General features: G+C 40.6%; 48 protein-coding genes (2 of these 48 running past the window's edge). 15 read left to right on the top strand and 33 right to left on the bottom strand.

The window, feature by feature from the left end; all coding sequences use genetic code 11:
* The 5 genes in view from WDA22_05665 to WDA22_05645 are tightly spaced (at most 12 nt apart) and all read left to right on the top strand, a layout consistent with a single transcriptional unit that may run on beyond the window.
* Positions 1 to 761, top strand: the 3' portion of a protein-coding gene (locus tag WDA22_05665) for an NADH-quinone oxidoreductase subunit H (GenBank protein MFA5832951.1). The gene continues 169 nt to the left of window position 1, outside the view; 761 of the gene's 930 nt are visible here — the last part of the coding sequence; its start codon lies beyond the left edge, outside the window; the stop codon is at positions 759 to 761.
* A 12-nt stretch (positions 762 to 773) separates the two neighbouring features.
* Positions 774 to 1406: a hypothetical protein gene (locus tag WDA22_05660; GenBank protein MFA5832950.1), complete on the top strand. Its 633-nt coding sequence runs from the start codon at positions 774 to 776 to the stop codon at positions 1404 to 1406.
* Positions 1406 to 2854: a proton-conducting transporter membrane subunit gene (locus WDA22_05655; protein MFA5832949.1), complete on the top strand. Its 1449-nt coding sequence runs from the start codon at positions 1406 to 1408 to the stop codon at positions 2852 to 2854. Before WDA22_05660 ends, WDA22_05655 begins: the two co-directional genes overlap by 1 nt.
* Positions 2851 to 4332 carry a hydrogenase gene (locus WDA22_05650; protein MFA5832948.1) on the top strand — a complete coding sequence of 494 codons (1482 nt, stop codon included), beginning with the start codon at positions 2851 to 2853 and terminating at the stop codon, positions 4330 to 4332. Before WDA22_05655 ends, WDA22_05650 begins: the two co-directional genes overlap by 4 nt.
* 12 nt (positions 4333 to 4344) lie before the next feature.
* The gene (locus WDA22_05645) at positions 4345 to 5094 is read left to right on the top strand and encodes an NADH:ubiquinone oxidoreductase (protein MFA5832947.1); all 750 of its coding nucleotides are present in this window, start codon (positions 4345 to 4347) and stop codon (positions 5092 to 5094) included.
* On the opposite strand, the gene WDA22_05640 is transcribed toward WDA22_05645, so the two are convergent.
* The 4 genes from WDA22_05640 to WDA22_05625 all read right to left on the bottom strand — a co-directional run bounded on the left by WDA22_05640 (position 5007) and on the right by WDA22_05625 (position 10313).
* Complete coding sequence (locus tag WDA22_05640; GenBank protein ID MFA5832946.1) at positions 5007 to 6323, bottom strand: hypothetical protein; 1317 nt, start codon at positions 6321 to 6323, stop codon at positions 5007 to 5009. The genes WDA22_05645 and WDA22_05640 overlap by 88 nt on opposite strands.
* A 63-nt stretch (positions 6324 to 6386) precedes the next feature.
* Positions 6387 to 7514, bottom strand: coding sequence for a tRNA 2-thiouridine(34) synthase MnmA (mnmA, locus tag WDA22_05635; GenBank protein MFA5832945.1), 1128 nt, complete (start codon positions 7512 to 7514; stop codon positions 6387 to 6389).
* 23 nt (positions 7515 to 7537) lie between these two features.
* Entirely contained in the window at positions 7538 to 9496 is a 1959-nt protein-coding gene (locus WDA22_05630; protein ID MFA5832944.1) for a helix-hairpin-helix domain-containing protein, read from the bottom strand.
* Positions 9497 to 9500: 4 nt separating this feature from the next.
* Positions 9501 to 10313, bottom strand: a complete 813-nt coding sequence (locus tag WDA22_05625) for a hypothetical protein (protein ID MFA5832943.1) — start codon at positions 10311 to 10313, stop codon at positions 9501 to 9503.
* Between the two features lie 22 nt (positions 10314 to 10335).
* On the opposite strand from WDA22_05625, the gene WDA22_05620 reads away from it, so the two are divergent.
* Complete coding sequence (locus tag WDA22_05620; GenBank protein ID MFA5832942.1) at positions 10336 to 11220, top strand: DUF4835 family protein; 885 nt, start codon at positions 10336 to 10338, stop codon at positions 11218 to 11220.
* Between the two features lie 21 nt (positions 11221 to 11241).
* On the opposite strand, the gene WDA22_05615 is transcribed toward WDA22_05620, so the two are convergent.
* The 10 genes from WDA22_05615 to WDA22_05570 all read right to left on the bottom strand — a co-directional run bounded on the left by WDA22_05615 (position 11242) and on the right by WDA22_05570 (position 21704).
* Complete coding sequence (locus WDA22_05615; protein MFA5832941.1) at positions 11242 to 11646, bottom strand: septal ring lytic transglycosylase RlpA family protein; 405 nt, start codon at positions 11644 to 11646, stop codon at positions 11242 to 11244.
* A 259-nt stretch (positions 11647 to 11905) separates the two neighbouring features.
* Entirely contained in the window at positions 11906 to 13003 is a 1098-nt protein-coding gene (locus tag WDA22_05610; GenBank protein MFA5832940.1) for a mannose-1-phosphate guanylyltransferase, read from the bottom strand.
* Positions 13004 to 13005: 2 nt separating this feature from the next.
* On the bottom strand, positions 13006 to 13947 hold the full coding sequence (locus WDA22_05605) for a hypothetical protein (protein ID MFA5832939.1): 942 nt from the start codon (positions 13945 to 13947) through the stop codon (positions 13006 to 13008).
* On the bottom strand, positions 13937 to 15055 hold the full coding sequence (alr, locus tag WDA22_05600; protein MFA5832938.1) for an alanine racemase: 1119 nt from the start codon (positions 15053 to 15055) through the stop codon (positions 13937 to 13939). Before alr ends, WDA22_05605 begins: the two co-directional genes overlap by 11 nt.
* A gap of 69 nt (positions 15056 to 15124) precedes the next feature.
* Positions 15125 to 15535 (bottom strand): F0F1 ATP synthase subunit epsilon, encoded by a 411-nt coding sequence (locus tag WDA22_05595; protein ID MFA5832937.1) that lies wholly within the window; start codon positions 15533 to 15535, stop codon positions 15125 to 15127.
* Between the two features lie 5 nt (positions 15536 to 15540).
* Positions 15541 to 16950, bottom strand: a complete 1410-nt coding sequence (gene atpD / locus WDA22_05590) for a F0F1 ATP synthase subunit beta (protein ID MFA5832936.1) — start codon at positions 16948 to 16950, stop codon at positions 15541 to 15543.
* Between the two features lie 124 nt (positions 16951 to 17074).
* A complete protein-coding gene (locus WDA22_05585) occupies positions 17075 to 18031 on the bottom strand; it encodes a YpdA family putative bacillithiol disulfide reductase (GenBank protein MFA5832935.1) in 957 nt (318 codons plus the stop codon).
* 87 nt (positions 18032 to 18118) lie between these two features.
* Positions 18119 to 19480, bottom strand: coding sequence for a sigma-54 dependent transcriptional regulator (locus tag WDA22_05580; GenBank protein MFA5832934.1), 1362 nt, complete (start codon positions 19478 to 19480; stop codon positions 18119 to 18121).
* On the bottom strand, positions 19477 to 20046 hold the full coding sequence (locus WDA22_05575) for an archaemetzincin family Zn-dependent metalloprotease (protein ID MFA5832933.1): 570 nt from the start codon (positions 20044 to 20046) through the stop codon (positions 19477 to 19479). The genes WDA22_05580 and WDA22_05575 overlap by 4 nt, the downstream gene beginning before the upstream one ends.
* Positions 20043 to 21704: an ATP-binding protein gene (locus tag WDA22_05570; protein ID MFA5832932.1), complete on the bottom strand. Its 1662-nt coding sequence runs from the start codon at positions 21702 to 21704 to the stop codon at positions 20043 to 20045. Before WDA22_05570 ends, WDA22_05575 begins: the two co-directional genes overlap by 4 nt.
* A 463-nt stretch (positions 21705 to 22167) precedes the next feature.
* On the opposite strand from WDA22_05570, the gene WDA22_05565 reads away from it, so the two are divergent.
* Genes WDA22_05565 through WDA22_05530 form a run of 8 tightly spaced genes read left to right on the top strand, consistent with a single transcriptional unit; the run spans position 22168 to position 29349 of the window.
* The gene (locus WDA22_05565) at positions 22168 to 22461 is read left to right on the top strand and encodes a hypothetical protein (protein MFA5832931.1); all 294 of its coding nucleotides are present in this window, start codon (positions 22168 to 22170) and stop codon (positions 22459 to 22461) included.
* Positions 22430 to 23446, top strand: a complete 1017-nt coding sequence (locus WDA22_05560) for a hypothetical protein (protein ID MFA5832930.1) — start codon at positions 22430 to 22432, stop codon at positions 23444 to 23446. Before WDA22_05565 ends, WDA22_05560 begins: the two co-directional genes overlap by 32 nt.
* Entirely contained in the window at positions 23443 to 24024 is a 582-nt protein-coding gene (qrcA, locus tag WDA22_05555; protein MFA5832929.1) for a menaquinone reductase multiheme cytochrome c subunit QrcA, read from the top strand. The genes WDA22_05560 and qrcA overlap by 4 nt, the downstream gene beginning before the upstream one ends.
* Before the next feature lie 59 nt (positions 24025 to 24083).
* Positions 24084 to 26189, top strand: a complete 2106-nt coding sequence (locus WDA22_05550) for a molybdopterin-dependent oxidoreductase (protein ID MFA5832928.1) — start codon at positions 24084 to 24086, stop codon at positions 26187 to 26189.
* Positions 26190 to 26192: 3 nt separating this feature from the next.
* Positions 26193 to 26966 (top strand): 4Fe-4S dicluster domain-containing protein, encoded by a 774-nt coding sequence (locus WDA22_05545; GenBank protein MFA5832927.1) that lies wholly within the window; start codon positions 26193 to 26195, stop codon positions 26964 to 26966.
* On the top strand, positions 26959 to 28299 hold the full coding sequence (qrcD, locus tag WDA22_05540; protein ID MFA5832926.1) for a menaquinone reductase integral membrane subunit QrcD: 1341 nt from the start codon (positions 26959 to 26961) through the stop codon (positions 28297 to 28299). Before WDA22_05545 ends, qrcD begins: the two co-directional genes overlap by 8 nt.
* A 23-nt stretch (positions 28300 to 28322) precedes the next feature.
* Positions 28323 to 29147, top strand: coding sequence for a hypothetical protein (locus WDA22_05535; protein ID MFA5832925.1), 825 nt, complete (start codon positions 28323 to 28325; stop codon positions 29145 to 29147).
* A 46-nt stretch (positions 29148 to 29193) separates the two neighbouring features.
* The gene (locus tag WDA22_05530; protein MFA5832924.1) at positions 29194 to 29349 is read left to right on the top strand and encodes a hypothetical protein; all 156 of its coding nucleotides are present in this window, start codon (positions 29194 to 29196) and stop codon (positions 29347 to 29349) included.
* A gap of 5 nt (positions 29350 to 29354) precedes the next feature.
* On the opposite strand, the gene WDA22_05525 is transcribed toward WDA22_05530, so the two are convergent.
* The 4 genes from WDA22_05525 to WDA22_05510 all read right to left on the bottom strand — a co-directional run bounded on the left by WDA22_05525 (position 29355) and on the right by WDA22_05510 (position 34427).
* On the bottom strand, positions 29355 to 29582 hold the full coding sequence (locus tag WDA22_05525) for a VF530 family protein (GenBank protein MFA5832923.1): 228 nt from the start codon (positions 29580 to 29582) through the stop codon (positions 29355 to 29357).
* Between the two features lie 50 nt (positions 29583 to 29632).
* Complete coding sequence (locus WDA22_05520) at positions 29633 to 31174, bottom strand: serine hydrolase (protein MFA5832922.1); 1542 nt, start codon at positions 31172 to 31174, stop codon at positions 29633 to 29635.
* Positions 31175 to 31654: 480 nt separating this feature from the next.
* Positions 31655 to 34177 (bottom strand): sulfatase-like hydrolase/transferase, encoded by a 2523-nt coding sequence (locus WDA22_05515; protein ID MFA5832921.1) that lies wholly within the window; start codon positions 34175 to 34177, stop codon positions 31655 to 31657.
* Between the two features lie 82 nt (positions 34178 to 34259).
* Positions 34260 to 34427 carry a hypothetical protein gene (locus tag WDA22_05510; GenBank protein MFA5832920.1) on the bottom strand — a complete coding sequence of 56 codons (168 nt, stop codon included), beginning with the start codon at positions 34425 to 34427 and terminating at the stop codon, positions 34260 to 34262.
* A gap of 190 nt (positions 34428 to 34617) precedes the next feature.
* Here WDA22_05510 and WDA22_05505 point away from each other — a divergent pair, with 190 nt between their 5' ends.
* Positions 34618 to 36495 carry an ATP-binding cassette domain-containing protein gene (locus WDA22_05505; protein ID MFA5832919.1) on the top strand — a complete coding sequence of 626 codons (1878 nt, stop codon included), beginning with the start codon at positions 34618 to 34620 and terminating at the stop codon, positions 36493 to 36495.
* 83 nt (positions 36496 to 36578) lie between these two features.
* Here WDA22_05505 and WDA22_05500 read toward each other — a convergent pair whose 3' ends face one another.
* The 15 genes from WDA22_05500 to WDA22_05430 form a co-directional block, all read right to left on the bottom strand.
* A complete protein-coding gene (locus tag WDA22_05500; protein MFA5832918.1) occupies positions 36579 to 39239 on the bottom strand; it encodes a DUF5916 domain-containing protein in 2661 nt (886 codons plus the stop codon).
* Between the two features lie 436 nt (positions 39240 to 39675).
* Positions 39676 to 40905 carry a PP2C family protein-serine/threonine phosphatase gene (locus tag WDA22_05495; protein MFA5832917.1) on the bottom strand — a complete coding sequence of 410 codons (1230 nt, stop codon included), beginning with the start codon at positions 40903 to 40905 and terminating at the stop codon, positions 39676 to 39678.
* A gap of 173 nt (positions 40906 to 41078) precedes the next feature.
* Positions 41079 to 42233, bottom strand: a complete 1155-nt coding sequence (locus tag WDA22_05490) for a hypothetical protein (GenBank protein MFA5832916.1) — start codon at positions 42231 to 42233, stop codon at positions 41079 to 41081.
* A 316-nt stretch (positions 42234 to 42549) separates the two neighbouring features.
* Positions 42550 to 43044, bottom strand: a complete 495-nt coding sequence (locus tag WDA22_05485) for a 3'-5' exonuclease (protein MFA5832915.1) — start codon at positions 43042 to 43044, stop codon at positions 42550 to 42552.
* Positions 43045 to 43219: 175 nt separating this feature from the next.
* On the bottom strand, positions 43220 to 45877 hold the full coding sequence (locus WDA22_05480) for a beta-L-arabinofuranosidase domain-containing protein (GenBank protein MFA5832914.1): 2658 nt from the start codon (positions 45875 to 45877) through the stop codon (positions 43220 to 43222).
* Between the two features lie 188 nt (positions 45878 to 46065).
* Positions 46066 to 47637, bottom strand: coding sequence for a citrate lyase subunit alpha (locus WDA22_05475; protein ID MFA5832913.1), 1572 nt, complete (start codon positions 47635 to 47637; stop codon positions 46066 to 46068).
* 7 nt (positions 47638 to 47644) lie between these two features.
* Positions 47645 to 48844 (bottom strand): aldolase/citrate lyase family protein, encoded by a 1200-nt coding sequence (locus WDA22_05470; protein ID MFA5832912.1) that lies wholly within the window; start codon positions 48842 to 48844, stop codon positions 47645 to 47647.
* 13 nt (positions 48845 to 48857) lie between these two features.
* A complete protein-coding gene (locus WDA22_05465) occupies positions 48858 to 49841 on the bottom strand; it encodes an ADP-ribosylglycohydrolase family protein (GenBank protein MFA5832911.1) in 984 nt (327 codons plus the stop codon).
* 21 nt (positions 49842 to 49862) lie between these two features.
* Positions 49863 to 51191, bottom strand: coding sequence for an ADP-ribosylglycohydrolase family protein (locus WDA22_05460; GenBank protein ID MFA5832910.1), 1329 nt, complete (start codon positions 51189 to 51191; stop codon positions 49863 to 49865).
* Positions 51188 to 52240 (bottom strand): ADP-ribosylglycohydrolase family protein, encoded by a 1053-nt coding sequence (locus WDA22_05455; protein MFA5832909.1) that lies wholly within the window; start codon positions 52238 to 52240, stop codon positions 51188 to 51190. The genes WDA22_05460 and WDA22_05455 overlap by 4 nt, the downstream gene beginning before the upstream one ends.
* Positions 52237 to 53226, bottom strand: coding sequence for an ADP-ribosylglycohydrolase family protein (locus WDA22_05450; GenBank protein ID MFA5832908.1), 990 nt, complete (start codon positions 53224 to 53226; stop codon positions 52237 to 52239). The genes WDA22_05455 and WDA22_05450 overlap by 4 nt, the downstream gene beginning before the upstream one ends.
* Positions 53223 to 54542 (bottom strand): sugar ABC transporter substrate-binding protein, encoded by a 1320-nt coding sequence (locus WDA22_05445; protein MFA5832907.1) that lies wholly within the window; start codon positions 54540 to 54542, stop codon positions 53223 to 53225. Before WDA22_05445 ends, WDA22_05450 begins: the two co-directional genes overlap by 4 nt.
* The gene (locus WDA22_05440) at positions 54542 to 55378 is read right to left on the bottom strand and encodes a carbohydrate ABC transporter permease (GenBank protein ID MFA5832906.1); all 837 of its coding nucleotides are present in this window, start codon (positions 55376 to 55378) and stop codon (positions 54542 to 54544) included. The genes WDA22_05445 and WDA22_05440 overlap by 1 nt, the downstream gene beginning before the upstream one ends.
* Positions 55375 to 56280 (bottom strand): sugar ABC transporter permease, encoded by a 906-nt coding sequence (locus WDA22_05435; protein MFA5832905.1) that lies wholly within the window; start codon positions 56278 to 56280, stop codon positions 55375 to 55377. The genes WDA22_05440 and WDA22_05435 overlap by 4 nt, the downstream gene beginning before the upstream one ends.
* Before the next feature lie 120 nt (positions 56281 to 56400).
* Positions 56401 to 57671 carry the 3' portion of a serine hydrolase domain-containing protein gene (locus WDA22_05430; protein MFA5832904.1) on the bottom strand. It continues 1120 nt past the right edge of the window, so the window shows 1271 of its 2391 coding nt (coding positions 1121–2391); the start codon falls outside the window, past its right edge — the gene reads right to left on this strand; its stop codon occupies positions 56401 to 56403.

Genomic DNA, 57671 nt, shown 5'->3' with positions numbered 1-57671 from the left:
CGATCTATGCAACTACTGCATCTTTTATTAGCCGCCTAGCACCGGTCGTTTCGTTTTCCGCGATTTTAATTTCCAGTCTCATGCTGCCGATAGGCTACGTCCGTCCGTTGTTAAGCTTCAACGGAGATATCATCGTCTTTGCATATTTGTTAGGTCTGGCGCGGTTTTTTCAGATTCTTGGAGCAATGGATATTGGAAGTTCTTTCGAAGGAATGGGTGCGGCACGGGAAGCAACATTCGCCGTCTTTGCCGAACCGATCTACTTCTTTACTTTAGGAAGTTTGGCGTTTATTACCGGTTACACTTCTATTTATGATATTTACCATTCCATTCATTTGGACAATCCGACTTCCATTGTCTTCATTATCGTCAGTTCGATTTCAGCATTTTTCCTAATGGTGACGGAATGTTCTCGAATGCCGATTGACGATCCGACGACACATTTGGAATTAACGATGATTCACGAAGTGATGATCCTTGATAATTCCGGAATTGATCTTTTCCTGTATCAATATTCCAGTTACATCAAAATTATGGTGTATGCGGTGTACGAAGCATCGTTTTTTAATCCATTCAGTATGCAGAATCATTGGCTAGGATTTTCTGTATTCTTGATAGTGTTAGTGTTACTTTCATCGCTCATTGCATGGGTGGAGACAATGATTGCGCGGTTCAAAATGAAAAGCATTCCGCAATATCTATTATTTGCAACTGCCATTGGTATTTTAAATTTGCTCATTTATACGTTTGTTCGTCAATAGATCGGAATTATTATGGAAAATGTTCTCAGTATTCTCTTCTGTCTCACATTATTATATTTGGTGATCACATCACGTATTAAAACATACGTGTCTATCCTACGCATGCAAGGTGTCTTGCTTTCGATAATAATGGTGTTTCCATTCATAGACCATCTGTCGGTGCATATCCTCCTTATTCCGATCATGTCGTTTGTGGTGAAAGCCGTTATTATTCCCCGGTTTATTAACAAAATTGTCATTGATCTGGATGTAAAACGAATTGTTGAACCAAGCATTCAACCGTTTAATTTTTTATTGTTAACAGTCGCTTCAATGTCAGTCATCTTTGTGGCATCTCACGTGCTTTCAGGATTCACGCCGATAGAACCTATCCCGTTTGCATCCGCTTTTTCAGCAATGATTACAGGCATCTATCTTATTATTTTTAGAAAAAAACTGATCGTCCACGTCGTCGGTTTTCTTATTTTGGAAAACGGAATTTTCCTTTTTGGGACATCTGTTGCTGCGGAAATGCCTACGTTAGTCGAGCTCGGCGCAATGCTGGACGTGTTTGTTGTTGTGTTTCTGATGGGAATTGCCATCAATAAAATCAGCTCTACATTTGCAAAACAAGATGTCTCAGTTCTTGGGAGGTTAAAAGATTAATGACGGAACTTATTTTTTTAGCAGGACTGCCGTTTGTCGGCATTGTAGCGAACTATTTTTTTCATAACAGAAAAATACAGTATAGTATATCCCTGTCCATTGCTATTGTGCATCTCGTTACATCGTATCTCATCTTCTCGGGTATTTACTCTCCCACGGAAAATGAATTTATCCGATTTGATGCATTAAGCAAACTGTTCTTATTGGTGCTTTCACACATTTATTTTTGGGTGGTGTTTGTTTCCTATTCCTACCTGAATCGCTCTGCACTGGTGAACGAAGAAAAAAGCAAGCAGATGTATTTTATGATGTTGAATTTATACTTGTTTGCCAACACGCTCGCTCTTATCAGTAATCATTTGGGATTATTTTGGGTTGCGTCTGAAACGACAACGCTTAGTGTTGCTCCATTGATCTATTATTATCGCGACGAAGAATCCCTGGAAGCAATGTGGAAATATCTCTTTCTTGTTTCCGTTGGTATTGCCTTTGCATTTATTGGATTTTTATTCCTGACACTTTCGGCAAGCGGAACAGTTCTTGAAGGACAACAGCTGTTAATTTCTTCCTACACTCGATTTGCCACAACACTCAATCCCATTTGGCTTAAGGCAAGTTTTATTTTTGTTTTTGTCGGACTCAGTACAAAGATAGGTATTGCACCAATGCATCCCGGTGATATTGATGCTACAAGCAATGCACCAAGTCCTGCCGCAGCATTAATGTCTGGTTCTTTACGGGGAACTGCACTGCTCGGATTAATGCGCGTTTACCAAATTATGGTGCCGACAGTGACTGCGGATTTTGCAAGAACAATTTTGACTATTGGCGGTATGTTTTCACTGTTTGTGGCATTCGTCTTTATGTTCAAAGTTGTGAATTATAAAAGAATGCTTGCCTATTCTAGTGTGGAGCATCTCGGTCTTATCACTCTTGGCATCGGAACCGGCGGTATCGCCTTTGCAGGATCGATGCTGCACATGGTATTTAATTCTATGACGAAAGTCGTATTGTTCTTTAATGCCGGTAACATTCATCGAGCATATCGGTCTCGTGAAGTAACATCGGTGTGGAATGTATTAAATGCAATGCCATGGACAGGTTGGCTTTTCCTTTTCGGCTTCTTTGCCATTATTGCTATGCCCCCCTTCGGCATATTTTTCAGCGAATTAATGATCTTTCAAGGTTTAATGGAAAAACCGTTTCTTCTGGCCGCAGTATTATTTTTTCTTTTTTTTATTTTTGTCGGAATGAGTAAGACGGTATTTCAAATGCTCTACACAGCTGCCCCAAAAGATCACAAAGCGATTCCAGCAGAGAAATTTGATATCATGCATTTTTCGTCATTAGTACTGCTTATAGTATTAATTGCTCTTGGTCTATTCATGCCACAGCAGTTATACATCACTATTGTTCAAATCTCAAAAGATTTCGGGATTACCATATGATTTCACTTATTGTGCAAAACCATAAACCGTTTCCCATAAGTAGTATTCCAATCGTGTCACTTCAGGAATTTGAAGACTCAGTACGAGAAGCACTGTTGACCCATGCGCGAATGATCGGATTATTCAGTCTTGAATCGAAACAATCTTCAACAACGGTGATCGCCGTTCTGAATAATCCCTCCACTTCGTCACTCCATCTTTTGGGAACGGTTTTTTCTGATTCGAATAAAAAATACCGCAGTTTTGCTGAAGTACATCATCAGACACACTATTTTGAATGCGAACTTGCAGAGCAAAATCACATTGTTCCCGTTGGTCACCCTTGGCTGCGGCCAGTTCGAAAACAGACCGTTGTGTTGGATAATCAACCTTATTCGATGTATCGAATGGAAGGTGAAGAAGTCCATGAAGTTGCCGTCGGTCCGATTCACGCCGGTGTGATTGAACCGGGACATTTTCGTTTTCAATGTCATGGAGAACTGGTCTATCATCTTGAAATTAATCTCGGATATCAGCATCGCGGCATTGAAAAATTAATGCTGACTGCCTCTGCAAATCAACAAAGTATTTTGTGTGAATCAATTTCTGGTGATACCACTGTCGGTCATACCATGGCATATACTCTTGCTGTGGAAGCATTAACACACACTACTGTAAGTCTACGCACTCAAGTGCTACGTTCTATCTCTGAAGAACTCGAACGTATTGCCATGCATCTTTCCGGACTCAGCGGTATCGCCAATGATATTGGATATGCTATCGGCGCTGCTTCATATGGAAGATTGCGCACTCTTGTCATCAACAGCAGCGCCTTGTTGTGCGGTTCTCGATTTGGGAGAGGATTTATAAAACCGGGCGGACTACGATTTGATCCTTCGAACGAAGCGATGGATCAATTGCAAAAAAATTTACGAACTGTTCGTAAAGATATTCAAATCATTAACAGTATTATGTTCGATGCTAACAGTGTGCTAGCGCGTCTTGATCATACGGGGACCGTCAGCGGCGAATGGGCGCGATCAATCGGTATGGTGGGACCTGCGGCACGTTCAAGCGGAATAGATATGGATACACGAAGTCAATTTCCGTACGGTGCATATCGTTACACACATCTTCCTTTAATAACTCTTTCATCCGGCGATGTGTTTGCCCGTGCTCGCATTCGTTCTCTGGAAATTGACGAATCCTTACGGTTTATCTTTGATCAAATTGAAGATCTTCCTTCCGGTCCAATCTTCACGACACCCGCACAAGTTGATAAAAAGCATGGCGTTATTTCTCTGGTAGAAGGATGGCGGGGTGAAATTGCACATTGTGCCTTTACCGATCAACATGGTGCATGGACAAAATATAAAATTAAAGATCCCTCTTTCCATAATTGGTACGGATTAGGTCTGGCTTTACGAAATGAAGCAATTTCTGATTTTCCATTATGCAACAAAAGTTTTGATCTCTCTTATTGTGGACATGATTTATAACAAGGATAGTATATGATTGAAAGTATTCAATTACGAATTTTACAGGGTGATCCCATTGTTCATGACGTTCATAACGTCTCATTACCCCCACTCTTTCGCGGGTTGCCTGAACTTCATCCAGATAAGTGTCCTGACGGATGTACCGAATGCAGCAACGTGTGTCCGACAAATGCGATTCTCCTTAATCCCTTAAAGATAGACTTAGGATTGTGCGTATTTTGTCCTTTATGCGAACAACAGTGTCCGGAAAAAGCTATTCATTTTACCACGGAACATCACCTGGCGTGCAGCACACGTGAGCAGTTGATTGTTGATGGCACGCAGAAACGAATCACACCGGAAATTGCGTCAAAAAAAATACGGGATTATTTCGGAAGATCATTAAAGCTTCGTCAAATATCTGCGGGCGGATGTAATGGATGTGAATTGGAATTGAACGCTCTCAGTAACGTCAATTTTGACATGGGGAGATTTGGAATAGAATTCGTCGCTTCACCAAGGCATGCTGACGGAATCGTTATTACTGGTCCATTACCTAAAGCAATGGCAGAAGCAACAATGATGTGTTATGATGCAATACCTTTTCCTAAAATTATCATTGCATTCGGTGCCTGCGGTATTTCCGGAGGAATATTTAAAGATTCGCCGGAATTAGATAGAAATTTTTTCAACGATCATCCCGTTGATTTGTTTATTCCGGGATGTCCACCCCATCCTCTCACCTTTATTACCGGATTGTTAGATTGGCTGGATAGAAAATAATACTCCTGGATGTCATGGATACTATTTTCACTCATCGGATCCGGATATTTTGAAAGCATGTCCTTCCAAAGGGTATTCGTATCTTTCCACACCCTGCATCGTTCCCACGTCAAGCAGGAAAGCGTAATGATTATTACTGTCAAAATGCTATAGACTATTTTGGTATTCCATTTCTTTACTATACTTGATATGTACACTCCCGTGCCGTAGAATAGTCCGATGTATGCAAAATAAGTGAAACGATCGGCAGCAAATATTTGACTAAACCGGATGAATTGCAACACCGGAAGCAATGAAATGAAAAAAAAGAGGGATGAGAATATCACTGTTTCATTTTTTCTATACCTCCAAACCAAAAAACAGAATACGAAAAATAATAGAGCATAAAGATAAAATTTGAATGTCACTGTACCAGAATACGGATAGAGATTGGAGAGATAAATCGGAGTTAAATATTTTTCAAGATAAAAAACCACTCCATGCAATGAAATGATGATGTTTTCCATGACTTTGGGAGTTTTTTCTACCGTTTGAATGCTGATTTGTCCAAAATATCCCACCAGTGCAAATATCCCTCCTGCAATGGCAAATGGGATTTTTTCCATGATCACTCTGTAGGAATATTCTCTTTTTTTAGTGAGATCATACAATAACAGGATAATTGGGAATGTTAAAACGATGATTTTCGATAATAGTGCAAAAATAAAAATAATAAATGAGGAGATAAGTAGTACTGACTTTGTATTCTTCAGATAGAAAAGATAACTGATGGACGAGAGAAGAAAGAAAAACATTGCTAACACATCCTTCCGTCCCGATATCCACGCTACTGATTCAACACGCATAGGATGAATCCCGAACAATACTCCGACTACTAACGCTGCCATCATATCACCGGAAAGCTGATATGCCAGCCAAAACACCAGAGATGAATTGATAAGGTGGAACAGAAGATTCGTTCTATGATATACATGAGGATCAAATTCACCCATTGCGTAATCGATCATATACGAAATAAACGTTAACGGAGCATACGAACCCTCTATCACAGTTGTGAAGACTGTTTTTACATTCTCGTACGACAGTTTGGTGATAACAGGATTATCCGTTACATAAATCGTATCGTCCCATGTAGTCCACCCGTTTGAAAGAGAAGGATAAAATGAAATGTATGTTACCGCAATGATGAATAGATTTGCGTAGAGAAATTTTCTGTACGGTTTATTCATTCAGGTAACCATTCTCCTTCGTGACAATGAATGTTTCATGCAAGCAGAAGTGCGGTTGGGTTTTTACTGAAAAGCAGAATCGATAACGGCTCCCCCCACAAGATCCTCTCCTTCGTAGAACACGACTGATTGACCTGGGGTGATAGCCCGCTTAGGTTTATTAAATTTAATGGAGACTCGCCCTTCTCCATTTCCGTTACCGTCAAGCTGAGTAACAATAGCGGATTCATCCTTATCCTTATACCGAATTTTTACGGTGAGATTCTTCCCTTCGAATAGATCAGCATACTTAATTAAATTCAGATTTGATGCCATAAGCTGATGTTGAAGTAATTCATTTTCATACCCTACATTAATCTTGTTCGTTTGATAATCAATGGAGGTTACATATAAGGGATCAGGATGTGCAATTCCAAGTCCTTTGCGTTGACCTATCGTATAAAACGGAAATCCATTATGTTCTCCGATTTTGTTTCCGTTGAGAAGTATATCGCCACCAGCAACTTCTTTTTCGATATTCGGGAGCTTATGTTTTAGGAAGCGTTCGTAATTATTGTCGGTAATGAAACAAATTTCAAAACTTTCTCCTTTAGCCGCCGTCCGCAATCCATAGTGTACCGCAAGTGCACGTACTTCATCTTTTGTATATTCTGCCAACGGAAATAACGTATGATCCAGCGATTCTTGCGTCACATTCCACAACATATACGACTGGTCTTTCTTTCCATCTTTTCCGCGGGAGATCACATAGCGTTTTGTGACATCGTCCATACGGAGTTTTGCATAATGTCCCATCGCAACATAATCGGCACCGAGCTGTTTCCCTTTTCGCAATAATTCTTCCCACTTGATTTTTCTATTGCAAATAACGCAAGGATTTGGCGTACGTCCGTGCATATATTCATCAATAAAATTATCAATGACATTCTTTCCAAAAACTTCAGAAAAATCCATCACGTAATGCGGGAATCCAAATTTGGCTGCAATCAAACGAGCATCATTAATTCCATCGAGCGAACAACAGCTTTTATCCCCTTCAATTGTTCCTCCGACATCCTCATAATTGAAGGTTTTTATAGTTATTCCAATAACATTGTAACCTTGTTCCACTAATAATGCTGCACAAACGGACGAATCAACTCCGCCCGACATTCCCAAAACCACCGTTTTATTTTTTTTATGAATGCTCATAATGATAATTTACAAAATATTCTTCATATCCGAAAATCGAGCTGTAACGCAATATGATTATCCAGATTCCCGTGTATTTGATCATCCCCGCTTCCCAGAACAACTTCATTCTGTTTTTTTGTTTCCAAATATTTGAATGAGAATACACAATTCTTGAAGATTTCGAATGCTGAAACAATATACCACCTCATCCCTTTACCATACATCGGCGGGTTAGAAAAATTACCTGCTACATCTGATTCATATTGATATAACCGTGTATCATATGAATCGGTATCAAATAAAATGAACCTGGTTTTTATTGTTACTCCACTCCCACTGTTTTTATACAACCCTTCAACAAATGTTAAAAAACCTTTTTCTACAAATTTCGAAGGAGAATAAGCGACATTCACCATTTCGAATCGCTGGGAGAGTATGAATTCTTTCGTTGCTTTATACATGTAGGAAAAACGATAATTGGACTGATGACGTTCATCATTTTCCGGTAAAATATCGGCTTGAGATCGAACTTTATTCTTGAAATGCATCATTACTTTAAGCTTTGGAACAAGTGGTAGAGCTATGGAAAGAAATGTCTCCTTACCGATCACACCAAAGTCTTGTTTCGTTGATGGAAGCAGGAAAAAATCTTGATATGCATTTAGTGTCATATCTTCTTCTGCGATTTCAATGCCAATGTAATTCCCAAGTTCACCATCCGCAATATTGCTGCGCTCACCAAAGGGATGCGCAAACGGACTCACATATCCTTTCGTAAAAGCACGATGATGATAACTCACCGCAACTTTTCTCGAAATTGGAAATAGAATACCAAATACTTTACTGAACCGACTGAGATCATTCGTCGCAGTTTCTCCAAATGTCAGTATTCCTGAAAATGGTATTTCCCAGGATATGCTCCCTGCAGATATTTTGCGATTTCCTTGTAGATTGAAAAGAGACGGTGCCAGAAACCGATCGTATTGAACATTCATCAGTGTCATTGATATATTTCTTTCTCCATTAAACAAATAATCAATCTTCCCTCCAATTGTTTGTTCTCCAAGAGTTCGATGCCGTTTAAGATCTTCTATTGTGCGATAGTTTCCGGAAGTATAAAAACTCGTAACAATTCCGTTAGTATCTAATCCCGCCGACAATTGTCGTGAAGAATAAAATCCGGTCATAGAAAGATTATTATGCTGAAACTGCGATGCTGCACCTTGAAAATATCTAAACTCGTCCGTAGAAACACTGGGAGATATTACTCTCCCCTTTTTTCTCGTTTGACCGACAGCATCGTTTCCTTTCGCCGTTGAAATATTTTTAGAGAGTACAAGTCCTTGTGCAGAAGAAATATTAAAATTGCCAATGACAAGGTTTCGAAACAATGGAGTTTCCTTTACTATAAAATAGCCAGACATTAATCCGTTACGGTATGATTCTCCGGCATCTTTTTCAAATAATCCTGCCGCTTCAAAATAAGCACTTTTAATTTTCGTCCGTTCGTAAGTACTCAATGTGCTTCCAAGATATTTACCATTCCTCGTTCCATTTGTCGATTGTAATCGTTGTTCTGTCCGTGATCGTGATTCACCTTCCGTTCGCGCCATATCAAAAAATTCTACGTTTGGCGGAGAGTGCACTACTGTAATAAATGGTGCTATTCTTTCAAATAGGACATCCGTCATGAGTGAAACAGAACGAAGCTGGTTAATATTCTCAATGTTGGTTGAGTCACTGTACAAGATTATTGATTCTGCAAGCAATGGAGAAATCATTGGTAATTTCAGTAGCTCGCTATATGAAGGGTTGGCAATGTCGATAGGATGTGATCGAAGATAATCTAATTCTTCACCGAACTGTTGTGTCTCCCGTTCTTCAGCATTGAAATCGACAATTGATTCTATGACATCCTGATCAAACGAATGAGTATCGATTTGAGCAGTGACAATCAACTGACCGACTATAAATAACCCTATGCCAAATATGCATTTCATAATACTATTGGAAGGTGATTCCGACAGAGTGAATCAATCCAAGTTCTGCGTGAGCCGCAATTCCATAATTAATTTTGAATGGTGCAATAAGAATGCCCAATCCTGCAAATAGTTTTGATGATGATCCATCTGATCCAACAGATAATGATACAATTTCAATCGGCGTGAGAGTCATTCCCACCCGATAAAAGGCTTGATATCGAATATCTTTGACCAGATCAAAATTCACTGTCGAGACTTCCCCTACGGTATAAGATAATCCTGTTGTTAACACTTGTGGAATATCGTCATCTGCACCAAACGTTGCTCCTGTGATGTTCTGAATGGCTAGTCCAACATTTATGTGATCTGTTGCAACGTAAATTGCACCGATATCTATCACTCCCGTTGAGGATGATCCGTACCGCTCAATGGAAAGATGATACAGCTGTGCATTTAACCCAACACTCAGCTCATCTGTAACCATTTTCGCAGCACCAAGGGAGACAAGACTTTCTCTATAAAGCGAGAATCCGAATGATTGAATCCCAAATGAAAGATTAACGAACGTATTATTATATGAACTCATCAATCCATAATTGGAGAGTTGTTCAAGGTGAAACGGTGATGGTGAATAAAAAAGCGAGGATTGTAACGAGGAGACCTTTCCTATCGAAGCTGGATTTATCCAGAGATTATCTGCTAAAAACAACCCAACACCGCTAAACGCCACAGAGAACAATGAAGTCGGCTGTGAATTTCGTTCAAATCCAGATAGAACCGGCTGTACGACAAGCAATACTTGAATGAAGAAGATGAAACGTTTATATTGTCTCATTATTCCACCTGAAAGGATTATTATGATTCGGTTTCTCATCGTTTTTTTCACTCTCTCATTGGTTAGCTATTCGCAGATTGAGTGTGATGTTACCGTAAATTATGAGCAAGTGTCTAACGCAAAGGAAAACCTCCAGAACTTCGAGCGCGATATTGAAACATACATTAATTCACAAAAGTGGACAGCAGACGATCTTGGCGGCGAAAAAATAAAATGCACAATAAACATTTTTTTTACTGCGGCAGATGGAAATTCATTTAAGGCACAGGCATTTATCGGAAGTTCACGTCCGGTGTTTGTCGGGAAAAAAGCTTCTGAGAAAAAAACACCGATGATTAGAATCTTTGATGACAAATGGGATTTCATCTATGTTCAGGGACAGCCTCTTTTTCGCAATGAAACTCAATTTGATCCTCTCACGGACTTCATTGATTTTTATATGTTTGTTATTCTTGGGTTCGATTATGATTCGTACGATAAAATGAGCGGAACCCAGTATTTCCGAAAAGCTTTTACGATGTGCAGCCAGGCTCCATCAAGCTCTTCCGGATGGGACCGCGGCACAGGTTCAACATATTCCAAATATAACTTCACGGAAGAAATCTTGAATCCAACAAATCTATCATTCCGTGAAGGTTGGCATCTCTATCATTTCCGGGGTTTGGATCTTCTTGCAACAAAACCGGGAAAAGGATACGAGAATATTTTGACAATGCTCAACAATATAAAATCGTTGAAACAAAATTCAAACCCCCGAGCGATCTTGTTCAAGACTTTCTTTGATACAAAATATGGTGAGTTAGCGGAAGTGTTTAAGGGGTATAACGATGAGAATGTCTATAAAACATTGATTCAAATTGACCAGGCACATCAGTCGTCGTATGAGGAGGCGGTAGGAAAAAACTAACCTCTACGGACAATACTTTTTTTAGTTTCCCCACTCTAAAACTTCAAGTGTAACATTAGCCGTTCCGGTTTTCATCATCTCTAATGCTTCTGCAGCACCAAGAGAGAGGTCCATAATTCTTTCTAACTTGAATGGCCCTCTGTCATTCACCCGCACAACACAAGATTTTCCGTTATCACTATTCGTTACACGTACTTTTGTACCGAAAGGAAATGAACGGTGCGCAGCAGTGAGTGCATGCATATCATAGAGTTCACCATTGGCAGTTTTTTTACCATGAAAATCATGCGCATAGTATGACGCGATGCCTTTATACGACGTCGCTTTACCGTTGGAATTATTCGCAGCAGGTTTGGAAGGATTCGTTTTCGGTTCTGCATATCGATCCCGAGTAAACCTTGGTGACGATGCACACGAAGAGATCACGGATAAGAGAATTACCAGAAAAAAAAACTTCCCAATATCTCCTGTAAAGGGGAAATAATGGGAAGAAATAATTTGATCTGTATGTATTTTAAAGATATTCGTAATTACTCAGCGTTAATGATTTTTTTGCCACTAAAACACAAAAACACTAAATTTCACCAACTTTGTTGGAGTAATAGTTCAAATTCTTTTTGTGCACTTTCGTGTTTTTGTGATTTGGTGGTATGTTTTTGAATTTTTATATAATTCTGCTGAGTAGTTACAAATATTCATTCATCTGTTTTCGTTTCAGATGATCGACAATCTCTTTCACATCCTGCGAAGCGCCTTTTTTGCAGACAAGTATAGCGTCGGGTGTATTAATAACAATAATATCTTCCACCCCAACCGTCGCAATCAATTTGTCCGACGTATGAACATACGTGTTCTTGGAATGCACAGAGATCACCTTGCCATGAAGGTAATTTCCGTTTTCATCCTTTGGTGATATCCTATTTACTTCATCCCACGATCCGAGATCATTCCATCCAAAATCACCTTTGACTACGTACACTCGGGATGCTTTTTCCATCACACCATAATCGATGGAAATACCGCGAATAATTCCATAAGCCGTTTCCAGACTCTGTTCAAATAACGATGTCCCGATGGAAGGTTGTACATTGAGCAATTGACTATGTAATTCGGGGAGACTTTTTTGCATCTCACTAAGGATTGTATCAACTCTCCAAATAAACATTCCGCTATTCCAATAGAAATCACCGCTTTCCAGAAATTTAACAGCAGTAGGAAAATTTGGTTTTTCAGCAAATGTTTTCACTTCAAATACACCGCTCATATTTACCGGTTGTGTTTCTTCGCTTTTATCCTTTGCCTGAATATACCCATATCCAGTTTCAGGATGTGTCGGGTGAATTCCTATTGTTACTAGTCCTGCGGTAATATGCGCAACCTGTGCTGAGGTTTTTAAGACACGAATAAATTCAGATTCATTTGCAATGATATGATCAGCGGGAAGCACAATCATTATTCCCTTTGGATCAAGTCTATCGATAAATAGTGCGGCAAGTCCGATGCATGGTGCAGTATTTCGCCCGACCGGTTCTACAATAATATTTTCTACCGGAACATTTGGAAGTTGTTTTATAATAGCATTCTTTTGCAGTTTATTTGTCACAATAAACACATTTTTTTCTTCGACAAAACCGTGCAGACGTTTCACGGTATTTTGTATCATTGTACCTTCACCGACAATTTCCAGCAACTGTTTTGGATTTTTTTCCCGGCTCCGCGGCCAAAATCTTGAACCAACACCGCCAGCCATAATTACTGCATAGATCTGTTGTTGATTTTCCATAATTATTTTTTCAAAAGTTCTTTGGGATCCTTAATGTATTTTGTAAGATTGTTTAATAACGTAATTCCACCAGAAGTTTGTTGTAAGGAGAATGAAAGTCTGTCTCCGATATCACGAATAGTATCGGCAAATACATCGCTGCGAATCTTTCCCTGTTCATCTGCATATGCTATCATTCGCAAGTATGCTTCACAAAAATCTTGGCCCACAACATTTTCCGATACTTTCGCCGTATCAAGCGCAGCACGGACCGTAACACGTAACACTGCCATTGCAATAGGACGGTCACTGGATTGCTTATCAAAAAATTCTATTGATGTTTGTGCAATACGTTCCATTGCATCAAAAAGGTCGGCATTCATTGCAACGGAGAGCGCAGGTGAAGCATCATTCTGTTCCAACGGTGTTGATGTATCTGCTAATGCGGATTCAAAAGGAGTTATCGTTGGAGCGGTATTCCAATCCGGCTCTTCCATCGTTGCTTGAACGGGTTCAATGGATTGTTCTGACTGAACCGATACATCATTTTCTTGTGATGGATAACTTGTTCCCAAAAATTCATCCTGGGAAATCTCGATATCCTGTTGGATTGGTCTTGCCGGAGCTTCGAATGAACGGGAAAAGTCCGGCATATCGAACGGTTGATTCAGAAATGCTTCAAACAATTTTTCATTCAACAGTAGAACATCGCTTTCAAATTGCTCCGGAGCGTTAAAATCATTTGATCGCTTTGTTCGTTCTAATAGCCATTCCATCGCGAGAGAACATTTACCGAAACCTTGGACATGCAAGAGTGATTTGACTTCATGACCAATGGAATCAGCCGATTCAAATCGTTGCAACAACTTCGTTAACTTTGCACCGTGAGCAGGGATCAAACTGTCGGTCAAACCTCCACTTGTTCTGCGCAATGCTCTTAATAAATATTCTTCGTTACTTTCCATTGATATATTTTCTGGGAACACGTTGTGATACTGCACAGGTCACTTCGTACGGAATGGTTCCGATAGAGTGTGAAATATCCCACGCAGTGATGTTTTTGCTTCCGCTCCGGCCGATCAGGACTACTTCATCTCCCACGTTCACTGTTTCATTCCCCACATCAATCATAATTTGATCCATACAAATTGTTCCGACAACAGGGAATTTTTTACCTCTGATTAAAGCAAAAGTTTTATTGGTTAATGTACGAAAATATCCATCAGCATATCCAACAGTAACGCTCGCAATTGTTGTTTTTTTCTTTGCATAATACCGCCTCGAATAACTGATACTCGTTCCCTTTTCTACTGATTTTGTAAAACCAACTCGCGCCTTTAACGAAAGTGCAGGAGTTATGTCTACCGTTTTTTTTGTTTCTGCAGACGGTGTATATCCGTACATCATAATTCCCGGTCTGACCATATCGAAATAGGAATCAGGCATCTGTAAAATGGCTCCACTGTTAGCGCAATGCACTAGGGGGATATGGATCCCATTTAGTTCCAGAGTGGTAACTATCGATCGAAATTTTTGCAGCTGTTCATTGGCAAAGGATAGATTAGTTTCATCGGACGAAGCGAAGTGAGTCCAGATTCCTTTTATAAAAATGTTTGACAACGTTGAAATCGATTTTACCAGTTGTACTGCCTCGCTAGGTTTTACCCCAATTCGCCCCATTCCAGTATCAATCTTTACATGAATTGAGACAGTCTTGTCACTTTTTTTTGCAAGTGCATTGAGTCTCTTCGCTGTGGATAAATCACAGATAGTCGCTTCGAGATTGTGTTGCACATACAAAGTTAGTTGATGAAGAAGTGGTGCGGTAAAGACATGAATGGGAAATTGGATTTTGGCATTGCGTAGTTCAATACCTTCTTCAACAATGGCAACACCAAAATATTCGGCACTTTTTCTTTTAATAATCGCTTGAACTACCGGAATGACACCATGTCCATACGCATTTGCCTTTACTACCGCCATAATCAACGGATGTTTTCCGATCTTCTTGCGAATGTTCTTGAGATTCGTATTGATCGCTCGAAGATCAATTTCCGCAAAGGTTGGGCGCATGAAATTTTGATTTAAATAAAAAAGCCCACGGAAGCGATCTTCAGTGGGCTATGATTACACAATGTTCATTTATTTTTTTGAAGCAATTTTTAAACGATTAATTGCTCGATTCAAGGCGACACGAGCACGTTCAACATCCGTATCGGATTGCTTTTTCGTCAGACGATCGTTTGCACGCTGTTTCGATTTCTCCGCTCGTTCAATATTTATCTCTTCTTCACTTTCTGCGGATTCTGCAAGGACGATCACTTTGTTGGATTTTACTTCAACAAATCCACCAGTGGTAGCAAACCGCGACACCTTTCCAACGACATCGGTCACTTTAATTTCACCGATGCCGATAGCGGAAAGCAATGGAGCGTGATTGAACAAGACCTGAAAGTTTCCGATCACACCCGGCGCAGTGAAACTCTGAACCTCGCCGGTAAAGACCGTCTTGGCAGGTGTTACAATATCTAATTGAAATTTTTTATCTGCCATAGGAATTATGCTGCCTGTAATGCTTTTGCTTTTTCAAATACTTCTTCAATTCCACCGCACATTAAAAATGCTTGTTCCGGCAATTGATCGCATTCACCGTCGACAATCATCTTAAATCCTTTAATGGTGTCTTCCAGTTTTACATAACGTCCGGGAATACCGGTAAACTGTTCCGCAACGTGGAACGGCTGCGACAAGAAGCGTTGGATTTTACGAGCACGCGACACTGTGAGTTTATCCTCATCAGAAAGTTCATCCATCCCAAGGATGTTGATGATATCCTGAAGATCTTTATACTGCTGTAAAATTACTTTTACAGATTTTGCCACATCATAGTGATGTTGGCCGACGATCAGCGGATCCATAATACGCGACGTTGAATCGAGCGGATCAACGGCGGGATAAATTCCAAGTTCAGAAATCTGACGGCTTAACACTGTTGTCGCATCCAAGTGAGAGAATGCTGCTGCCGGTGCGGGATCGGTCAAGTCATCAGCAGGAACATAAATTGCCTGCACTGATGTGATGGAACCTTTTTTCGTGGATGTGATTCGTTCCTGCAACGCACCCATTTCTGTCGCAAGAGTCGGTTGATAACCCACTGCAGAAGGCATACGTCCAAGAAGTGCTGACACTTCGGAACCTGCCTGCGTGAAACGGAAAATATTATCAATAAATAACAGAACATCTTTTCCTTCATCATCACGGAAATATTCTGCAATGGACAACCCGGTTAATGCAACACGAAGACGTGCTCCCGGAGGTTCGTTCATTTGACCAAATACAAGAGCAGTCTTTGCAAGAACACCTGATTCTTTCATTTCTAACCAAAGATCGTTTCCTTCTCGAGTACGCTCTCCAACACCGGCAAACACTGAGTAACCGCCATGTTCAGCAGCAATGTTACGGATCAATTCTTGAATCAACACTGTCTTTCCTACACCCGCACCGCCAAACAAACCAGTCTTTCCCCCTTTGGTGTATGGTTCGAGAAGGTCAACAACTTTAATACCTGTTTCAAACATCTCTTTTTGGGTAGAAAGATCTTCAAATCTTGGTGCCGGACGATGAATAGGATATTTTGTAACACCTTTAATTTCTCCCAGTCCGTCAATTCCATCACCGATAACATTAATCAATCGACCGAGTGTATTTGGTCCGACAGGAATAGAAATAGGATTACCGGTATCAATCGCTTTCATTCCGCGAACAAGACCATCCGTTGAATCCATCGCAATCGTACGCACACGGTTCTCTCCTAGATGCTGCTGCACTTCAACAATTAGATTTTCTTTATGACCTTCGATGTTCGTACGGGGAATTTTGATTGCATTTAATACAGTTGGTGGTGTTCCATCTGAAAAATCAATATCAACAACAGGTCCTATTACTTGAACAATTGTTCCTTCGTTCATTGCTTTCCTTTCAAAGTTCGATTTGATGATTTTTATTACAAAAGTGAAGTAAAATAAGGAGTTTTTGGAAGATAATCAATGTAAAACTTCATGAATAATTGTAACGCTGTACAGAGAAAAGCAATTATAACGTCTTTCGAAGAGCGTCTATTATAATTTTTCCATGTAATCTTCCATTTTCAATGAAAATAGAATTGTTGTTTTTTCCGGCTATGATGGAACCGGCAACATATATCCCCTTTACATTCGTTTCAAATGAATCAGGATTTTGTTGTGGCACGTAACTTTCAGTATCTAACGCGATACCGCATGACCGAAGAAAATCGTAATCCGGATGGTAACCGATCAGAGCGAAAACGAAATCATTCTCGATATCGTATTCTCCATCGGTATTTTTTACTCTGACACTTTTCTCTTTGATTTCCATTACTTGCGTGTTGAACAGTGCTTTGATCGATTGTTCCTTGATTCTGTTTTCGATATCCGGAAGGATCCAATATTTAATTTTTTCGGAAAGTGTCTCACCACGATGAACGAGTGTAACGTGAGCTCCGTGTCTAAACAATTCCAACGCTGCTATTGCTGCAGAATTTTTAGCGCCGATCACCATCACATTTTGATGGTAAAACGAATATGGTTCATTATAATAATGAGACACTTTAGGAAGATGTTCCCCCGCAATATTCAGTAAATTGGGATGATCGTAATATCCTGTTGCAAGAACAACATTCTTTGTTTGATATGTCGATTGAGAAGTGCTGACAACAAAACGCGAACCTGAAGGATTAATTGAAATTACTGATTCAAAAAAATGGCAATTCAGTGCATAATATTCGGCTACTTTAGTATAGTATTCCAGTCCTTCTGCGCGTGAGGGTCGCATATGCGCCGAAGTGAATGGAACATTTCCGATTTCTAAAAGCTCAGGAGTGGAAAAAAATGTCATTTCTGCGGGAAAATGCTGTATTGAATGGACAATTCCACCTTTTTCGATAACCAAATAATTCAATCCGTTCTTCTTCGCTTCGATCGCAACAGAAAGTCCGGAAGGTCCTGCACCAACAATAATAAGATCAAACATAATTCTACAATCGCTTCAAAAAAAAAATCCGTCGAAGATCGACGGATCATAACCTATAGATCAATGTAACACTATTTTTGCCACAGTTCAATTTCTTGGAAGATTGTACTTTTTAATCCTGTCATACAATGTCGAGCGATCTACACCCAGAATTGTCGATGCTTCTTTGATATTGCCATGTGTTCGCTGCAGTGTGGCTGTTATCGCCTGATTCTCAATTTCGTCCAATGTTAATTCAACAGGAATATCCCATTGTTTCCTTTCATTTCCATGTACGTTGAGAAATCCAAAATCCTCTTCCATCAGTATCTTAGTTTTGCAAGTAACAATTGCACGTTCAACAGCATTTTCCAATTCCCGTACATTCCCGGGCCATTGATGACTCAATAATATTTTCATTGCTCCTTCAGAAATATCGTGGACTTCCCGGCACAATTCCGGACCGATATGCTCGATAAAGTTATGCACCAACAGCGGAATATCCTCCCGTCTGTCACGCAGCGGGGGGAGATGAATATTGATCACATTCAGTCTGTAGAACAGATCGTCCCGGAATTTTCCGTCGCGCACTGCTTCTTCAAGATTTCTGTTGGTTGCAGCTATCACCCGTACATCCACATTTATTTGTTCCGTGCCACCGACACGATAAAAATTTCTCTCCTGTAAAATCCGGAGTAAATTCAATTGCAGCTTCGGTGAAATATCACCGATCTCATCAAGAAAAATTGTCCCTCCTTCAGCAATTTCAAATTTTCCCTTCTTTTGTCCTGTTGCTCCGGTAAACGAACCTTTTTCATGTCCGAACAATTCAGACTCTAATAATGATTCCGTTAAAGCCGCACATGAAACTCCCACGAATGGTTTACCGGCTCTGTCCCCGGCAAAATGAATGGCGCGGGCTATTAATTCTTTTCCTGTTCCGCTTTCTCCCTGTATCATCACTGTGCTTCGCAAACTAGCCACTTCTTTGATTAAGCCAAAGATTTCCATCATTTTCGGATTTTTGCTGATGATGTCGCAGAAATTATATTGTTTTGATAATTTTTTTCTAAGAATGGAATTTTCTCGCTGGAGGTTTTTAATTTTTATGATGCGACTAACCAACAAAGAGATTTCCTCTGGGTTACATGGTTTAACTATATACTCCTGTGCCCCTTCCTTCATCGCCGTGATGGCCGTATCGACAGTTGCATATGCTGTGACAATTATGATGGACGCTTCAGATTGAATTTTACGTATTTCCATCATGGTTTCGATTCCGTCATGACCGCCGGGCATTTTTAAATCAATAAAATAGATGGCATACTCTTTCAGTTTTGTCTTTTCGATGGCATCTCTGCCGGATTCCGCGGTATCGACCGAATAGCCATCTTCTCGCAGCCATGCCGCAAGAGATTCACGCATCACTTCTTCGTCGTCCACTACCATAATATTCCATAACTTTTTCATTGTACTATCTCCATGCCGTTCTCACGGCGAATATGTTTACTGATTTCATCGAAGAGTATGGAACAGTTTGCGCATAACTCTTCTGTTTTTTTGTCAACCTGTTGAATAGCGTTTGATAATGACATTGCACATTGTGTATCCGAACAATGAACTAAACCGAATGTATGTCCGAGCTCGTGGACGGCTTCTTTCATCATTCTGCGTATGAACAGAAGTTTATTCTCCGGCAGATGATAAAACTGTTGATGCAGTCGCGCCAGAGAAATAACCGCAACCGGCCCATTCACTTGTGCGTGACCAAATACAAAACTAAGCATGGGAATAAATAAGTCGCATTGCGTTATCCCAAGTACTCTCACAGCATCATTCGGCACACGACGCAGAAGGTCTTTTAATATCAACGTCGAATTGTATTGTTTCGTTTTTTGATCCAATGCATACTCCGGTTCCGGTAGAACGGGTAATCGCTTAATGTCAAAACCGAAAATCTGCCAAAGAGAAGTTTCGAGTGTAGACATCGCTTCTTCATCAATCATTCCAAATGGTGCAAGATAGATCGATTTCACACTGCTGTTCCTGTTTTTTCCAATTCATTATTTTTTGGTGTCGCTGTTTCATTAAACGGAAGCGCTACAGTAAATGTTGTCCCTTGATTGCGTTCACTCTTCACATCAATATCTCCCTTGTGCGCTTCAATAATGCCAAAGACGACAGCCAAACCAAGACCAACTCCTTTTCCTTCACCTTTTGTTGTGAAGAAGGGGCTGAATATTTTGGAAATGTTTTCCTCCGGAATTCCATCTCCATTATCAGACACGATGAATTCTAATTGATCCTGCTGGATATGCATGCGTGTTGTTACACTTACAGTACCGTTCTGTTTCCCTTGCGCGGCTTCTGCACCATTCATAATTAAATTGATCACCACTTGCTGCATTTGCGATCCGTCGCAGTGAACGGTTGGTAGATCGTGCTGTAAATACAATTCAATCTTCACTCCCGATAGTTTAATTTTATGATCTAAAAGATTGAGTGTCGATTTGATCATTGTATTAAAATCAATTTTCGCTCGAAACGGTTTTGACCGCCGAGAGAATGCAAGCAGATCTTGCACAATCCTTCCGACGCGCGCAGTTTCGTTTACAACTTGGGAAAGATATTTTCTGAATTCTTCCACCCGTTCTTTGGGAACACCGTCTTCTTTCATAATTCGCTGCATAAGCATTGCCAGATTAAGTACTCCGGAGACTGGATTGTTGATCTCATGCGCTACACTGGCGGATAATTGTCCCAGAGAAGCCAACCGATCGCTTTGCAATATTTTTTGATGTGCAACCTTTAATTGATCTGCGCGTTGTTTAATTTTCATTTCAAGTCCTTCGGTGAACTGATTGATTTCTTCAAGAGCTTGTTTCAATCTGACCCGCATGACATCGAATGAACGGGCCAACTCTCCTAGTTCTTCGCTCGATTCAATTATAATCGGTTTATCCAATTGCATTTCACTAACAGCATGTGTTCCCGCTATTAAATGTTGGATAGGTGCATCAATAAAATGTTTGGTGAAATAGATAATGAATAAACTCATGATAATAACAATTGAAAATGAGATGATAATCACTCGAAGCTGCAATTGTGCCATTTCTGTATCTACCATTTCCAGTGTCATCGAGACATCAAGAACTCCCAGCACATTCTGAGATGTTGGGTGTGCATGACAATCTGCTTCCGTGCATGATGGTTCGTTATAAATTGGGGTGATCATTGAAAGAGTTCGAATATTTTCAGTGGTAGTATAGACTCTTGCCCGTGAAGGAACATCTACTTTTACCAAAGGCTGTTCTGCAGAGTGACACATAAAACAGGCTTCTGCATATTTGTCCACGCTACCGGTGTCAGATTTTGCCGTCGAATACATGATCCTCCCTTCTTTATTGAAGATCCGTATTCTTGTTATCCCCTGTTTTTGCGCAATCGTTTCCATTGTTTGATAAGCAGACTCCCTTTGATCGGCGAGCATAGCATGCCATGTAGCACTCGAAATACTTCCGGACAATTGATCAGCGCCAAGCATCATCGCTTCGAGTAATTGTTTCTCCTGTGTTTTGACATGAATGTAGCTGGAGATAATTCCAACGATTGTCATAATCAACGTGAAGGATAGAATCAGTTTTTGAGAAATTTTTTTTGGGGGAAGACGAAGTGCTCTTTGTTTTAAATTCATTATGATACTTTCTGACAGTCTATTGTTGATTTATGCATCATTCATGCCATAGTTTTCTATCGATAGCATTTCAAAGATCTATTATTCATTTGTTTTTTCGAACATTTTCTGTGATACGATTTTGTAATGAGGATTGTGTATTAATTAGTCCGTTGAATATTTCTACGTAAATTTTTCTCAATGACCTTCTTCCAAACTCAATAGGATATGTCCAAAAAAAATGAACAATCCTGCGTTTCAAAAAAAAAGAATTTGTTGATTTTTCCTACACGCTCAGACGGAATTTCCCACATCCAAGAACATTTCGAGTACTTCCATTTTTCATTTCAAATTCTCGCAAACTATTGAATTCATGGAACTTATACTACTTACTAAAAACGAGGCATGAAGTTTGGATTGTGTTGTTGTGAAACAAGAAACAGTTTCAGAAGAAAAAAACAACACTCTCAAAAAGGAGACTATTATGTTTAACTCAATGGATTCGGAAACCCTTTGGCTGACAATCACCAACGTTGGATTAGGAATTGTTACGTTGATATGCCTCATAGCAGTCGGCAGCGTTATTGCAAAAGAAGTATTTGCTGATGTGCGCAGCAAAGTTCGCATTCCTCAGTTACAGGATGATCACTCGTTTGCACTTGATGATCTCGGCATTACGATGGCAGACGGCGGAAAACGGATAGACGAAAAAGAGACGGCAAAAAAATATAACATTGAAGAAGATGATGAAAAGAACATTCAACGATCCGAGAATTAAATCGTTATCTGTGAAAAAGAGGTGTGCCATGCGATGTCCATTTTTACGAGAAGCACAGGTCAAATTCTGTCGCGCATCAGCGTATAGAAAAATGATTGTTCGACTTGCTGAGCAGCCTGACAATGAACGATGCTCGTCACGTGAATACATTAATTGTTCTGCTGCAAAACAGCACTTGGAAGATCGGCCGAGCATCGATCATTGTCCTTTTCTTCATGAATCACTTGTTCAATACTGCACGGCAGCAGCTGTAACAAAGTACATACCATACACCGAATCAGTTCTCTCGCAATGCGGAACGGAGAGCCACAAGTATTGTGAATTATATCATACACTCGCACAACCGCAAGAATCCACTACGGAAATGGAAATTGCGAATGGCAACGGCAGTCATTATCAGAATACTGTCGAAGATGTTAAAATTCCTCATCACCTTTTCTTTTCTCCTAATCATATGTGGATGGATATTGGAATTGACGGCGTCTGTCACATTGGGGTGGATGCTTTTATGATGAAGGTGTTGGGTCCTATTGATGAAATCACATTTATCACCAATAAAGGATATCAGCGACCAACAGTCTCCTTCTCCATCAGAGGTGTAGATCTACAATTTGTTTTTCCGATGCAGATGAATATCACTCGCGCCAATACCTATCTGCGCACAAATCCGGAAAAGATTAATGCTGATCCTTACACCGTGGGCTGGTTATTCGAAACAACTGAAACAAAATTCAAAAATATGAATGAACAACCGAACGGATTGATTACGGGACAACTCGTTCATCCATGGATGGTAAAAGAAATGAATCGCATGACTTCATTGGCACATAAAATATCTTCACAACCGGATATGCACGGAGCAATATTGATGGCGGACGGGGGATGTTTCCAAACCGGATTGGCACAACGATTAACAAGAGAAGAATTACTGCAATTGTATAATGACTTTTTTTCACCGCTCGCTCTTTGGAATCTACAACTATGAAATCCAAAATCATGTTTATAGCTGGCATAGTATTCGGATTGCTTATCGGATGGTATGCTTTTCCTTTTGCCTTATATCAATCCAACGAACAACCGATGCAATTCAGTCATGTAACACATACTGGCGAAAAAGGAGGCATGGCATGTGAAGATTGTCATACCACTAATGAGAATGGACGTTTCCAGGGAATTCCGATGATTGCTAAATGCGCTGAATGTCACTCTTCTGCACTTGGAGAAACCGAATTAGAAAAACAATTGGTTGAACAATATATCACCCCCATAAAAGAAATTCCGTGGCTTGTGTATTCCCGTCAACCGGATAACGCATTTTTCTCTCACGCACCGCACGTTACCCTTGGTAAAATGAAATGTGAAGAATGTCATGATTCACACGGAACATCAGCATCATTACGCGTTCACCAATTGAATAGAATTTCAGGGTATAGTAGAGATATTTGGGGTGCAAACATTTCCGGAATTTCTCTGAAGAAGACAATCGGAATGAAAATGGATAAGTGTGTACGATGTCACGACGATAGAGACAGACACGACGGCTGCGTTGCTTGTCACAAATAATTTCATGCAGAAGGCAACCTCAAGAACGGCTTCCCTTTGATTCATCCGGAAAGAAATATATGCAAAAGACAATTACACGACGAGATATTTTGAAATTTACCGGTGGTGGAATTCTCGGAATCATGCTTTCACCTCTTCCGTGGAAACTGCTCGATGATTCTGCGATTTGGACACAGAATTGGTCTCTGACTCCGCCATTACCACACGGCCCAATTACAACAGCATTTTCGCACTGCACGTTATGCAGTGGCGGATGTGCGATTAAGGCTGATTGTGTTTCCGGCATGCCGTATTATTTGCGGGGAGTTCAAAATCATCCACTAACGCACGGTACGATCTGCACACGCGGTTTGGCAAGCCATCATATGGCCTTTCATCCTTTACGCATTGTTCATCCACACAAATTTGTTGGGAAATCCGACAATAGCAAAATGACGGCTGTTTCCTTAAATGAAGCGTTGGATGAAATTGCAAAAAAGATTAAAGAATCAAATGGAACTATCGCAATTCTTGATCTGCAGCCAAAGAGAGCAATTTCAGAAATCTATCGGGAATTTTTAAATAAAATACCAAATGGAAAATATCTCACTTCACCTTCATGTGAAGATGGAACTCTTTCAGTTGTAAAAGAAATGATGAATCGAACAACTGATTCTTACGGATTTGATTTTGAAAATACATCGATGGTCCTTTCGTTTGGAGCCCCGTTGTTTGATGGCTGGGGAATTCCTGGACGTATGACTGCATTTCGCAATTCAAAAAAAGCTAAGATTGTTCAGGTTGACAGCCGCTACTCACGAACCGCAATGCAATCAGGTGAATGGATTGCAATACAACCCGGCACAGAAAAGTACCTCGCGCTCAATATTGCTTATGTGTTAATACATAACAACCTCATCTCGCAAAACATAAAACGATCTGCACTCGATTTTATGCAATTCAAAAATATTGTCGATGAATTTAACCCTAAAAATACTAGTCAATTGACTGGCGTTGATGCGAGTGTTGTAACATCCATTGCACACCAACTTATCAATGCAGAATCTGCCATTGTTTTGAGCAGTTCAGATCCCGGCGGAGGACCGTTTGATGATGAGACGGAAAAAGTAATCGCGTCTCTGAATTTTTTGATCGGTAATATCGGAAAATGTGGAGGAATTATTTCTCGCAGAGAGATACCCGGATATAAAAATGAAGACAAAGCAGTTCAATGGTCAACAATACAAGATCATTCCATCGGTGTTTTGATTATTGATGGATCAGATTCCGGATATGCCATACCATGGTCGTTCATCCAGAAAAAACTGATTCCGGGAAATAGTTTTATTGTTACTCTTTCTCCTATTTTGAACGATTTTTCAGCTCACGCAGATTATTTTATCCCATCACCGGCACATCTGGAATCTATGAATGATGTCGTTACCTCAACTGACAGTGTTGTTGCAACATTTGCATTGTCATCTCCTCTTTTGAAACGACAAGAAAATACCACTGATCCACTCGATGTTGTAAAAGAAATATCCTTGCGATTGAATATTGTGTCGGATATTCCTACACATGAAGAATTACTCAAACAAAAAGTAAATGAAATCTATTCTCAAAAACGTGGATCACTTTTTATCTATGCTGATCAAAGTGTAGTCAAAATCAGCGAGCTATCTTCGGCTGATGAAATATGGACAAAATTGATTGAAGGTGCTGTATGGCTTGATGAACCAATGAAGCAGACTCTACCCCATTCGTTCACACTTGGGTTGGCTACTAATCAATCATACAAAAATGAATCCGACGGAATTCAGTTGCTCGCTTACGGATGGCGCGGTGCAACATCAACAGCGCAAATCTCTCCAATTCTGAGCAAAGTATTTCAAGAAACGGAATTGCGCAACACCAATGGGATAGTATCGGTTAATCCGGCAACGGCACATCAACTTGGTTTTGCAAAAAATGAATCTGCGACATTAACTACAATAAATGGGTCATTAAATGTCCGCATAAAAATAGAATCCACGGTTCGGCCAGGAATTATTGAGGCATCAATTGGACCGTTACTTAACGGTAAAGAAACGCCGCAACATCCTACAGGAAATAATATTTTGAATCTCTGTGAAGTCACCAATGACGGAACCTGGAGAATAACTACTGCAAATCTTCTGAAGGTGTAACAGATGGAAACAATGACTGACAAAAAACAAAAGTACGGAATGGTGATCGATCTGGATAAATGCAATGGATGCGGTGCCTGCACTGTTGCTTGTTCTATTGAGAACAATATTCCTCCTGCGTTAGAAAAAATGAATAAACGAAACAGTTTAACCTGGTTAAACATTACAACAGTTTCCAATAATGAGCAATTTCCAAAAAGCGAATCTGTTTTTGTACCAATGTTTTGTCAGCAATGTGAAAAGGAAACTCCATGCATGACAGTCTGCCCGCAAAATGCGGTTGATATTGATCCCTCCACAGGGATTGTCGGACAGGTTCCACAGAGATGTTTGGGATGCCGATACTGCATGGCCGCATGTCCGTATCATGCTCGGTATTTTAATTGGTGGGATCCAACATGGACAGAAGGAATGAAGAAACAACTCAATCCTGATGTGTCACCACGCATGCGCGGCGTTGTTGAAAAATGTAATTTTTGTCACGGTAGGTTGCATGCAGCAAAGCAAAAAGCCGCATCGCAAGGAAATCGTGAAATCAATCCGACCGATTATGTTCCGGCATGTGTTGAGTCTTGTCCAAATAAGGCAATTACATTTGGAGACCTTAATGAGGCAACAACGGCAGTTGCACAATCGGCAAAGAACGAAAATACATTTCAATTTTTATCCCGCCTCGGGACGGAACCGAAAGTTTATTATCATTCTGAAAAAAAATGGGTTCGTGCGATGGCAGAAAAATCACTAACTCGCACACAGCAGGAGGGATTTCATGGATAAGAAATTTATACCGCGCGGTGTGCAGCGGATCTCATTCGAGAAATTTTTACTCTGGATTATTCCATGGACAGCGTTACTAATGCTCGGAATCTATGCAATTTATCTTTGTTTGGCGGAAGGATTATTTCATACGAACATGGATAACCGGTTTGCGTTTGGAATATGGATATTTCTTGATTTAACGGTAATTGCTCTGGGAGCTGGAGCGTTTTTCACCGGATTTCTCCTGTACATTCTCCGGAGAAAAGAATTGAAAGCGGTGATCAATAGTGCTGTCGTCATCGGCCTCATTTGTTACAGCGGTGCAATTCTTGTTTTGGCAGTCGATGTCGGACAACCAATACGTGCATGGTTCACATTCTGGCATCCCAATACACATTCCATGCTGACGGAAGTGACATTCTGCCTAACCTGCTACTTAATTGTTTTATTAATCGAATATGTACCCATCGTTTTGAAAAACAGGCAGTTACGACAAATACCAAAATTTCTCGTATTCGAATTTGAACTGCACAAACTGATGCCGGTTCTTGCCGGAATCGGAACATTTCTTTCATTCTTCCACCAAGGTTCACTCGGTGGATTATTCGGAGTATTGCGCGGACGTCCATTTGCATTTAGAGAAGAATTGGGAATTTGGCCTTCCACATTTTTCTTGTTTGTACTTTCCGCAGCAGCAGCGGGACCAAGTTTTATCATGTTGACAACATGGCTTGTTGAAAAACTTACCAAGAAACGCCTGGTGAAACCTGAGGTATACAGATTCCTCGGTAAAGTTTCCGGCATAATGTTGATTGCTTATATTTTATTGAAGTCGATTGACACGCTCATCTGGATCAATAGCACATCTCCGGGAAATGGTTTCCCCGCTTTTGAATATTACGCAACTCAATCTTTCGGTACGTGGATATTGTTTACAGAGATTGTTCTGTTCGGTTTAATGCCAGCTCTCATTCTTTTAAAAAGCAAACTGCGGGAAAATAGAAAACTCCTTTTGGGAGCCGGCTTTTTAGTCTGCAGCGGAGTAATGCTTAATCGGTTTGTTATGACGATACAAACTCTCGCACTTCCGACATTACCGTTTGACGATTTTCTTACCTATTCACCAAGTTGGGAAGAAGTTGCTACATTTTTGTTTGTCGTCGCATATGGCGTTCTCCTCTATTCATTCACTTATCGATATGCAACAATGTTCCCGCAGGAAAAAGAGTTAACTCCAATGAACGGTGAGCTTTCAATGCAGGAATTTGCGAAAACCAGTAATCAAGAATCATTTTGGAAACCAAAATTTGTTTCGAATATGCTTAATAGATTTGCATCATCTAAACTTTAACTACGATTGATACGGAGTTGATTATGGTACCCTGGGTTTATGAATTTCACTGGACAGTTTTTCATATCACTTTTTTATTGGTGTTCTTTACCATTTTTGTCACCATCGTTTCGACTGTAATTCTGGCAATGCGAAGAACGCAACAAGCGGAACAATTGCACAGAATGGAAGCAATTCAATGGCATTCAGATTTTGAGGATCTCTCTCCTGCCATGAAAGTGTGCCGGCATGAATTAAGTGGCGATGTTCAGCATCGCACATGCGATCATCAGTTTGACTGCAGATCGTGCAAGGTTCATCCCGTTTTAGCGGCACGGAAAACCAAAGCACCAATGCTGCAATTTGAATCATATGGATTCACCATGCCCCCCTATCGACTATATCATCGAGGACATACATGGGTTCAGGAAGAAAAAGATGGAACCTACAAAATCGGCATTGATGATTTTGGTACGCGTATTATCGGGAAACCATATTCGATTGAGCTACCTCCTGTAGGATCACGATTATCGGTGAATGGAAAAGGAATGCTGGTTAAGAAACATAATACCAACATTCGTATTCTCTCTCCTATCGATGGAGAAGTGATTGAACATGGTGATGCCGAAAAAGGATGGTATCTGAAAGTAAAAGTGGATAATTCTGAAAAACTAACAGAACATCTTTTGAAAGGAAAAGAAGTACCAAATTGGATAATGCGGGAATTGGAACGACTGCAGATTTCGTTTGCTACAAGCGGTGTCGGGGCAACATTAGCAGATGGTGGTGAACTGGTACCGGATTTTCATAGACATTTTCCAAAAGCAGATTGGGATGGGGTTTTGGGGCAGATGTTTTTAGAGGCGTAATCTCAACTTTATCGGGACGGCGGCAATACCGTTCCATTTTTAATTAATGGCACGGACTAGCGTCCGTGCCGACAAACCGAATTATTGCAAAGTGTCGGGACGGTGGCTACACCGTCCCTTTATCTTTTTGGCACGGACTGGCGTCCGTGCCGACAAACCGAATTATGGCGAACTATCGGGACGGCGGCAACACCGTCCATAAAGAATTTATTCCTGAATCACTTCAAGATATAGTTCTTCCACTTTTTCCCTTGCCCAAGGTGTCTTTCGCAAAAAAGTCAAACTCGATTTGATGCTAGGGTTTTCGTTAAAGCATCGTACTTTAATACACTTCCCTAATTCTTCCCAACCGAAATGATCAACAAGATGATGCAAAATCATTTCAAGTGTTTTGCCATGTAACGGATTATTCGGTTGTATTATTTTCTGGCTCATTTTTCTTTACTTGTGTAGGACATCACAGTCTGACGTCTTACACAATTTTATCATTTAATAGGTTTTAATAACAAATCGTGGAAATCAAAACTGAAATCGGTTGCCGGAGAAACAGCTTTCATCTTTACTGTCTCAATACTGCCGTCTGGATTCAATGAAAAGGTTACAAATGCATCAGCACGCATCTCAGGATCACTCCAGCGGGCAATAAACGTATTATACTGGTAATGTTCTAAATATCCTCCTAACGATGGTGTTGCAGCCATTTGCATGAATAATTTCCCAGCTTTCAGTTCAATATTGATTTCACCATACCAAGTATCGTTATATTTTCCCGCATATTTTTCCAGTGATAATGAAGGTTTTGAAAGCGAGTCTCTTGCAGCTGATCTCTTTGCTTCCGCTGCCTTATCGGTTGAATCGGCACGATTTTTTACTGCTTTATACGCGGCGATCCAATCATAATTGGCATTTAAATAATAATCGAGTGCACGCCAACCGATGGAATAAAATGCCCCTCCTACTTCCTGATTGGTAAACACCGCAACGCCAACTCTCAACTCAGGAATCATCGCAACCAATGATACAAATCCGGAAAGCCCTCCGGTATGCCAAACAAGTTTCTTACCGCGATAATCACGCAGAAAAAATCCTGCACCATAACCGGCAAAGTTTGGCTGCATCGGCGATAATTCTTTTGCTACTTTTCCAACAGGAAGCGGTGTAACAACTGACCAAAGTGTACGGGTAATTGTAGGAGTAAAAAGTTTGGAACTATCAGCATATTTCCCTGAATCGAGTTGGCAGATCATCCATTTCGCAATATCTTCAGCATTCGTATTCACTGTTGCCGCTGGATTAGTCTTGGCACTATCCGATGCCGCAACGAGTCTTACAATACCATTTATCTCCGCATGCGGTGTGGCAACATTCCCTTTTTTCACAGCATCTGAAAATGTCAAAACGCTATTGTTCATCCCCAGTTTGTTAAAAATTCTGGTTTGAACAAATGCATCCCACGACATACCGCTCACCGCTTCAATTAATTCTCCTGCTATCAAATACAGAATGTTGTCGTACGCATAAGTACTTCTGAAACTTGTTGCAAGAGGAATATTTTTAAAACGTTTTACAACATCTTTTTGATTGTACGTGTTTGTCGGCCAAATTAAAAGATCACCGGCTCCTAACCCAAGTCCGCTTCGATGGACAAGAAGATCGATAACACGCATTTCTTTGGTTACATACGGGTCGGAGAGTTGAAACCATGGGAGATGATCAACCACACGATCGTTCCATTTTATCTTCCCTTCATCTACCAAAATACCAAGCGATGTGCCGACAAATGCTTTTGTATTGGAAGCTATACTGAAATTTGTTTTACTGTCTACTTTATCTTTTGTTCCGATTGTTTTCAGTCCGTAACCTTTTGCAAGAATCACTTTCCCATCTTTTACAATTGCAACCGCAACACCAGGCACATTAAATGTTTTCAGAACTTTTTCAACATAGGCATCAAAATCTTTTGGTATTGATTGAGCATTGAGAGTGGATACAATAGCGAGCATAAAAATTGAAACGATGAATTTCATAAGAATCCTTTCTGTAAAATGATAAACATTGGCAACTATAGATAAAATAATCGCGGAGTATAAATATTTCTAGAAGCCATCTCAAAAACACAAAAACAACGGTCATTCTAAAAATAGTATCAAATTTGCTGTCATCATTTTGTATTGTGCGGCACTTCGTACAGCGGAGCTTCGCTGCGCTTTTTTTTGGAAAATAATTCTGTGGCTTGCTCAGATCCTTCGCTCCGCTCAGGATGGCAATAGTTTCATTTTTAATTATTTGTAATTTCTCAGTTATTATTTGGGTGAATCATAAATTACTTGTTATTCTGAGCGTAGCGAAGAATCTGACAAAACTTCATATGAGTCGTCGAGCGGACAAACCAGATTCTTCACTGCGTTCCGCAATAAAAACTGCGGAACTCGTTCAGTGGCTAGGCCATCCCTTCGGGAAATGACAAGGATTTTATATTGTTTTATTTCGTCGCTGAATAGTTACAATTATTTTATATAGATCATTTTTTTCGATTGCGTAAATAATTCTCGATTACCGATTAATGACGTTGCCATTATTCGATAGAAATAAATTCCGCTGGCAAAGGGTTTTGCATTAAATTCAAATTGGTACTCTCCCGGAGAAATCAGTTCATTCACAATAGTTGATACTTCCCTTCCCAACAGGTCAAAGACTTTCACCTTAACAAAGCATGAAACGGGAATCGAAACCCTAATGTTTGTTGCAGGATTAAATGGATTAGGATAATTCTGAGAAAGTCCAAATTTTTGTGGAATGATATCCGTTACGTTTACTAAGGTTGGTACCGCAGTAAATGCAAAAATATCTTTACCGGTCATTGGCTTTATCGTTGCTACTTTGAATATATCTCCCTGTTGAGGATTGATAGAATTTACATCCCCATCAACAAACAGCTCCCAGGATAGTACATCTTTATTTGATGAGTCTTTTCTAAAAAAATAGAGGTCGTCACCAAATGAAAATTTGCCATCCGTTAATAATTCCGTCAGCACGATAGGAGTTTTTTTATTTAGTGTTGTGTTAAACACAGTAAAATACAGCGGCGTTGCAGAGGCGCCGAAATACTCTTTGGAAGTATCAATAATTGTATTGGAAATACGAATTTCATAATCGGCAGCTTCCGGAGTTGCAATGATGTTTCCTTCCGGGAAAACAAGTTCCGGAAGATTGACTTTACTGAATAATGTTGAATTTCCTTTGATCCATTTTGTGGAATCTTTATTGTGCAGTGGTTCCGGATAATCAATAATAGATAGTCGCATGCCATCAAATAACGGACCTTCGCTTCCATCGGTGGCAAACAAAATATTTTTTAGGACAGTAATATTTTTTGTTACATTAATGACATTGTAGCGTTTTAATCCATAAGCACTATCCAGAAATTCAATTGTATATGAATTGCCGTTCATTTGCGAAGGATTAACAATATTCACAGTGACAATCCCATTACCTGAACCAGCGCTTTGTTTTAACGAAGGTACCTTGAGACGTATATTTTCTACTTCAAACATCGGTGAAACAACTTCAGAACTTGCTTGACCATCGCTGCAAATGATTTTTATTCTGAATGATTTGCTATTCGCAACAGGATTTGTTTCCCACTCATAAGAACCGGTATTGGGTAGATTTGATGCAATTGTGTACCACGATAACCCATTATCCGTACTTCCATTCATCGTCAGAGAAAGATTGTCTCCTTCCGCATCCGCAGCATTCCATACAATATTCATTTTCCCTGAAACAATAATATTCCTGTTTGGCGAGAGCAATTCTATATCTGGCGCTCCATTAGCTGGATTATCAATAGTAAAATTCTGAGCGGATTGTGTAATTCCATATGTCGTATCACCATAGACAGAAATTCGGAGTCGATAACGAGTGCCATCATTCACATTTAAAGTGTTCCATTGATACACGGAATCTTTGGCGGTTGTATTTAACAATTGATTCCAAGAAATTCCTGCATCTTTACTGTATTCAACAATTGTTGTCAACGAATCTTTTGTATAGCCTGTGGACCATTGTAGAGAATATGTTCCGGAGATTTTTGTTGTAGGAGAATTCTTCAAAATAATCGGCACATTTGCTGCAGCTTCAATGGCCGATTCTATTACATTCCCTTCCGCAAGAAAGGGAGAAAATCTCATCATCTTGCCAATTGTTGGTGCGATATCGATCTGGCTTGAGAGTGTGCTGTCAATTTTTCCTTTTGGTGTGTCCGGACCGAGTATCATTAACATAACGTGACGACATCCATCACATCCATCCCCATGTCCTGAAAAATCAGTCGTATGTCTTCCGTGATCATTCGTAACGATAAGAGTAGTTTTATTTTTCAAATCAGCATCTGACTGTATCGAATTCCATAACGATGTTACCAGGGAATCGGCACGTTTAATTGCCTCCAGATATGTTTCCCATGAAGCGGCATGTCCTTCAATATCGATCTTTGCAAAATTTGCGATGGTTATTCGTGATCGATGATTGGTCAAAACAAATCTGACATTATCATAGGTGAGAATATCGTTTGCCGGATCGGTAGATATTTTATAGGATGCGGCATATTGAGCTCCATAGTCCGCATGCGTACTATTGGTTAAGACATTTAGTTTATCTTTTCCCAATGCGACCCAACAATCTGTACTAGGCACATTTTTTTGTTTTCGGAAGTACTCAAATATCGTTGGACTATGAGAACGTTCGGAACCATCGTTCGCTATATATTGCCATGTACCACTTAAAATGCTTGCGTGTCCGGGATTTGTTTCGGTTTTACCATTATTATAGTAAGAAGTGTAGATTGTTCCTTGTGGTTTTAAGACATTCCACATTGTGGGAATATATGTATGCGTTGAATCCCCAAATGTCTCGGTGTATCTTGCTCCGTCCAGCATAATGATAACAACATATTTTGTTTTTTGAGCTTGAACATGTGATACAAAAAATATCGCGAGCAATAATAAGGTAAACCTTCTGGAGATATTCATAATACTCCTATCATTCTAATCGCTTCATTCTGCCATCTTTAGTATTTTGGCTGTTTCATGAAAACTTCATAACTATGCGAAGTTATTTTATTCCTCTCTTTTTCTTTTCAATGATCACTTGAACATCCACCGGTTCGTTGCAGACCGAGCAGACATACCGCCGTGTGGTTTCATTAACATCCGGTTCGCGGGTTTGTTTGCAGTTAGGACATTTTATTTGGAGTGGAGTTTCTTCGCGGGATTTTGCCATGATCTTATTCTATTATTGAATTATAGTTTGAACAACGCATCAATGTAACGGTTTTCCAGTCGGACTGCAATGAACTATTCTTGCAAATATTGCTCTGATAGGGGAAGAATATTTTGTATTTTAGTGAGTTCTCGTATGTCAAACATTACAGACAATCAAGAGTGATTGTCCTACTAACAATAGTTTAATCATGGCCAAGCAAATCAGTCCTGTTCTCATCTCTGCACAAGATATCTCTATCCGATTCGGTGAACAGATCGTTTTAAAAGAGGCGTCGCTAAATATTCATCAAACAGATCGTATTGGACTGATCGGCACGAACGGATCGGGAAAATCGACTCTGATCAAAATAATTGCCGGCCTTATTCAGCCAGATTCCGGAACATTCTCCCGTAAACGCGAATTGATTACAGGATATCTCTCACAAGATTTTACATTAGATGAGTCGAAATCTGTTTTCGAAAACATTATGGATGGTGCCCATGATGTGATTGATATCCTTCGGGAATACGAATCACTCCCTTACGATTCAGAACGGCGGCATATCTTAGAAGAACATATCCATCTGCTGGACGGATGGAATCTTGAAAACAGAGTTGAAGCAGCGATGCATTCGTTGAATGTACCGGATAAAGAGAGAGATATTACTACACTTTCCGGAGGTGAAAAACGGCGTGTGGCATTATGTCGTGCCATCATCTCCCGTCCTGATTTACTGATTCTCGACGAACCGACAAACCATCTCGATACTCAGTCCATTGAGTGGATGGAAGAGTTTTTGGAAGATTACGACGGTGCTTGTCTTTTTGTAACGCATGACCGGTATTTTCTAGATTCTATCGCCAATAGAATTGTGGAACTTTCCAATGGACTATGTTACCCTCATGCCGGAAATTATACAGATTATCTTATTGACAAAGCTGAACGCCAAGCTCAATTGGAAACTGAAGAAAAAAAGAAAAATAATTTTCTTCGGCGCGAATTGGAATGGGTGCGGAGAGGCCCGAAAGCACGAACAACAAAGTCAAAAAGCAGATTGAAAAACTATTTTGAGATTGCGGATAAAGAAGGATATCAGGCCGAAAAAGAAGTGCAACTCCTTATTCCCCCTCCTTCCGGTCTTGGAAACACTGTATTAAACCTGAAGCATGTTGGAATGGAGTTAGGTGACCGTAAATTATTTTCGCATGTCGATCTGTTGTTCGACAAAAAACGGAAACTCGGCATTATAGGACGAAACGGGCTTGGGAAAACAACGTTGCTAAAGCTCATCCTGAACGAACTCCAACCGACCGAAGGTACGGTAGAAGTTGGTGAACGAACAATGATTAATTACATCGATCAATCACGGATTGATCTTAATGATGAAAATACTGTGTTAAAAGAAATCGGTGAAGGAAATGACTGGATCATGTTCGGAGAGAACAAGACGACCGTGTGGACGTATTTGCGTCGTTTCAATTTTGCCGATGACCGTATCAACACCAAGGTCGGCAAACTCTCCGGCGGCGAACGGAGCAGATTGCTTCTGGCTAAGATCTTAAAGAACGGTGGTAATTTCCTTATTCTTGACGAACCGACAAACGATCTTGATCTTCCGACACTTCGAGTGTTAGAGGAAGCGTTGGTTGATTTTGACGGCTGCGTCATCGCTGTCAGTCATGATCGGTATTTCCTTAACCGTGTCTGCAATGGCATTCTGGCATTTGAAGGGGACGGAAAAGTGCACTTCAGCGAAGGGAATTACGATTATTACATTGAAAAACGAACTGCGCGGCTTGCTGCGGAAGTTGAAATAGAAAAACAAAAGAAACTTGAGGCGACAGCAAAACCGGAACCGAAAAAATTGAAATGGAAAGAAGCGAAAGAACTTGAAACAATCGAACAGGATATCTTGAAAGCGGAAGAGGCTGTTCATCGAATTGAAGCACTGTTTGCTGCCGATGATTTTTATCAAAAACATGGAGACAAAGTCGAGGAACTCACGAAGGATCTTAACACCTGGAAAGAAAATGTAGAACGGTTGTATGCTCGATGGAATGAATTGGAAAAATTGAAAAATGGCTAATGTTTTTCTACGTGCACTATGTCTCTATGTGGTTCAAGTTTTTATAAAGCAAACCACATAGATACATAGGACACATAGGTCATTTACATTCCCAACCAATAGCTTAACTTCAACATAAAAATATTATCCGGTTTCACATTCACAATACGATCCACTGATCGGCCAAATTGAAAATCTCCTGCAGATTCTACATCCTCCCTGCTCTGTGTCCAAACTAAAAAGAGAGCTGAACCGGGAGAATATTCCCACCGCAACACGGCATTCCCGCGCAACGAACGATAATTGAAATCCGGTTTACCGATACTGATTGGAGATGCTGCTCCAGTTCCATCCGGATCGAGAGAATAACCAAATACTTCACCAGTTGGAGTGGTCTGAGGTGTAATCGAAGATCCACTTGTGCCGTACGTTAGGAAGTCGAATGACTTCGCCTTCTGCAATTCCTTAAAATTGTTGTACGAACCGGAATTGAAATAAGGCTGGGCATAAATCTGGAAACTCAATTCAGGATTTAAGATCCAGTTCATTCGAATCGTTGCCCCCACCGTTGTCTGTTCCAAATCTGCGAACACATATCTTCGTCCATATGTTGCCGTTGCATTTGCATCCACTGTCGATCGAATATACTGTGCCTTGCTCTTATCGAATGAGATGTCCGGTCCTAATGATAATGTGAATGTTGGTGTTAATTTTAATTCTGCTTCAATATACGCGTTTGTATTTTCATCAACACCGCCACTGGACATTCCGCCTCCCGCATACAAGATCCACCAATTTCTGTTATCACTATAAAGATTCACGCTGAATGATTGTGATGAAGGGTTCACCATGAGAGGTCCGCCGCGGGTTCGACGTGCGCTGAATGTTTCTGGATTGTATTGCATACGGAATTGTCCGCCGTAATAATTGAGCAGAGTAGTGTACCCACCGAACCAGAATCCCTCTGCAGTCTTGTTACCGCCAAAGTCGTAGTTCAGGAATGTTGCCACATCGAATCCGGCAAAGCGGTAGTATTCAGTAGGATCGCTCCACCGATATCCTGTTACCACGTGCGTATTAATGATATCGGCGAATGACATGAATCCGAGATCGTTCGATTCAAAATAAGGATTGATCACTCCCACCGCTGCATTCAACGTCCATTTGCCGCGATTCTTGTTCAACATCAATCTTCCTGCATATCCTGTCATTGAAGTCAGTGTACTGTCAACGGAAATATGCGTAACATCCGGCCGTTGGAAATAATGTCCTGAACTTCTCTGCAAGGCAATCATTTTATTTTTATTCCCTTGCACCGAAGAAAGTCCTGCCCAGCCGGTTAACACATAGGTTCGTTCATCATCAAAAAATGTCCATCCATCCACCGCAGAAACTATTGCATTACTATTGATATAGTCTTCTAAAATCGGATTCTCAAACATTCTGTTTGTGTAGGTAGTGAGCAATCCAATCCCCTGCTGTCCTCGGTCAAAATCCCGTTGAGCGCGTAAAACACCATAATACGATTGTGGTTCCATTTCCTGTTTTGTACGGACACCCGCGGAGTCGATCGTTGTCATTTCTCTATTGGTGAGCGAATGAATCATCCCAATCTTCCAGTCATCACCTATTCGACCTGATATTTTACCTGCGCCAAGAATTTTAGTCCCATTCGGCACATCAGCATAATCATAATACGGCAGACTAAATTGAGGCCGCTGCGGATTCCTGCCGATTCTGCGGCTGTAAAAGATCGTCGGGTTATTCCAATTGAATGACCAGTTGTTGTTCGTTCCTCCTTGCCCAAAACGGAAAATGCTCACCCCTTCCGTAAAGAATGGTCGCTTCTCTTGAAACGAAGTCTCCACATCGGAAAGATTCACAACAGCAGGATCGACTTCTACTTGTCCAAAATCAGGATTGATCGTTCCGTCCAAAGTCAGACTCGATCCAAGACCCACTTTCATATCGAGTCCACCTCCGGGAAGATATCGCTCGCCGGGATTGAAAGGATCGTTCCGATTATTTCCAATATATTCTGCTTTACCAGTAACGTACGGGAGTATTTCAAGTCTTGATGAAGGAGAAATTCCTTTAAGACCAACGAGATCTGGAAAGCGGGAAACAAATCCATTCTCATTTCGCGGCGTATACACCATCATATCAGTCTCATTTTTTCTGCCAATATACCGTTCAAAATTTATTCCCCACACTTGCTCATCACCAACTTTAAATCTCAATTGAGAAAACGGTATTTTCATTTCAACAACGTAACCATCGGAATGCAACTTTGAAACTCCTTCCCATACCGCATCCCAGGAAAGTTCAAACCGTCCATCATTTTCAACAAGTCCATCGGCTTTTGTTCCTGCTGCAGAAACGTAAAAAAGGTTTCCGGTCATTTTATCATGATAAGGATCCACGTAGACAAGAAAACCGTCCGAAGGATCACCATAGACAAAATCCCTTCTCACTAATCGTGCAACAACAGAATCTGCATTGTTATCATATAATTTTGCAGCTATATATAATGCCTCATCATCATACGCAACCCACACTTCACCTTTTTCGCTGCTCGGTGCTCCTTGATCCGGTTCACGCTGCTTAAAATCGGTGAATCCAGATCTTTGCCATGTGTTTTCGGTAAGATTACCATCGACTTTAATCTGTTCACTTGTTTTAACAGCAGTAATAGTTGATGCAGAAAGAAATGAAGTAACGACGAGAAGAACTACCAAAATAATTCCACGGCTGTTTTGCTGCATACGATCTCCTTTGATCAATGATAGGTGGAGTAACTATAAGAGATCTATTACGCCATTGGAATGATTTGGTTTACTACAATAGACAAGAATGTCTTCATTCTTGAATTTTATTGAGGATTGTTAAACCGAGAATTGGAAGATAAATCCGTTGTTATCTTGAACACAACGGCACGTTAGAACTCCGAATGTCTGATGTATTGTCACACTGAGCAAAGCGAAGTGTCTGAGGTAAAATTAGCAAAATAGAACACGGATGACACAAATGACACGGATTTACGCGGATAAGAAAAAAGGACGGTCTGGAGACCGTCCCGACAATAATTCTGTACGTTCTCTGCGGTAAAATTATAGTGATCATTACATGATGTGAGACATCATCCAACACACTTTATTATTTTTATTCTCTGTGCCGCTGAGTCTCTGTGGTAGGAAAAGATTATTTCACCCGTTTTACAACCACAATAGTCTTATCGTCAGAATATTTACTCTTTGCATTATGGATTTGAACATCTTCAACAATCAATCGGGCGATGTTCTGTGCTTTTTCGTTTCGGAGTTCATTGAGTTTTTGGGCGAGGCGTTTTTCTGTATATTGAATGCCAAGATTGTCCATTGCTTCAGAAACACCATCGGTATACAATAACATGATGTCTCCCTTAGCAAGCATAATGCCTTCACTTCGGTATAATTGATGAGGAAAAGGTCCAACAATATTACCGGTTGCTTCAAGATATTCTGTTGTGCGTGTTGCCGCTCGAAAAATGATGGGACTGCTGTGCCCGGCATTAACGTATACACATAATCCTTTTAGGTCATTGGACAATTCAGCATAAAATAACGTAAGGAATCGGTCGTCCGAAAAGGTATGATGGACAAGCTCATTAATATTATGGATGAGATTGCTAATCTTGGTCTGATAACTTGCACCCATGCGAAGTGCGCCGGAGACATACAACGCTTGGACGGCTGCTGATATTCCTTTACTAGCCGCATCCCCGATAACAATACCGACACGGTCTTTCTCTGCACTCATGATATAATCAAAAAAATCACCGCCTACAATTCTATCGGCAATGGAGATACCGAACATTTCATAATTGTGGAATTGTAATTCATGGGCAGGCAGAATACTTTTTTGAATCTCCCTTGCTTTATCTAAATCTTTTTGCAACTGAGACGTACTTCGCTCCATCCTTCTGTTTTTTACCATTGAAGTAACGGCAAGACTGATAATATTCAGCGTGGGAGCAACATGTTCATGCTGAACGTCTGTATTAAATGATAAAATATATGGATAGAGTTCGACCCCTTTTATTGTCACAACTTCGCCGATACCCGTAGCAGAATATTTAAGAATTCCCTTACTGCGCAAATATTCATTCGTTTCCTTTGCAACAATGGTACGATGCAATGCAAGCTGCTTAAACATTTTGTATTCATCAACCTTCAATGAAAAGTTTGCCTTGATCTTTTCTACTTCGCCATGTTGTGCAATAACCTCATAACTGTACTTCGTCGAATCAAGTTTCCATACTCGTCCCCCTTTGATTTCAATCCTGTCATTGGAGACGATTTGATGCAGTATATGGGCGAGCATTTCTTCCGTGGAAGCAAACTTTTTGCTGTCGAAGCTTTCGATTGTCTTATAGAGCGAACGTTGATTCATGGATACGATTCTTTATATGATAAATTTGATAACAATATACGAAAGAAATCTTCAATCCCTTCATCCCCATTTTTTCTTTCTTAACACGTCAATACAAGCCGTACAATAAGAATCCCGTCAAACAAGAACTGACGGGATTCTATAAAGATTGGTGCTATTACAACCAATAGCAGCTAGAGTTTTCTTATTACATCTTTAACAAGTGCTTCTATTCTGCTGTCAGTCTTTCCAGGTCCATCTCCAGCGATGACTGGAACATTGAAAGTCCCTCCGGTCACGGAAATTGTCTTCGAAGGATCAACAACTCCATTAGACATAAATGTACCATTTCCGCTGAACGTACCGGTTGCATTGCTTGCTGTAATAGCAGAAATACTCGCGGTAGCCGATGTTGTAAGTTGGTAGGCGCTTGACGTTTCTGAATTCGGATTCACTCCAGGCATAAAGAGAATTGAAACAAATTTAGAGGTCGTCGGCGGATAAACGTATGTTCCTGTGCCAATCGGAGCACTATCAAAAAAGATGAGCATTGTGAGATCAACACTCGTTGATGAATTATACTTATAACCAAATATCACTAAACTGTATTGCCCTGAAGAGTTAGAACTAAAACCACCAGCACCGCTTCCGGTGGTAGCAACAGAATCGTAAATTCCATTCGCGGAAAAATTAGAGACATTGGAAGAAAATGAAACTGATCCAGCAGTCGTAAATCCACCACCGCCACCGCTTCCACCTGTTGCAGTCACTGTGATTGGTATAATAACAGTTTTGGCTGAAGCTGAATTATCTTTTACCGTAACTGAGGTTGAACCTGCTGCGACGCCATTTATCGTCACTGTCGATCCACTGATGGATGCTGTTGCAACTGCTGCATCCGGCGCTGTTTGTATCGAATAAGGGGACGTTCCTCCGCTAATGGTCACAGAAGTGTTTGAACCTTTCACTACAGAAACTGTATTTGGCGATGCAATCATTGTAGCAACTGTTACAGACAAACTCACCGTCGCTGTGCCAGCGCTGTCTTTTACTACTATTGTAGCTGATCCAGCAGCGCGGCCGGAAAGCGTAAGTACTGAACCAGAAATTGTTGCTCCAACTTTTGTGGTATCGGAATTCGATTTAACAGAATATGGCATTTTCCCGCCTGAAATAGTCACGGATTTACCAGAACCTACTAATACAGAAACAGATGTTGATGATGCAGTTAATAAATCAGTTCCACCGCTGGCGCTTACTGTATCAGCTGTATCGCAACTCGTTAAAAACAACATTGCGCTCGCCGCAACAACAATGAATACCATTGTGAGATATTTTTTTATGATCATAGAAACCTCCGAAAAAGAAAAATAACGAGTGAATTAAGAATTAAAACAAATTTGTAACGAAATGAAATTCATAGGTCATCAGTCTGTTTGTAACAAATCGATGCTTTAATGTCATTTGGGGAAAAACTAAGAAAGGTTGAAATTCATATTGCGTTATATTTAAATGTGTTGAGAATATAGCCAATCTAACGATATTGTCAAACAGACGACGTCATAATTTTTTGACATATTGTCCTCAGACACATTTCCAAATATGTTTAAAAGACTGAATTGTCTGATTCTATAACAATTTGAGCAATTGAGTAAACCAATCATTTCATCGTTCAATTCTTTTCAACACTTCCAACATTATCCGAGCGCATGCTTCTGCGTCGGATCCCGCTTCGTGATGGTTCAGTGGAATAAATAATTGTCTGCAGACATTTGAAAGATTTGCAGGCCGAATTTTTAAGACTGATCGAGATAACCGGACAGTACACCGAAATTCAATTTCCGGAGGTGCAATACCATAAGTGGAGCAGCATGACTGAAGCACTCTCTTATCAAACGGAGCATTATGGGCAACAACAAAATCAATTCCTTCAAAAAAAGGGAGTACTTTTTTCCAAATATCTTTAAATGTCCCTTTCTTTTTGACATCATCCCAGGAAATACCATGAATGTGTGAAAACTCAAAATGTTCGTATGGCGGTTTAATGAGAAAGGTTTTTTTCGGAGCAATATTTCCATGGAGCACTTGTACTAACCCTACGGAACATGCACTGTTGGAATATCGGTTAGCTGTTTCGAAATCGATAGCGAGGAAGTTCATTCTGGTGTGTAAAATAGTATTACAGCGTAGAGAATCACTCTTGTCTAAAGATACATTAAAATTCCTTCCCGTGTTTGTTTATTGATTTCTGCATGGTATTTTCACAATTCATAAAAATGTATTCCCATACTTTGGAACAACTTCAACAGGTACAAACTGTTATACTCAATAGAACCTATTTACTAATTGCATTCAATGGCAACCACACTTGGACGTCACCTCCGGTTTGACTCGCATCAGCAAACGGAACTAAAAGTAATTCGTTCATCGTTGAATCTGTTTCTCCAACTTTTATCGGAATAGAATACGATTGCGTTCCAATCCACTCCTTCGGAAGGACATTGACTTTAGAAAAAAATTCAAATTTATTTTTAAGAAAATATTGCGATGCTGTATCCTTAAACAGATCAGTGATTAATGATTTATCATACGCTAATACCTGCGGTCCCCTTTGGAAAGCGATATGATTGGGATAACTTTTTCCTCCGGAAATTGTTTGAACCGGCATATCGAAAGATATTCGTATCTTGTCTTTTGATTTCCATGTACGAGCAATCGTTAGAAAATGATTGGGAGTCCCCTTAAATTCCTTTCCCCCAACTTTTGCACTGAACGATGAACACCACGAAGGGACTCGTAATGCAATGGGAAAAGCAGCAGATTTCGAAACATTTACTGATACTGTTATCTCTCCGTTTTCAGGAAAACTTCCTGAAACCTGTGCGGATAGAATAATTTGTTTTTTATCCGTGGAAGTTATTGTTTCTTTATACGTCGCCGGTTCATACATCAACAATGTCGGTATTTCATTTATTTTCCCAAATGTAAAATAAGGGATCATGGCAATACCGCGAGGCACGCTCGATGTGCAGCAGCTGATATGTCCGATAAACGGCTTCTTATCCATTAAGGGAGTATAATAACTCACGCAACCGTTCTTCGGGTTCTCTGCTCCCAATAAATGATTATAAATAGATTTTTCAATCTGTTCAGCATATCGGAGATCTCCGGTCACTTCGAAAAGCATCCGATTAAGCTGAATCCACGTTACTGTAACACAGCCTTCACCGATATGATTTTTATCCCCGCCAGGCAGCACAAAATCATCTTGAAAATATTCCATTGAACTGGTTGTTCCTGTTATATAAAGCCTCTTCGTTACTACATCCTCCCATGCACGAAGTGCCGGCGTCAAAAATTTTACATCCCCAGTCACTTTATAAAGATTCACTAATCCAACATAATTTGAAAGCATTTCGTATGCCTTCCCGTTTGCCACTTTATTTACCTGTCCGGTTTCCATGATTGCACTGATCACTTTCGGGCCGTTTTTTTGTTCATAGGCACCAATAATGTAATAGCAGAAATCCAAATATTTTTTTTCTCCGGTGTACCGGTACAATTCTACCATAGGATCTAACACACTTGTTGCGGCCATCCCAATATGTGTGCCCGCTTCAATAATGTCCCGTTGTCCCGGCAAATTGCCAAATGTTTTACATAACAAATCGCCGATTCTTTTGCAGGATTCAAGCGCAGGTTGATATCCCGTTGCAGTGTAATAACCAAGTAAACCATATAGATTATACTTATGAGACCATACATCCCAACTTGTCCAATAATCACTTGGACTGTATGTTCCCAAATATCCATCATCCAATTGAGTGTTTATGAGTGTGAACATCAATCGATCCATCTGCTTCTTCAATCGAGTATCATGGGTATATTTCCAAACGTTCGATGCCGTCTCTAGATACTTTCCAATATGTTCTCCAACCCACGGATGATTTCCCGGACGTTGCAGATACGAATCGATCATTCCTTTTTCATCAACTTTCAACAGCCGTTCTTCAAGATTTTGTATCAGCCGTTTTTGAATGTAACCGTTCATTTTCTGATTGTTGAACTGGACAGAAGAGTATGCATCGGTAATTTTATTTTGGATAATCGGTTTTGGCTCAACACCGGTTGCGATATCAATCTGCTTATTTGCTAAATAGCGTTGCTCTTTTTTTACTGCAATCTTGCTTTCGCTTTCCGTAAACCGATATTCAAGCGTCAGGAAATCTTCTTTGCCTGGGTGAAATTCAGAAAACATTACAACAGTGTCAGAACCGGGAATCAGGTGAATTTCTTTGGACTCTTTGTGGAGCTCTGGTTTAGATTTACTCTTGATACGATATTCTATCGTACCGTGATATGGTTTGTTTCCTTTATGGGAAAATGAAACGGTCGCGGAGAATGCATTATTTGACGTTTCAGCAATAGCATATGATATCGAAACAAAATCATCCCACTGGACTGCGCTATACGTATATGGACCTTCATACATTCCGATTCCGCCAATATCGGGACTGAATACTCTGACGGCAATTACATTTTCTTTGTCGTATTGAATATCATTTGAAGAAATAAGATAGACTCGTTGAACATCCCACTTTGTAACATATGTTGGAGGTAATGAGCCCATTTGTCCGATAAGTTTTCCATTAAAATAGGTAAAATCGACATCGTCAATCTTTCCAAGGCAAAGTTTTAGCCCATTTCCCTTTTCAATAGCACTTTTCATGCTCGAGGGAATGATGATTCTTGTTCGATACCAGGAATAGACATTCTCTTTGATATCTTTTGCAGCCCAGCTGGTTTGGACATTTTTCGTATCCCAAAGAGAATCATTAAATGTTGAATTCGCCCATTCCGGATTGTCCCCTATTCTAAATTTCCATGTTTTGGGTAAATCAATCGTTTGAGCATAAATGCGTAATACGCTTCCAATGAGGACGCTAAGGAAGAAAAATAGTCCGACAGTTTTTTTATCAAAAGATATCTTCATAGGAGTGTAAGAGAGGTAAGATGTACGAAAGAAGTAATGAATTTTTTTAACCTATTTCAGGAAAAACTTTTTCGAGTATATTGTAAAAACGCAATAGTCTCATACGTTTCATCAACCATACGCTGAAAATCACCGATGTTGATCGAACGTTTGTTTGTGGAACATTTCCAAATAAACGCTGGAATGTTTTACTTTACTGTGAAAATAGTATCCAGTACTGTTCCATCAACCCAATTGACGACCGCGGCAACATTTTCTGAAGAAAATTTCGGATGTTCGGGTTTCCCTCCGCAGATTGTATTTACTTCGCTCTGAATATCTTTAAGCGATCGGATGGGTAATCTGCTGTTTGTCAATTTCTTTATTAAATCGATGCGCAAAGGGTTTATTGCAATTCCTCGTTCGGTAACAACCACGTCAATCATTTCACCCGGGCCACATAAAGTTGTCACCCGATCTACAATAATCGGAACGCGGTCTCGAAATGAAGGTATTGCCAGAATAACACATTTCCCGAACAGACAATCTTGCCATCCGCCGATACCGTGCAGTAAATATCCATCGGAATGCGTAACAACATTTGCGTTAAAATTGAGATCGACTTCTGTAGCCCCAAGCACAACTGCATCGAGCATTGACGCAAAATTCCCTTTCCCATGAAAATTATAACTTGTAAAAGGACTTGTGCTGACATGGTTTGGATTATCACGTAACGAACGGACACCTTCGATATCAAACGCTTGTCCGTCCAAGATATAATCTGTCAAACCCTCTTCCAGCATTTGTGAAAGATATTGAGTGCTGCCTCCTCTAATGAATCTTGCCTTCACCCCTTTGGCTTTCATTCGTTCTTTCATCAATAGCAGAAAGGCAAGATTAATTCCACCGGCGCCTGCTTGGAACGAAAATCCCTTTTGCATGATTCCTGTTTCTTCAACAAATTGTGCAATATATTCCGCAATAAGAATTCTATCCGGGCTTTTTGTTACTTGAGTTGTTCCTGAAACAATTTTTGACGGATCACCGAGAGAATCAACCTGCACAACAAAATCAATATTGTTACCTTGAATATGCCAAGGAATACAAGGGAAATCCACTAATGTATCAGTAACGACAATCACCCTATCGGCATACTCGGAATCACCCAATGCAAATCCAAGAGGGCCGCAAGCAGATTTACCATTCACGCCATTCGCATTGCCAAAAGAATCGGCACATGGAGCAGCAATTACGGCTATGTCAATATGTACATCACCATCCTGAATTGCTTTATATCTTCCCCCATGAGATCGCAACACGCCAGTCCCATTCATTTTCCCTTCTGATGCGTAGCGACCCAACGGTCCGTTCATGCTTCCCTCAATATGATGGATTGTCCCATCTTTTAAATACTTTATCAAATATTCATGGCATGAAAATGATGCACTGGGAAACCACCGAATATTCTTTATTCCCATCGCCTTTATCGTATCGAACAGTGTGTTTGTTAATTCATCACCGTTCCGCAAATGGTGGTGTGTTGATATTGTCATTCCATTCTTCAACCCACATTTCTTTAATGCATCTTTAAGATTTTTTACAAGTTTATTTCCATCAGAAGGATAGTCAGCGCAACTTCGTATTGGCGGTGCAGACATCGCTCGTTCAGGATGGTATTTACTGATACCTTGAAATGGAATTGTCTGTTTTCCATTAACACGTGTCGGAACAGATCGACCTGCTGCATTTTTGACGAATGGGAATTTCGATTCTTTTGCCATAACTGTTTTATTCACCAAAATTATTTTTACTCAATGATAAAATACGCTGAGCCCTTTTTACCACGGGAGCATCAATCATCTTTGATCCTAACGCAACAACGCCGGAACCATTTTTCTTTGCCGTATTAAACGCCTCAACAACACGACGAGCATACTCGATCTCCTTTTCCGTTGGTGCAAACACTTTGTGAATAATATTAATTTGTCTCGGATGGATACATCCTTTCCCTTCAAAACCGATTGCCTTTGCCTCCAAAACACTCTGCCGTAAACCTGTCTCATCCGTAACATCGGAAAAGACTGAGTCTAGGGCTTGAATACCTGCCGCTTTTGCAGCGTTGATCACTGTGCTGCGTGCAAAGAGAGATTCCGTTCCGACTTTTGTTCGTTCAACACCAATATCAGCAGTGTAGTCTTCCAATCCAATGGCTAATCCACAGACTGATTCACTTGCTGATGCTATTTCGAATGCACGGACAACACCCAGCGCACTTTCAATAATTGGAATAAGGAAAATATTTCTCTTCTTTTTTTGTTCTTTTAAAATATGATGAATTGCACTATCAACTTCTGCCACTTGTGCTGCAGATTCACATTTTGGAATGAGAATAGTCTGCACATTGTGACAAATTATTTGCTTCAGATCTTCAAGTCCTGCCGGTAAAGAATTAATTCTGACCGATCGTTCAGCATTTTCAAAATTCACATTTTGAAAAGCATGTCGAACTAATATCCGGGCCGCATCCTTTTCGTTGGGTGAAACACTATCTTCCAGATCTAAAATGATACAATCAGGCTTATGCAAGCTCGCGTTGAGGAAAAAATGCGGTTCGTTGCCTGGAAGATAGAGACGGGTCCGGCGCATACTGTCTCGCTCAGCGGTGTTAGAGTACTTCACGATTCCGATAGAGGCTTCTTTGAGAATTTCAGGATCAGCTCGTTTCACCGCCGCTTCGACTCTCGCAGCAATAACAAATGGAACAGCACCTTGATCTTCTACAATGAGCGCTGCATGCTTTACTTCCAATTGCGTAAGAGTTTCAATAATGAGCGCACGAATCGATTTTCCATAGAGTGTTTCAACTTTACTTTTGAGATCGATCGTTATGCCTCCGCTGTTCATGATCGTCACTTGAACATGGCAATCCGAACGAACATTATCGCCTTTTCTTCCGGCGGTTCCTATTTTTTGTTTTTGAGTTTTCATCGTCCGCACCACGCTACGTATTCAAATCAGATAATTGTGAAGCAACATCAAAGAGATCCATTCCTTTCGTGAACGGGAGACAAACACCTGTCGTCATACGAACTTTGTCGACCCACGAGGGAGGAATTTTACTCATTCCGTTCATTGCACCGCTGATTGCACCAACAATGGCAGAAATGGTATCGGCATCCCTGCCGAAATTTCCACTGTAGATAATTCCCCGTTTGAAATCCCCATTTGTTAATTTAACTATTGCTAACGCAGAAGCAACTGCTTCCGGCGACACCGATTTGTATTCTGTCCATAAAGCATCATGCAGAGGTTTCCACGAATCCTCTAGCGTTTTTTTCTCTTCAATAATTTCCCACACTTTTGTAAATGTAAATCTCATCCAGGAATCTTTTGGAGTGACATCAATGGCGGTCTGAAATATTTCATCCACCGATGCACCAGCCATTGCAACGGCGACAGAAGCCGCAACTGCCTGCGCACTCCATAATCCATCTCTGGAATGACTGATTCGTGCATCAATATCCGCAATGTAGGTCGCTCGTTCTGGATCACCGGCACAAGCGATTCCAATGGGAGTCACCCGCATAGCAGCTCCATCGCTCATATAATGTGAATTATAGATTCCGGAAAGCGGCGGTAACACTCCGCGACGAATATTTGCAGCGGCTTCCCTTTCGCTTGCCCCTCCCCGTTTTAATTCTGACAACGGAAGCACATGCGTTTTCCATCCTTCCAACACATCGGCATCAGTCAGATTCCCTTTGGCTTTAATCAACATTTGTGCAGTCAATAATGCAAACTCCGTATCATCGGTACCAGGTGCCGGCTTTTCGGAAAAATCCATCGTAATACCATACTGCAAGTGATAATCTGGTGATCGTGCAATATCTCCAAACGAATCACCGATAGCGTGTCCCACAAGACATGCACGCGCTCGATCCTGTAACAATGGTTTATTTTTTAAGAGTTCATCTTTTGTCAACATACAGTTCTTTCATTATTTGGCTCAATAATTTGAAAGTTTGAAAGTGCGGGCTGCCAGATCACTCAACAACATATTGTCGAACCCTTTCAGACTGCTGCGGATCGTATTATTAAGTGGAGAGATCCATTTTGCAGGAAGCTTTTTCGCACCAAGGATTGTTCCCATGATGGAACCAACCGTTGCACCGTTACTGTCTGTATCCCAACCTCCCATCACAACATTGCAAATTGCACGTTCATAGTCACCTTTGGAAGATAATAATGCCGCAACAACAAGTGTTGCATTATTGATGGTATGAACCCAGTGATATGTTCCGTACTTTTCATAGAGTGTTTCCACAGTAACATCCCAAGATTGATCCTGAATGGGAAGAGATAAAACAAACTGAATTGCTTCCGCTAATCTGGATCGAGCAGGAATACATGACAATGCTTCGGTTATTATCATACGGATATCTGTCTGTTGAAACGAAATGGCGATGGCCGCCGCAAAAAACATTTCACCATACATTCCGTTTTGCACATGACTGACGCTGGAATCGCGCCAAGCAAATTCGGCAGCACGCAATGGCTGTGCGGGAGAAATCCATCCCCAAAAATCAGCACGGATCTGAGCTCCAATCCATTCCCGATACGGATTTCTGATAGTTGCCGTTTGTGGAGGGAATATTCCAGACAGACGATTAAGATATGCAACGCGCTCTGCAGTAAATGTGGAAAGTACCGGCGAAAGTTCCAACCATGTTTGAATAATATGTTCTGCGGTAAATCCTTCTCCATAACGTTCGTAGGCCGTTAGATTCAACATCGGATAATTCATGTCATCATCTTCTGCCATACACACAATATTCTCTCTGAGGCTTTCTTTACCGCCGTGTCTGTTCCATGGATATTTTTCTAATAACGAATCGGGGATTCCTTTAGCGGTGAGATACTCAGAAATCGGCCATGTGCCATTTGATGAAAGTAATTCGATTGACCCCGATCGTGTAATTTTTTCAATCGGTTTGCCAAGCAGGCAACCTGCGCTTCGACCGAGCCATCCACCCAAAATTTTTTCTTCAATCAATGGCGGAGAAAACTGAGATTTAGCTTGAGAGTGTAGATGACATTGGAGAACAATTTCATTCCATCCCGAAGGTTCATTCTGCTCGTTTTCATTTCTCGAGGGTGTTTCAATAAGTTTCTTGTAAAATATTTCAGCTTGAATCCCTAATTGATGTTCTTCTAATTTGAGATTAAGAATTTGTTCCCATTCATTTTGTATTGCAGTAACATTGTTCCCTTCTTCTGCTCGCTGCTGCAGTTCGTGTTTAATTCGTTCCGGTAGTTCTATCCAAGAGATTCTCATAATAATATTTTCTGTCCAGTCATATTGGAAATCTGGTCCGTCAATTCGAGATAATTTTTTCCAGTGTATGAAGGGATGCAGATTCCTTTTAAAGTTCCAATTGCCTCCATCCAATTTTGTGACGCAATGTTTGTTGATTGTGCCGCCGCAACCACTGCTCCTACCATGGCAGGAAGTGTTTCACCGCTTTTTGCAAATGCCGATGATGTTGTCACAGCAGTTTCAAAATTGTTATGGTGTAATTGCGCAATTACAAATGTCAATGCTAACGTTTCAGGTGCAGCATTACCATAACTATATTCACGGTTGATAATCGTATCATGAAGTTTCGGAAGAATTGAAAAGATTGAATTGCATTTTGCTGAAATTGTCAACACTTCGTCAACGATTCTTCTTATCCAGGATCCTGCAGGCAGAACATGAAGTGCAATTTCAATTGCGTCCTTCATTTCTTTGCCAGAACAGAGCATACTTATTAGTACTGCGATGGATTGAGCCGCCCAAATCCCATCTTCGCTGTTCGTAACGGCAGCATCAATTTCAGCGATTCGGGCCGCTATATCCGGTTGACCAGCGCAAATGATCCCGATTGGTATGGCTCGAGACATTGCACCATCATCAAAATAGTGAGGATTTTCCTTTCCACTTTGAGGAGGCAGAATGCCATTTCGTAAATTGTGAAGAGCTGCTTGCGTACTAACTCCTCCGCGAATCGGATCCTTTGATTGTGCAAGTTTCAACCAAGCTTGAAGAACAGATCGATTATATGAATGAAAACCATTACCAAGTAAAATATAGGATGAAAATGCAGCCCATTCAGTTTTATCGGTCGGCGCAATAGTAAAATATTCCGAAGGTTGGTTCAATGAAAACGGCATTGGTGTAACAATGACGTTTGTCGTTTCAGATAACGCGTCAATCTCTCGTCGTTTTCTTCGTGTCCACGGGGGGAGTAAAACACCTCTGTGAAACAAAGAGGTCCAGCTCAATGCATCACCGATCGCAAGGCCAAGCATAGCATTCTGCGCGCGTTGTTTTATTACCATCATGATGGTGTGCTCCACGCTTGGGCAAGAACGGATAGATCGTCAGCAACATTAAGAATGTTCATGTTTTTTACAGTATTAATACATGTCCCTTTAGAGATTGAGATACGTTTTGTCCAACGTTCTGGGATGACCTGAATACCTTGGTGCGCACCGCAAATTGCTCCGGCAATAGCAGCTATGGTATCGGTATCTCTTCCTAAATTAACTGCACCAAGAACAGCGTCTTCGAATTTTCCCCTTGCAGCAGCCACAAGGCCAAATGCAAGACCAACTGCTTCGGGTGCAACATCTGTCCAAAAATAATATGTGCAGGCAAGTGATTGATGCAATGGAACTAAAGAGCTCCACACATCATTACATGAACTGCCAATAGAAACACCACGCGTAATCGACGATGCTGTCCAGGAATTTTTGGGTAGTACCTCCAGTGCTGTTTTTATTATTTCATCAACAGATGCACCGTTCATTGCACACGCAATAGCTGCGGCCACCGCTTGTCCGCTGAATATTCCTTCGCCGGAATTTGCAATGATCCCATCTTCTTTTGCAAGATGTGCAGCGAAGTGATAATCAAACGCAGATGCAATACCGTATGGAGTTACACGCATCGCGAGTCCGTCGCTCCAACTATGCACATGCTGTCCGGAAGAGGGGGGTTGTAAACCCATTTGCAGATTATGAATGGCAATGATTTCGCTAAATCCGGCGCCTTTATACAAATTTGTTGAATTGATAATCTCGCGACGATAAGCATCGACTATTATTTCAGTTGTTAATTCTTTTTTGTGTTGTAATAATAATTTTGCACTGAACAATGCATATTCTGTATCATCGCTTCCTGTTTGATCTTCAGTGAGAAAATCAGTAATTCTTCCCCATCGAGATTCAATTTCCAACGGAGTTTTTCCTTCTGTCGGACGTCCAAGCGCATCACCAACCGCAAGTCCAAGAAAAGCCCCGCGCGCGCGTTCTTGATGTGTGATCACCAATTCTCCCCCCGTTGTTTATAACGCAAGAGAACGATATTGCTTTCATGTTCTATCCGTTTCGCGGCCTCGTCAACAGATAATCGTCCGGCAAACAATTCCTGTAATATAGGATTAGCAACACGGCTTTTCCATTCAACATAACCGGGGGCCCCAATCCACGATCCGATTCCCAGTGTTGCAACAGAACTACAGGTAATGTCCCATCCTCCGATGGTGTCTTTAAATTCCGGCATAGCCAGACATGATTTTCGTGCTGGAATCATCCAATCATTTAATGCGAGGCGAGCTGTATTTTTTGAGCTTAACATAAATTCAATAAACATCATTGCTTCCTTAGCTCGTTTGGATTTTTTTGGCACACTTAACGTTTGTGTACTCGCTCCGTATGTTTGTGTTTTTGCTTTGATAGGAGGCATTACTCCCCATCGAAAATCTTTTGGGGCGTTTTCCACGAGCTGCTGCCTCCCCCATGCTCCAATTCCTATTAACATCGCATATCGTCCGCTGAATAATCCCGGTATCATCCCAGCGCCTGTCTCACCAATGCTCGTGGGTGAAACAGATTTATCTTTATACAACATATTCCCGATCACTTTGAGCAATTCTTTTTCCTCAGCATTCACTTTTACCACAAAATGTTTTCCCTCTTTTTTGAAGAAAGAACCACCAAAACTAATTGATGTGTTCATAATGATATTCGCCGAATTGCGCAATCCGAACGCCGCACCATATTGATCAACAGCACCATCACTATTTGTATCTTTTGTCAATGTTATTGCTGCTGCTTGCAAGTCATTCCACGACCAAGGGTGCTCGATCGATGGTGGAATAATTCCTTCTTGTTCAAACAGCGATTTATTATAGAGGACAACTAATGATTCTATGAGGAATGGAATCCCGCTTACTTCACCATTGGGTCGTGTTACTGTCCCCCATGCAACATCCAGAATATCGCTTTTCATCTCTGCAGAAATGAACGGAGATAAGTCGGTCAAATACCCACGCATGGCATAATCAATAATCACCGATGATTCATAATGAAAAATATCAGGAACATCTCCGGTTTCAAATGCCGTCACAAGATAATCATGAGCGGAGTTCCAAGTCCCCTGAATATATTCAACCGGTTGATCTGGATGTGTGCTATTCCACTCATTAACGATGGATTTATTTGTTGCTATTGCTGCTTCTTGCCAAGCAAGACTTACAAAACGGAGCGGTTGTTTCTCTTTTTCTTTATTCTCCCCTGTGAACTGAACATAGAGGAACAAACCAATCGCTACAACTGATATGATCATTATAATTTGTTTCATTATCCTTTCAATGCTCCGGATACCAAGCCTGTCGTGAACCATTTCCGCATAAAGACAAACAATACTACGGAAGGGATTGTAGCGATGACGCTTGCTGCAGCCAAAGGACCTGTTCTGGCCTGTCCTTCCATTCCCGTATATCTTGCAAGTTCAACTTGCAGTGTCGCAAGTGCCGGACTTTTCATCAAGACCAAAGCAAAGAAAAACTCATTCCAGGCCGAAATAAAAGCAAAGAGAGCTGAAGCACCAATAGCAGGTAACAGTAATGGCAGTAATACGGTAAAAATCACCTGTGTTCGACTTGCTCCATCAATCACTGCCGCCTCTTCTAGTTCCAACGGGATACTTTTTACATAGCCATGCATCATCCACAATACAAACGGCAGCGACCAGACAACATAGATCAATGTCAATCCAATAAGAGAATCCGTCAATCCAATATAGCGCAACAGTACATAAAGAGGAATCATGACTAGGATGACGGGAAATATTTGTGAAACAAGAATCCATCCCAAAATTGTATTATTGATAACGGATTTGTAGCGCACCATTGCATATGCCGATGGTACGGCAAGAAGAAGAACGAGAATTGTCGAAACAACACCGACGATAACACTATTCCACATGCTTCGAAAAACTTGTTGGCCATTGATTACGGAACGATAATGATCAAACGATATCTGTTGTGGTAAAATTGTCGGGACCCCCGAGTAAATTTCCTGAGTTGATTTTAATGAACTTGCCACAACCCACAACAATGGAAAAAGCAAAAATATTATATAGAGGATAATTAATCCATGAATCAGCATGCTTGAACGAAGTCGGATTTTAGTCATGCCTCGCTCCGCTCGCGTAATTGTACACGGATGTACATAAAGAGCATGACTGACAGTATAATGACCATAACGTTTCCAATTGCTGCCGCATATCCGATATATCCGTAGCGGAAACCTTCTTCATATGCCGCAAGCATCGGTAATCGAGTCAATCCTCCCGGACCACCCTGCGTCAACACCCAAATAATTCCAAATGTGTTAAAATTCCACATGAACGTAAGAGAAATGATCGCCGCTAACACCGGTTTTAACACAGGAAGGGTGATATTCCAAAAACGATCCCACATTCCTGCGCCATCAATTTTGCTTGCTTCATAGAGATCGTTTGAAATTGTTTGCAATCCTGCTAATAAAAAAATTGCGGCCTTCGATATCTCTCCCCACACTCCGGCCACAATCACCGCAGGAATGACATATTCAAAACTCGACAGCCAGTTTATGGGTGCTGTGATCAATCCCGCATTGTTCAACAAAATATTTACCGCGCCGGTATTCGGCTCATACATCTGTCGCCAGAGAATTCCCCGAATAATCGGCGGCGTAGCCCAAGGAAGTAAAATGAGAATCGTATAAAATGAAGCAAATCGTATTTTGGTATTTAACAGAAGAGCAAGACCAAGACCGAGTCCCACTTGCAATGCTGTCACAATTAATGTCCAGATCATACCTATCTTAAATGAACTCCAAAAATATTCATCATTGAATAGCTGAATATAATTATCAATGCCGTTGAATGAGATTGGATCGCCAAGACGATAATCAGTGAATCCAAGATATATTCCTCTCAACAACGGAATCAACGAGAACACCGTCACCAAAAGAATCACAGGCAGAAGTAATTGCAGCTGACCTATTTCTTTTTTTGAATATAACGAATGATTTTTCTTTTTCTTTGTAATCACGGAGTAGTTATTTGGCCCTTCATCATTCCCCGACAAAATCCGTCAAGGGTTCCTCAGAGTGACTGCAATTATATAAAAATTCGAAATAGATAATGTTGTATACACACTTCTTCATATTCATCAATTGTTGATTACACCCATACAGTGTTCAATGAATGCGCGCTCAAATTCTTCATGGAATTTCCCGGTGCTGTTTCGTGCTGAGATGATAATGAGATCGTTTTGTGGATCAATACGAAATATTGTCCCAGATGCAGCACCATGTCCGAAAGCAGATGAGCTTAAACCACGTCCATCCATCGGCGATGACCCGATTCCCCATCGACGTTCTCCCACTGACAGCTCTTTGGGAAGCATTTTTTCAAATGACTGTTCTGAAAACAATTTCCATCCATTGTAATTCCCTTTGTTCAATAACATTTGTCCAAATCTGGCAAGATCAATGGCCGAACAATATAATCCGCCGTACGTATTGTCCGCATAAGCGCTGTTCATACCGATCGGATGGAAAATGTAATCCTGAAATAAATACGGTACAGCACGACCGGTAATCCTCTCCATCATCTTACCAGCAATAGCATAGCCAACTCTATGATAGGAAAAGGAACGTCCCACATCCACTGTTGGAAGGAGTTGAGCGATCTGATTGTCTAATGCAAAATTCCAATCTGATGCCCATTCACCGACATTCTGCAAACCGGAGGTATGGGTAAATAGATGGCGGAGCGTTAGTTCTGGCAAGTTATTTCCAGAAATTTCGGGAAGATATCGATTGATCGGATCATCAAGGTCAACAATTCCTTGATCGACCAACTGCATCATCAACACTCCCGTAAGGAGTTTTGTTATTGAGGCCATCCACATCTTGGAATTTGTTGCCAACGGTTTCCCATCTGCAGTAATTCCGAACGCTTCATGAAAAATAATCTTTCCTTTGTGCACAATGAGTGTCACATGAGGAACTCCGCCCTTCTCGGCCCAGTTCTTACACACCAATCGCAATTGTTCTATCTGTTCTTTCTTGTACGAAAATGTCGAAACAATTGAATCATTTACAACACTTAAAGATCCATTATTTATTTTTTGCGGAAGCATCACTGGATTTTTCTTTTCAGAGATGCCATCAAGTTTCCGTTTCAATGTAATCCACCACTGCCTGTCTTTTATTCGAGGAGTTTCGAATGCCAAGGTCCACCCGTTGATCTCACTCAACCCGGCAAGGAAAATTGCTGCATCGGAATTATACTGTGGAAAATACTTCATGCTGCCAAAAGAGAATTGTTCAAAATTCCTTTCATATGAATCCCACTGTTCAGAAGAGATTCTATATTCTTTTAAATTATTGAACTTTATCGGAATATTTGCACTATAATCATCAAACTCAACCGGGG

This window comes from Bacteroidota bacterium (genome assembly GCA_041658205.1).
Lineage (GTDB): Bacteria > Bacteroidota > Ignavibacteria > UBA10030 > UBA8401 > UBA8401.
The sequence above is the reverse complement of the archived record's forward strand: the minus strand, read 5'-3'. Positions and strand labels throughout refer to the sequence as shown.

Bases quoted from the DNA above. Each gene is read 5' to 3' on its own strand.
- WDA22_05595 (MFA5832937.1), bottom strand. From the start codon at position 15,535: ATGGCAGATAAAAAATTTCAATTAGATATTGTAACACCTGCCAAGACG.
- WDA22_05580 (MFA5832934.1), bottom strand. From the start codon at position 19,480: ATGAAAAAGTTATGGAATATTATGGTAGTGGACGACGAAGAAGTGATG.
- mnmA (MFA5832945.1), bottom strand. From the start codon at position 7,514: ATGAGCATTCATAAAAAAAATAAAACGGTGGTTTTGGGAATGTCGGGC.
- WDA22_05455 (MFA5832909.1), bottom strand. From the start codon at position 52,240: ATGATGGTAATAAAACAACGCGCGCAGAATGCTATGCTTGGCCTTGCG.
- WDA22_05550 (MFA5832928.1), top strand. From the start codon at position 24,084: ATGCAAAAGACAATTACACGACGAGATATTTTGAAATTTACCGGTGGT.
- WDA22_05610 (MFA5832940.1), bottom strand. From the start codon at position 13,003: ATGGAAAATCAACAACAGATCTATGCAGTAATTATGGCTGGCGGTGTT.
- atpD (MFA5832936.1), bottom strand. From the start codon at position 16,950: ATGAACGAAGGAACAATTGTTCAAGTAATAGGACCTGTTGTTGATATT.
- WDA22_05485 (MFA5832915.1), bottom strand. From the start codon at position 43,044: ATGAACTTCCTCGCTATCGATTTCGAAACAGCTAACCGATATTCCAAC.
- WDA22_05445 (MFA5832907.1), bottom strand. From the start codon at position 54,542: ATGAAACAAATTATAATGATCATATCAGTTGTAGCGATTGGTTTGTTC.
- WDA22_05480 (MFA5832914.1), bottom strand. From the start codon at position 45,877: ATGAAGATATCTTTTGATAAAAAAACTGTCGGACTATTTTTCTTCCTT.
- WDA22_05545 (MFA5832927.1), top strand. From the start codon at position 26,193: ATGGAAACAATGACTGACAAAAAACAAAAGTACGGAATGGTGATCGAT.
- WDA22_05605 (MFA5832939.1), bottom strand. From the start codon at position 13,947: ATGGAAAGTAACGAAGAATATTTATTAAGAGCATTGCGCAGAACAAGT.
- WDA22_05560 (MFA5832930.1), top strand. From the start codon at position 22,430: ATGAAAAGAACATTCAACGATCCGAGAATTAAATCGTTATCTGTGAAA.
- WDA22_05490 (MFA5832916.1), bottom strand. From the start codon at position 42,233: ATGATCATAAAAAAATATCTCACAATGGTATTCATTGTTGTTGCGGCG.
- WDA22_05465 (MFA5832911.1), bottom strand. From the start codon at position 49,841: ATGTTGACAAAAGATGAACTCTTAAAAAATAAACCATTGTTACAGGAT.
- WDA22_05660 (MFA5832950.1), top strand. From the start codon at position 774: ATGGAAAATGTTCTCAGTATTCTCTTCTGTCTCACATTATTATATTTG.
- WDA22_05640 (MFA5832946.1), bottom strand. From the start codon at position 6,323: ATGAATAAACCGTACAGAAAATTTCTCTACGCAAATCTATTCATCATT.
- WDA22_05505 (MFA5832919.1), top strand. From the start codon at position 34,618: ATGGCCAAGCAAATCAGTCCTGTTCTCATCTCTGCACAAGATATCTCT.
- WDA22_05440 (MFA5832906.1), bottom strand. From the start codon at position 55,378: ATGACTAAAATCCGACTTCGTTCAAGCATGCTGATTCATGGATTAATT.
- WDA22_05655 (MFA5832949.1), top strand. From the start codon at position 1,406: ATGACGGAACTTATTTTTTTAGCAGGACTGCCGTTTGTCGGCATTGTA.
- WDA22_05630 (MFA5832944.1), bottom strand. From the start codon at position 9,496: ATGAAATGCATATTTGGCATAGGGTTATTTATAGTCGGTCAGTTGATT.
- WDA22_05645 (MFA5832947.1), top strand. From the start codon at position 4,345: ATGATTGAAAGTATTCAATTACGAATTTTACAGGGTGATCCCATTGTT.
- WDA22_05650 (MFA5832948.1), top strand. From the start codon at position 2,851: ATGATTTCACTTATTGTGCAAAACCATAAACCGTTTCCCATAAGTAGT.
- WDA22_05470 (MFA5832912.1), bottom strand. From the start codon at position 48,844: ATGAAAACTCAAAAACAAAAAATAGGAACCGCCGGAAGAAAAGGCGAT.
- WDA22_05500 (MFA5832918.1), bottom strand. From the start codon at position 39,239: ATGCAGCAAAACAGCCGTGGAATTATTTTGGTAGTTCTTCTCGTCGTT.
- WDA22_05520 (MFA5832922.1), bottom strand. From the start codon at position 31,174: ATGAAATTCATCGTTTCAATTTTTATGCTCGCTATTGTATCCACTCTC.
- WDA22_05495 (MFA5832917.1), bottom strand. From the start codon at position 40,905: ATGAATCAACGTTCGCTCTATAAGACAATCGAAAGCTTCGACAGCAAA.
- qrcD (MFA5832926.1), top strand. From the start codon at position 26,959: ATGGATAAGAAATTTATACCGCGCGGTGTGCAGCGGATCTCATTCGAG.
- WDA22_05475 (MFA5832913.1), bottom strand. From the start codon at position 47,637: ATGGCAAAAGAATCGAAATTCCCATTCGTCAAAAATGCAGCAGGTCGA.
- WDA22_05530 (MFA5832924.1), top strand. From the start codon at position 29,194: ATGGCACGGACTAGCGTCCGTGCCGACAAACCGAATTATTGCAAAGTG.
- WDA22_05620 (MFA5832942.1), top strand. From the start codon at position 10,336: ATGATTCGGTTTCTCATCGTTTTTTTCACTCTCTCATTGGTTAGCTAT.
- alr (MFA5832938.1), bottom strand. From the start codon at position 15,055: ATGCGCCCAACCTTTGCGGAAATTGATCTTCGAGCGATCAATACGAAT.
- WDA22_05460 (MFA5832910.1), bottom strand. From the start codon at position 51,191: ATGAGAATCTCTTGGATAGAACTACCGGAACGAATTAAACACGAACTG.
- WDA22_05565 (MFA5832931.1), top strand. From the start codon at position 22,168: ATGTTTAACTCAATGGATTCGGAAACCCTTTGGCTGACAATCACCAAC.
- qrcA (MFA5832929.1), top strand. From the start codon at position 23,443: ATGAAATCCAAAATCATGTTTATAGCTGGCATAGTATTCGGATTGCTT.
- WDA22_05570 (MFA5832932.1), bottom strand. From the start codon at position 21,704: ATGAATTTAAAACAAAGAGCACTTCGTCTTCCCCCAAAAAAAATTTCT.
- WDA22_05510 (MFA5832920.1), bottom strand. From the start codon at position 34,427: ATGGCAAAATCCCGCGAAGAAACTCCACTCCAAATAAAATGTCCTAAC.
- WDA22_05515 (MFA5832921.1), bottom strand. From the start codon at position 34,177: ATGAATATCTCCAGAAGGTTTACCTTATTATTGCTCGCGATATTTTTT.
- WDA22_05625 (MFA5832943.1), bottom strand. From the start codon at position 10,313: ATGAGACAATATAAACGTTTCATCTTCTTCATTCAAGTATTGCTTGTC.
- WDA22_05525 (MFA5832923.1), bottom strand. From the start codon at position 29,582: ATGAGCCAGAAAATAATACAACCGAATAATCCGTTACATGGCAAAACA.
- WDA22_05585 (MFA5832935.1), bottom strand. From the start codon at position 18,031: ATGTTTGATCTTATTATTGTTGGTGCAGGACCTTCCGGACTTTCTGTT.
- WDA22_05535 (MFA5832925.1), top strand. From the start codon at position 28,323: ATGGTACCCTGGGTTTATGAATTTCACTGGACAGTTTTTCATATCACT.